Raw genomic sequence first — 57671 nt, forward strand, 5'->3', positions numbered from 1 at the left:
TCGATGTCGATACGGCTCACGGAGAACTGCGGGTTCTCCGCCGTGGCGATGACCGTCATCAGATAGCGGTCCTCGGCCGGCGAGACGTGCTTGTGGCTCTTCTGCCACGGCTCACCGGTCGGTACGAAGACGACCTCGTCCAGCTGGAACCGCGCGGCCACCTCGCTGGCGGCCACCAGGTGCCCGTGGTGGATCGGGTCGAAGGTGCCGCCCATGACGCCGAGGCGGCGCTTGCCGCTGCCGTGTTCGCCGCGGCGGGCGGGGCCGGTAGGCCTGTCCTGCTCTCCCATGCGAGCAGACCCTACCGGCCCGCGCGAGCGGCCCGTTCCGGTGCGGGGCCGGTCAGCGGTCGCGGTTGAAGCGCGTGGTGATCCAGAGCAGCAGCATCAGCGCGAGGAACGCGCCACCACCGATGACGTAGGCGTTGAGGCTCTCGTGGTTGCCGCCGTGCTCGCCGCCCTCGGACGCGAGGGTGACCAGCTGGGCTGCGGAGGCGGTAAGGCTCATTCTCGACAGGACCTATCCGGGTGGGAACGGGCTGAGACTTCGCGCACATCGTACGGGGGCGCCTCGGCGGCGCTCACGCCGACTCGGGCGTACGGGTGCGGCACCCGTCAGTCGTCGCCCCCGCGCCCGTATCCGCGCAGCAGGAACCAGGCGAGCAGGACCGCGCCTACCAGCGACACAGCGAGGACGATCCGCACGGTGTTGCCGGGCCCCTGGTCGGCGGCCGCGGCCTGCGCGGCGGCGAGGAGGGAGGTCGCGGCTGCTGTGGGCTCCATGCGCGCAATGCTCCTTACGTGGCGGTACGCCGCCCAAGCTATCCCCCGGCCGCGGCGGCCCCGCGCCCGGGTCGGGCGGCGTCCGTGCGCGGGCGCGGAGGAGCGGCCGGGGGCGCGACCGGAGGCGCTTGCCAGGTGCGCGACCGGGTGCGCGAGGGAACCCTGCCCGTAGTCTGGGCGTTCGTAAGGGGGGCGAGAGAACTCGCAACGTGCGCACCGCGCGCGGAACTTATGGGGGCCGCGAATGCCTGAGAGCACCGACAACGGACATCACGAGAACCACGAGAACCTGCCGGGGCGCAACCGCCGGCGCTTCCCCGGGATCTCGTCCCGGACGTACGAGCACCCGGCGGACCGCTCGGCCCTGGTGGCCCTGCGCAAGCTGAGCGGCTTCGACACCGTCTTCAAGGCGCTGAGCGCCCTGCTTCCCGAGCGCAGCCTCAGGCTGCTGTTCCTGTCGGACTCGGTGCGCGTGAGCGACGCGCAGTTCGCGCATCTCAATGTCATGCTGCGCGACGCCTGTTACATCCTGGACCTGGAGAAGGTCCCGCCGATGTACGTCACGCAGAACCCGGTGCCGAATGCGATGTGCATCGGTCTCGACGAGCCGATCATCGTGGTCACCACGGGCCTGGTGGAGCTCCTCGACGAGGAGGAGATGCGCGCGGTCGTCGGCCACGAGGTGGGTCACGCCCTGTCGGGCCACGCGGTGTACCGCACGATCCTGCTGTTCCTGACGAACCTCGCCCTGAAGGTCGCCTGGATCCCGCTCGGCAATGTCGCGATCATGGCGATCGTGACCGCGCTGCGCGAGTGGTTCCGCAAGTCGGAGCTGTCCGCGGACCGCGCGGGCCTGCTCGTCGGCCAGGACCTCAGGGCGTCGATGCGCGGCCTGATGAAGATCGCGGGCGGCAACCATCTGCACGAGATGAACGTGGACGCGTTCCTCGAGCAGGCCGAGGAGTACGAGGCGGGCGGCGACCTGCGCGACTCGGTCCTGAAGATCATGAACGTGCTGCCGCGTACGCACCCCTTCACCACGGTGCGCGCCGCCGAGCTGAAGAAGTGGGCCGAGTCCCGCGACTACCAGCGGATCATGGACGGCCACTACCCGCGGCGCGACGAGGACAAGGACACCTCGGTCTCGGACTCCTTCCGCCAGTCGGCTTCGTCGTACGCGAGCGATGTGCGCAACTCCAAGGACCCGCTGATGAAGCTGGTCTCGGACATCGCGGGGGGCGCGGGCGACCTGGGCGGCCGGGTGCGCAGGGGCTTCGGCGGGTTCGGCGGCTCACGGCCCGCCGACGACGCGGACCGCAGGGACGACGACGGAGGCTCCGAGGGCGGCAAGTAGCGCTCAGCCGCGCGGCGGAGTGGGCTGTGCGGAGGCGGCGAGCGCTCCGCACAGCGCCGTCGGCCCGGTGGTCGCATACGGGTCGGTGCCCGCGGGCCCGCCCGACTTCGCGGTCTGCCCGGCGAGCAGCGGGCGCAGCCGGTCGGTGGTGTCGGCGCCGCAGGACAGCGGTCCCGCCTGGGTGTGGGAGAGGGTCAACTCGGCCTGGCCGACCCGCAGATCGTCCCGGTCGAAGCGGAAGTGCAGCTCGCGCCGGACGGTGAACAGGGAGGCGCGCGCGTCCTGGCCCGCGACCGGACGCAGCGCGTAGACGAAGGTGTGCTGCGAGGTCACCTCGAGGGTGTCGGCGCCGGTCTCGGAGGCCTTGAGCGTCCCCCGTACCCGCACCTCGTCGCCCGCGAGCGTGACCTTGGCCGGATCGAAGCGCACCATCCAGCCGCTGGGGGCGTGCCGCCCGTCGGCGGCGGGCCGGTCCATGCCCGCGTCGAACTGCGCGGCCTGCTCCGGGTCGAGCAGCCGGCGCACCGGCCGTATCTCGTCACCGGTCAGGACCGCCGGGTCGAGCGAGGAGGCCACCAGATAGTTCCGCGCGACGTCGAGCGCCGCCCTGACCTGGTCGGCGGTGAAGTGGGCGGTGCGGTACACAGGCGGGAAGGGCATCCCGGCGGCGCCCGACTCGAACTCGGCGGCCGGGCTGTGCTCGAAGAGCGTCTCGGCGTCCTGCGCGCCGGGCACCGGCCCCTGGGGGGCCAGCGGGATCACCGTCATGCGGAGCGGTTCGGCAGGCCGGGCGTCCTGGGTGTCGGCGGGCTGCCGTACGCCCATGTAGATCGCGACGGCGAAGGCGAGGGCGATGAGCACCAGCATCAGGAGCGCCTGCAGGGACAGGCGCCGGTGCGCAGCGGAATGCTGCGCCACCCGCCTGCGCACCGCGGGTGCGTGGTCCGTGATCCGCTCCTGCGCGGAGAACTCCTCCAGGCGCGCGGCACGGACGAACGACTCGTCGAAGACTACGGAACGGAACTCTTCCTCGCTCCCACCGGGAAGGCCTTCTGGTGCGCCGTCAGGTGGGTCTGCAGACCCGGCCATACCTTCAGAGTAGGTTTCCGGAGCCTCAGGTAAACGCCCTGGTACGGGTCAACTTTTCGAAGGCGTAAGGGGGTTGACTCCGAAAGGACGCTCAGGGGGTGCGCGGTTCGGCGGAGACGGCCGGCGGTGAGTAGTCGGCGGAGGCGGAGGGTCCCTGGCCCAGCTCGCCGGTCTGGTCCACGCCCGTGGTCGCGGGCGGCGGTGTGCGGTCCTGCCGGCCGGGCGAGGAGGCGCCCCGGTAGACGGCACTGAAGGCGAGGGCCACCATGCCGATGCCCATCAGGAGCGCGAGCAGCCAGGCCACGGGCCGGTGCCAGCGCGCTTGGCTCCGGCGGGCGAGGCGGTCCTCGCACACGTCCGGCTCGTGGCCGTCGTCGTGGGATTCGTCGTGGTGGTACGCGGCCTCGTCGCCGTAGTGCCCGAGGCGGCCGCGGCCCTCGTACCCGTCGTAGAACTCGTCCCCGTCGTCCTCGGCGGCGGCCGGCCTGCCCCGCGCGCGGTGCGCCTCGGCCTCGGCGCGCGCCTGGGCCGCGGCCAGCAGCCGCTCCACCGCGGTCGGTTCGTGGACCGGCGCGCCGCGCACGAAGTCCTCGTCGAAGACCACGGAGGCGAACTCCTCGTCCGCACCCCCGTGGTCGCGGTCGTCGTCGGGCTCCCAGCCGTCCGGAAACGGCATGCCCCCCACGTCCTCCGGCACGGATCCAGAGTAGACCTGGGGGGTCAATTTGGGCAGACGGTAAGGAAATTCAGCCGCCGCCGCATACGGAGGCCTCAGCCCCGCGTGTGCCCGTCGCCCGTCACGATGTACTTGGTGGACGTGAGCTCCGGCAGCCCCATGGGACCGCGGGCGTGCAACTTCTGCGTGGAGATGCCGATTTCGGCGCCGAAGCCGAACTGGCCGCCGTCGGTGAACCGCGTCGAGGCGTTCACCGCGACTGTGGTGGAGTCCACCAGCTGCGTGAAGCGGCGGGCGGCCTGCTGCGAGGTGGTGACGATGGCCTCGGTGTGCCCGGAGGTCCACAGCCGGATGTGCTCCACGGCCTTGTCGAGGGAGTCGACCACGGCGGCGGCGATGTCGTACGAGAGGTACTCGGTCTCCCAGTCCTCGGCCGTCGCGGGCACCACGGTGGCCTTGGACCCCTCGGCGTAGGCGGCGATCCGCTCGTCGGCGTGCACGGTGACACCGGCCTCGGCGAGGGCGTCGAGGGCGCGCGGCACGAAGGCGTCGGCGATGTCCTGGTGTACGAGAAGGGTCTCGGCGGCGTTGCACACGCTGACGCGCTGCGCCTTGGAGTTGACGAGGATCTCGACGGCCATGTCGAGGTCGGCCTCGGCGTCCACGTACACATGGCAGTTGCCGGTGCCGGTCTCGATGACGGGGACGGTGGACTGCTCGACCACGGTCTTGATCAGCGAGGCGCCGCCGCGCGGGATGAGCACGTCCACGAGGCCACGCGCCCGCATCAACTCACTCACGGAGTCCCGGGATTCACCCGGCACGAGCTGCACGGCGTCGGCCGGCAGGCCCGCTCCCCCGACGGCGTCGCGCAGCACCCGCACGAGCGCGGTGTTGGAGGCGTACGCGGAGGACGAGCCGCGCAGCAGGACCGCGTTGCCGGACTTGAGGCACAGGGCGGCCGCGTCCACGGTCACGTTGGGGCGGGCCTCGTAGATGATGCCGACGACGCCGAGCGGGACGCGGACCTGGCGCAGGTCGATCCCGTTGGGCAGCGTGGAGCCGCGCACGACCTCGCCGACCGGGTCGGGCAGGGACACGACGTCGCGCACGTCGGAGGCGATGGCCCGCACGCGCTCGGGGGTCAGCGTGAGCCGGTCGATGATCGCCTCGCTGGTGCCGGCCGCGCGGGCCTTGGCGATGTCCTCGGCGTTGGCCTCGACGATCTCCTTCGTACGGACTTCGAGGGCGTCCGCGATGGCGAGCAGCGCGTCGTCCTTCACGGCACGCGGCAGCGGCGCGATCTCGGCGGCCGCGGCGCGGGCGCGGTAGGCGGCCTGGACGACCGGCGAGAGGTTGTCGAACGGGGCGGAGAGCGGCGAGGTCATGTTCGCAGGGTAATGCGCAGGGCTGCGTCATCCTGCGTGTATTCCGTACTGCGAGACGTGACCGGTTTTGCACCGCCCACGGACCGCAACCATCAATTGCGCAACCACCGCGGCGCGCAACCAGGTCCGCGAGAGCGGCGCCGGTTTAGGCGCACTAGAAGGGATGCACGCCGACGGGGGTGGCCGGCGGCGGACCGTATCCCTCCGCGATCCGCTGGTGGTACGTGTCGCGGTCGATGACCTCCAGGCCGACGATCTCCCAGGGCGGGAGCTGGGCGGTCTGGCGGTGCTCGCCCCACAGGCGCAGCGCGACGGCGGCGGCGTCGTGCAGGTCGCGGGCTTCTTCCCAGTAGCGGATCTCCGCGTGGTCCGCCGCATAGCGGCTGGTCAGGAGAAAGGGGTGGTCGTGGGCCAGCTGCTCCAGTGCGCGCCGGATGTCGGCGAGGGGGGCCTCGGGTCCCGAGACGCTCAGCGTGACGTGCCAGAGGCGTGGCTGGTCCTCGGCCTCCTCATAGGCATCTCCCGCCACGACACTGGTCAGTGCCACTCGTCTCACCGGACGGCCTCCTGTCAGTGTCCGTGGTGCGAACCGCCGGCGGTCCGTGGTGCGAACCGCTAGCAACAAAGTTGACCAGGCAAAGTGGTGCCGCGTGACGGTTTTCGGGAAGGTCCCTCGCGCAGGGCATCCGAATTCGGCCGGTTCGAGTCGCCATTCGAAGGGGCGGCGCGGGGGCGGCGGCCGCCGCTTCAGGCGTGCAGCAGCACCAGATCGTCGCGGTGCACGACCTCGCGCTCGTACGCAGGGCCGAGCTCCTTGGCCAGCTCGCGGGTCGAGCGGCCGAGCAGCTGCGGGATCTCCTTGGCGTCGAAGTTCACCAGGCCGCGGGCGACCGCGCGCCCCTCGGTGTCCTTGAGCTCCACCGGGTCCCCGGCCGAGAACTCGCCCTCCACGTCCTTGATCCCGGCGGGCAGCAGGGACTTGCGGCCCTCGACCACCGCGCGCACCGCGCCGTCGTCCAGGACCAGCGAGCCCTGCGGGGTGGAGGCGTGCTGGAGCCAGAGCAGCCGGTCGGCGCTGCGCCGCCCGGTGCGGTGGAAGAGGGTGCCGGTGTCGCGTCCGGCCAGCGCGTCCGCGGCGTGCACCGCCGAGGTGAGGACCACGGGGATGCCGGCCGCCGCGGCGATCCGGGCGGCCTCGACCTTGGTGACCATGCCGCCGGTGCCGACCCCGGCCTTGCCGGCGCTGCCGATCTGTACGTGAGCGATGTCCTCGGGTCCGCGCACCTCGGCGATCCGCGAGGTGCCGGGCTTGCTCGGGTCGCCGTCGTACAGGCCGTCCACGTCCGACAGGAGCACGAGCAGGTCGGCGCGTACGAGATGGGCGACCAGGGACGCGAGCCGGTCGTTGTCACCGAAGCGGATCTCGTCGGTGGCCACGGTGTCGTTCTCGTTCACGATCGGCAGCGCGCCCATCGTGAGCAGCTGGTCGAGGGTGCGCGAGGCGTTGCGGTGGTGGGCGCGGCGGGCCATGTCGTCGCTGGTGAGCAGCACCTGCCCGGCGCGTACGCCGTACCGCGCGAAGGACGCCGTGTAGCGGGCCATGAGCAGGCCCTGGCCGACGCTGGCCGCGGCCTGCTGGCGGGCGAGGTCGCGCGGGCGGCGGCGCAGCCCCAGCGGGGCGAGGCCCGCGGCGATGGCGCCGGAGGAGACCAGGACGATCTCCTTCTCGCCTCCGCTGCGCACCTTGGCGAGCACGTCCACGAGGGCGTCGACACGGTCGGCGTCCAGTCCGCCGGAGGCCGTGGTCAGCGACGAGGAGCCGACTTTGACCACGATCCGGTGCGCCTGTGCCACCAGCTTCCTTGTGCCTGCTGCTCCCACTGCCGCCGACCCCATCGCCCTAGATCCACTCGCCTTGCTCTGTTCGCAATCTACGCGAGGGGCGCGCACGGGAGCCGGGGATTTCGCTGGGTGGACACCGGGGTGGATACCGGGGCGGCAGCCGGATGGTCACCGGTGCGGGCGGATGTCCGACCACCGGTGCGGGCGGATGTCCGGCCACCGGTGCGGACGGCGCCGTGGCCCCGGTCACAGCGGGTGACCGAAGCGGAAGTGGCCCGTGTCACGGGTGAGAACCCTTGAGGTGACTCAGGCCACTCACCAGGGGCGTCACACCCCGCCTTCTCACATAACGTTCACGAATGTGTCATGAACAACAGAAGGCCATTCCATAGCGTGAAGTCGAAAGTCCTTTGGTAACAAGGACCTCTGGCCCCACGTTAACCAGCTGGCCCGATCCGTACCGGTACCCCCACTTCCACCGGAACGGCCCTTCGAGCCGCTCTGGAGTTTTCCTTGCGTTCACTTGCCCCCCTCACCAGGCCAGTTGTGAAGCTGGCCGCGCTCGCCGTCATCGCGGTGTCCCTCGCCGCACAGGTGATAGGAGCGCTCCTCCCCGACGTCCCCCTGCTCATCTGCTCGACCGCCGCCGGCCTCGCCGCCGAGGGCGTGCTCCACAAGTGGCAGAAGGGTGTGCTCAATGCAGTCGCAAAGACGCGCGCGGATGTCACCGTCAGGCAGCTCCTCCGGGACTTCGTGTTGGTCATCGCGCTGCTGAGCCTCGCGAACCAGCGGCAGGAGAGCGCGTATGTGTCGCTCGTCTACGGGCTGCTCATCTTCTACGGGCTGCACTTCGCCGGTCACGCGGCCGCGATCTTCGTCCGGCGCACCCGCACGCTGCCCGTCCTCACGCGCAACATCGACGCCTCCGCCCTGCGGCTCAGCAGCGCCCCGCCCGCTCTCCTGACCCGTCACCCCGGCACGCGACTGCTGCTGTTCCAGCTGCCCGCCACGGCCGGTCTGCTCCTGACCGCGGCCACGGAGTCTCCGCGGTTCGCCGCCTGGGGCATCGGGGTGTCGGTGGGCCTTGCCGCGCTCGCCCTCGCCGGGCTGCTCGTCCGGCTCCCGAAGAGCCGCAGGCCGGCCTCCGACCAGGAGGTCCTCGACTGGTTCGAGGCCTGGCTGGCCGAGTACCGGCCCACCTTCGGCATGTACTTCTCGGGCGGCACGACCTCCGCGTACCAGGCGAACATGTGGCTCGAGCCGCTGGCCGCCATCGAGGGCCGGCCGCTGATCGTGCTGCGCGAGCGGTTCATGCTGCAGAAGATCGGGGCCACCGACATCCCCATCGTGTGCATCCCGAAGGTCGCCGACCTGATGCGCCTGGAGCACTCCACGCTCAAGGTCCTGCTCCACCCGGCGAACTCCGGCAAGACCTCCCAGGTCCTGCGCATCCCCACGATCAAGCACGCCTTCATCAACCACGGCGAGAGCGACAAGCTCTCCTCGTGCAACCCGTACGCCAAGGCGTACGACGAGGTGTGGGTCGCGGGACCGGCCGCCCGTGAGCGCTATGCGCTGGCGGACGTGGGCGTCGAGGACCGCGACATCGTCGAGGTCGGACGCCCGCAGCTGGACGCCATCCGCCCCTACGCGGGTCCGCCCGCCGGCCTCACCACGGTGCTGTACGCACCCACGTGGGAGGGCTGGGACGGCAATCCCGGCAACACCTCGGTCATCCTGGCCGGCGAGAACATCGTCCGCGAGCTCCTGGCCGACCCCGGGGTCCGCCTGCTGTACAAGCCGCACCCCATGACGGGTTCGGTGGATCCGCGGGCGGGCGCGGCCAACGAGCGCATCCAGCAGATGATCCGCGCGGCCAACCGTGCCGTCGAGCGGCCGCAGACGGCCGGCTCGGCCGAACTCGCGCCGCTGACACAGAAGTTGACGGAGCTCACCTCGGAGACCTTCAGCTCCGGCGCCGACCCCGTGGAGCGCATGCTCCGCCAGGGCGAGCCCGAGCCGGGGCGCGCCGCGGCCGTCGCGGCGGCGGAGCAGGAGTGGCACGCCGCGTACTGGCGGTCCCTGCCCGCCGCTGAGCACCAGATCATCACGGGCACCCGGCCGTCGCTGTACTCCTGCTTCGACGAGGCGGACGTCCTGATCAGCGATGTGTCGAGTGTGGTCTCCGACTTCCTCGCCAGCGGGAAGCCCTACGCCGTGGCCAACACCTCGGACATGTCGGAGGAGGCGTTCCGCGCCTCGCTGCCCACGGTCCGCGCGGCCACGATCCTCTCCCCGGACGCGGCGGGCGTACCGGCGCTCCTGGCCGCCGTGCGCAACCCGGAGCTGGACGAACTCGCCGAAGCGCGGGCCGACTTGAAGGCCCATCTGCTCGGCCCGTCCACACCGCCGTCCTCGGTCCGCTTCAACGAGGCGGCCCAGGCCCTGTGCGCCACCGCGGACAAGCAGCGGGCCCGCAGGGAGGCGCGGCTGCTCAGCGAGATCCCGGGGCAGCGCACTCCGGCCGCGCCGGCGGGCACCGCGGACGCCGGGGACGTGCTGACCGCTCCCGAGCCCGCGGTCTCCGGAGCGGACCGAGCCTGACCTTCTCACCATGACGGCGCGGCACCCCACGGGTGCCGCGCCGTCGCGCGTCGCGGCCCGGAATCCGCGCGGGCGCCTCGAAATTCTCATCCGCCTCTTACACCCCCACCATCCCGCTCATACAATCTGCCCACACTCCACCCAAGATCCAAGAACCTTGGGTCCGGGGTGGAACGATCTGATATGGGGGGGCATTGCCCACAAAAGAAAAAGTTCAGGAGAGATCTCTGCGGCGAAATCGCAGGATCATCGGCTGCACGGCCCTCGCCGTGGCGGCCGGAATGGTGCTGAGCACCGCGGCGCAGGCCGACGAGCGCCGACCGGGTACCGCGGCCGAGCTGCCCGCACCCGCCTACGAGGCGCCTGCGGTGAAGGCGCCCCAGAAGAAGAGCCCGAACCGGCTCCGGGCCGCGGCCGCGCCCGTCACGCCTCGTGCGGATCTGGACGGCGACGGTTTCAGCGAGATCGTCCACCGCGCCTGGGACGACAGGACCTACACGCTCAATCCCACGACGGGCGAACTGCTGCCCTACACCGTGGGCGGCTCCGGCCTGGCCAAGGACATCCTCGCGCCGGGCGACCTCGACGGTACGGCCGACGTCGAGTTCTTGACGCTGTCGCAGACCGGAACGCTCTCCCTGTTCCGGCACAACGACGCGTCAGGCACCACCACGTCGCCCGCGTGGTCGGGCAAGGGCTGGCAGATCTACAACAAGGTCTTCGCCCCCGCTGACGTCACCGGGGACGGCAAACCCGACCTGCTCGCGCGGACACCGGCCGGCGACCTCTATGTGTACGCGGGCACGGGCAACGCCTCGAGCCCGTTCGCGTCCCGGGTGCGCGTGGGCGGCGGCTGGCAGGCCTACGACCAGCTGGTCGGCGTGGGCGACATGGACGGCGACGGCCTCGGCGACATCGTCGCCCGCGACTGGGGCGGAAGCCTCTACTTCTACGGCGGCGCCGGTTCGACCTCGGCCCCGCTCGATGCGCCCGTGCGCATCGGTGGCGGCTGGAACACGTACAACCAGCTCGCCGCCGTGGACGACGGGGACGGTGACGGCCTCGCCGACATCATCGCCCGCACCCACGCGGGCCAGATGTACTTCTACTCCAGCAACGGCGCGGGCGGTTTCCACGCCCGCACCGAACCCAACGACGGCTGGCACCCGATCACGCTGTTCGTGGGCGGCGGCGCCCTTCCGCACGTGGGCAAGAGCGAGCTGTTCGGCCTCGACACCAAGGGGACCCTGTACGGGTATGCCGTAGAGAACAACGGGAAGCTCGGCACTCGCGGGCAGGTCAGCGACACCGGCGGCTGGGCGGGTGTCAGCCCCGCGAACATCGCCCTGGCCTCATCACTCGACGCCGACGGGCACGGTGACTGGCTGGAGGTGTACGCCGGCAAGCTCTACCGCCACGGCGCGGTGCTTTCGTCGTCGTTCAGCGGCCACGACCTGTTCCTCGGCCCCGGCGACCTGAGCGGCGACGGCAAGGGGGACCTGCTGGCCCGAAGCAAGACCGGCTACCTGTACCTGTACCGGGGCAACGGACTGGGCACCTCGCTCGCCTCGCGCATCACCATCGGCGGCGGCTGGAACGCCTACGACAGGATCGTCGGCGGGGACTTCTCCGGTGACGGGATCGCCGACATCGTTGCGCGCACCCCTGCGGGAGCGCTCTACCTCTACAAGGGCACGGGGAACAGCGCGAAGGCCTTCGGGTCCCGGATCCAGGTGGGCAAGGGCTGGCAGCAGTTCACCAAGCTGGCCTCGCCCGGCGACATCGACGGCGACGGCCGCTCCGACCTGATCGCCACCAATTCCGCGGGCGAGGCATTCCGCTACTCGTCCTACGACTACGGCAAGTTCAAGCCCATGGTGAAGCTGGGCAACGGCTGGAACACATACCGCGGTCTGTACTGAGACCGCCGAGGACCGGGGAGCGACCGTGTGGGCGGGCGCTCCCCGGCTCCGCTGCCCCGCCCTCCTGTCGACAGGAACGACGGATTCGTCACATGACCGTCACAGATTCCAGGCACCGCTCCACACCAGCCGCACGGTCGCACGGCGCTTCGCGCCCCGGTGGCCCAACGGGCCGCAGAAAGGGTGAACAGCCTGGGAAACACGCCCGTCGCGGCCGACGACCTGCCCGACCCCACCACGCTCCGCCCGGGAACCCACCGACCTTTACATGGGGCATACGCGACATAACTCAACTTTATCCACATTTACCTAAAAGGGGATTTACCCTGCCTTTTCCTTGTCGTTGGGTGACGATCCAGCAAACTCCACCCCTCAAACGCATGTCCATAGTCCTTTAAGCTGTTCTGACGCCAGGACGCCTTACTGCTTCGTCAGCCGAATAGCGCGCCTGGGCCACGAACCCGGCCGGTTGATGGATTGGTGAAGGATGCCGCGTCTGACCCTTGTCGTCCCTGCGTACAACGTGCAGAGCTACCTCCGGGAGTGCCTGGACTCCGTCCTGGATCAGGACTTCACCGACTTCGAAGTGATCGCGGTCGACGACTGCTCCCCCGACGACTCGGGGTCGATCATGGACGAGTACGCGGCCCGCGACTCCCGCGTCCAGGCCCTGCACCTGCGGGAGAACGTCGGCCTCGGACGCGCTCGCAATGCCGGACTCGCCCAGGCCACGGGCGATTACGTACTGTTTCTCGACAGCGACGACACCCTCACGCCCGGCGCCCTCAGCGCGATCGCGTCCCGCCTCGCCGAGAGCGGCGACCCGGACATTCTCATCTACGACTACGCGCGCACGTATTGGAACGGCCGCGTCCTGCGCAATACCCGCAGCGAGCTCCTGAAGCAGACGGGGGCCGCCGCATTCCCGCTCACCGACCGCCCGGAATTGCTCGACCTGCTGCAGATCGTCTGGAACAAGGCATATCGCCGTGATTTCCTCACCGAGCATGGCTTTCAATTCCCGCCCGGCTATTACGAGGACGCCCCTTGGACGTTCTCTTCGCTCATCACCGCCGAGCGCATATCCGTCCTCGACCGCATATGCGTCCATTACCGGCAGCGCCGTGAGGGCGGCAACATCCTGCGCACGGTCAGCAGGAAGCATTTCGACATCTTCGACCAGTACGAGCGCGTCTTCGGTTATCTCGACGCACACCCCGAGCTCGACCACTGGCGGCCGCGGCTCTACCGCAAGATGCTCGACCACTACCTGACCATCCTCGAGAAGCCCGGGCGGCTGCCTCGCGACGCCGGCGCGGAATTCGCCCAGCGCGCCGCCGAGGACCTGCGCAACCGCCGTCCCGCCGGCTTCACGCGCCCCTCGGGCACACGGGGTTACAAGTACGCGCTGCTCGCCCGCGGTTCCTACCCCGCGCTCGCCGGCATCAAGAAGATCGCCCGGGCGCGGAACACGGCGGTGGTGCAGGGCCGCAAGCGCGTCACCCAGGCCAAGCGCACCGCGATGGGCGTGTTCTACCAGTCGCAGCTGCGGCTCCCGCTGGACGAGAACCTGGCGCTGTTCTCCGCGTACTGGAGCCGCGGATACGCCTGCAACCCCGCCGCGATCGACGCTGAACTGGCCGTGCGCGCCCCGCACATCCGCCGGGTGTGGGCGGTCAAGGCCGACGAGGTCTCCCGCGTCCCCAAGGGCGTCGAGGTGGTCCGGGTCGGCTCACGGGAGTACTGGACGGCGCTGGCCCGGGCCAAGTACCTGGTCAACAACGTCAACTTCGCCGACACCCTGGTCAAGCGCGAAGGCCAGATCCATCTGCAGACGCACCACGGCACGCCCCTCAAGAGCATGGGCCTCGACCAGCGCAAGTACCCGGCTTCCACCAACATGGACTTCGAGGCCCTGCTCGAGCGCTGCGACCGGTGGGACTTCAGCCTGTCCTCGAACCGGTTCTCGACGACCATCTGGGAGCGGGTCTACCCCTGCTCGTACGAGTCGCTCGAGACCGGCTACCCGCGCAACGACGTCCTGATCAACTCTGATGCAGCCGCGGTCGTGTCGGCCCGGCAGCAGCTCGGGCTCGACGACGGCACCACGGCCTTCCTCTACATGCCCACGCACAGGGAGTACGAGGTCGACTTCGCACCGCGCCTCGACCTCGCCGCGCTCGCGGACGAGCTGGGCCCCGGCACCACGCTCCTGGTGCGCGGGCACTACTTCTACAAGCCGTCCTCGCGTCTGTCCGAGCTGCAGGCCGCCGGCCGCGTCGTCGACGTGTCCGCGCACCCCGAGGTGGAGCAGCTGTACCTCGCCGCGGACTGCCTCATCACGGACTACTCGTCGGCCATGTTCGATTACGCGAACCTCGACCGGCCCATCGTGATCTACGCCGACGACTGGGAGACGTACTCCGCGGTGCGCGGCACGTACTTCGACCTGCTGGAGGAGCCGCCCGGTGCGGTGGCCACCTCGCAGCAGGAACTGACCACGCTGCTGAACTCCGACGAGTGGCGCAGCCCTCGCTCGGACAAGCTGCGCGCCGAGTTCCGCCGGCGCTTCTGCGAGTTCGATGACGGCCGGGCCGCCGAGCGCGTGGTCCGCCGGGTGTTCCTCGGCGAGCTCGCCCCTGTTCCGGTGGTGCCTCTCGAGGACCGCACGCCCGCCCCTTCCCCCACCCAGGTGCGACGCCTGGCCACTCAGGTCTGAAGTGAAAGGAATGCCCGGTCCCATGGCCACTCGGCTGAGCGTCATCGTCCCGATCTACAACGTGGAGCGGTATCTGCCCGCGTGCCTCGACTCGCTGGAGGCGCAGACCTTCCGTGACCTCGAGGTCCTGATGGTGGACGACGGTTCGCCCGACGGCTCCGCCGCCATCGCGGCGGACTACGCCGCGCGCGATCCCCGCTTCAAGCTCATCTCCAAGGAGAACGCGGGGCTCGGCGCGGCCCGCAACACCGGCATCTCGCACATCTCCGAAACCTCGGAGTTTCTGACGTTCGTCGACAGCGACGACGTCATCCCGCCGGACGCGTACCGGCTCATGGTCGGCAGCCTGGACGAGAGCGGTTCGGACTTCGCCACCGGCAACGTCTTCCACCTCAAGGGTGAGAAGTCGTGGCAGGTGCCCCTGATGCGGATGCTGGCCGGCGAGGCCCGCACCGCCACCCACATATCCCGCTACGGCAAGCTGGTCGCCGACCGGATCGCCTGCAACAAGGTGTTCCGCCGCGGGTTCTGGGAGAAGCACGGTTTCGCGTTCCCCGAGGGCCGCCTCTACGAGGACACCCCCGTCACCATGCGGGCGCACTACCTCGCCGACGCCGTCGACGTGATCTCCGAGCCCTGCTACTTCTGGCGGCTGCGCGAGGGCGAGTCCGCTCCCTCGATCACCCAACGCCGTACGAGCCCGGAGGGCGTGCGAGACCGCGTCACCTCGGTGATGGAGATCAGCGCGTTCCTCGCGAAGCAGCCGGGCGAGACCTTCGCCCGGTTGAAGCGTGAGTACGACACCCGCGTGCTCATCGACGACCTGCGGCTCTTCCTCAACGTGGTGCCCGACGGCGACGAGGAGTACCGGGCCGCGTTCCTGCAGGCGGCCAACCGCTTCCTCGACAGCATCGACCCGGCACTCGTGATGGCCCTGCCCGCCGAGATCCGGGTGCAGTGGCTCCTGGTCCGCAAGCACCAGCTCGAAGAGCTGATCGCGATGCTGGCCGGTCAGCGGCGCAAGGAGCCCGTCGCGGTCAGCGGTCTGCTGCGCAAGTACGCTTCGTTCCCCTCCTTGGCCGACGCCGACCTGCACTTCCCCAAGAAGGCCCTGCGCATCGACCGGGACCTGCAGCTGCACGCTCCGCTGGAGTCGATCACCTGGCAGCAGGGCAAACTGATGCTCTCCGGCAACGCGTGGATCGACAAGATCGACCAGCCGTCGAAGTCGTCCTCCGTGAAGGTCCTGCAGATCCGCAAGGACAAGTCCCGTCGGCGTCAGCTGCTGCCCGCGCGTAACGTGCTGCGCCCCTCCTGCACCACCGACTCCGGCCAGGACCGCTACAACTACGACTGGGCCGGCTGGGAGGCCGCCTTCGACCCGGCGAAGCTCCGCAAGGGGGGTCAGTGGCAGGAAGGTGTCTGGCACGTCGGACTCGGCATGTACGCCGCCGGCCTGGTGCGCCGCGGAGCCGTCCAGTCCAGCGGCGGCGCCGCCTGCAACTTCCCGCCCTACACGTGGGTCGGCCCCGAGCACCGCATGCTCCCCAGTGTCGAGCGCGGCGCCCTGAAGTTGCGCGTCGAGAAGGTGCGTGCCCTGATCACGGGCCGTGCGCTCGAGGGTGAGCACGTCCGGGTCAGCGGTGAGATCCGCGTACCGCTCGCCGCCGACGAGCGGGTCATCCTGCGCGTCACCAACCAGAAGGGCGCCGAGGTCCACGAGTACCCCGTGGCGCTGTCCCCCGGCACGGAGCACACCCCCTTCACCGTGGACGTGCCGGTGGCGGACGTGGCGCTGACCTTCCACGAAGGTGTGGACGAGAAGGCCCAGCCGGAGCGGCGCAACTGGTCCACCGAGCTGGTGGCCACCGACGCTCGGGGCACGGAGCGCCGGTTCAGCACCGTCATGAAGGAGGGCCTCCCCGACGCCCGCTTCGACCTGCCTGCGTCGTTCGGTGAGCGGGCCCATCTGTGCGAGCTGGCCGTGACCGCCGGCCACACCGGCTATCTGAAGTTCTCCGGCCGCCTGCGGCGCGCGGTGATCGACCGGATCGGTCTCCGCGACGGGAAGATCACCATCGAAGGGCACGCCGATCCGCGGCTCACCGGCTCCGCCTTCTTTCTGAAGCCGCGCGCCCGGTTCGAGGAGCGCTCGGTGGAGGTGCGCTGGCTGGTCGACGGCCGTTTCATGGCCGAGTTCGACCCGTCCACGCTCGGCGGCGACGGCAACGTGCCGTTGCGGGCCGGCCGCTGGAACCTGTGGCTGCGCCCGCAGGACGCCAACGACCCCGACGTGCCGTTCGTCACCGACCGTCTTGCCATGGACCAGTTCCCGCTGAAGGCCGAGCTGAACGGCCGTCTGTACTGGTTCGAGAACCGTTGGGGCGACTTCCCGCAGCTCAACTGCCGCTCCGAGCTGAGCGATGTGGAGCGCGGCCCGTTCCGGCAGCAGCAGATGCGCCGGGAGGTCTACCAGCCGCTGCTCACGGAGCCGCTGAAGGACCAGGTCTTCTACCTGAGCTACAACGGCAAGCAGTACTCGGACAGCCCGCGCGCCATGCACGAGGAACTGGTCCGCCGCGGATCCGGCCTCAAGCACCTGTGGGCCGTGCGGGACGGCCAGGTGGTCCTGCCCGAGAACACCGAGCGGGTCCGCATGTGGGGCCGCGAATGGTACGAGGCACTGGCCACCAGCCGCTACATCGTCACCAACGCGCATCTGCCCGACTGGATCGAGCGCCGTCCCGGCCAGGTCATCGTGCAGACCTGGCACGGCACCATGCTCAAGAAGATCGGGCACGACATCGACACCCTGCACTTCGACCGCCGCTACCAGGAGAAGCTCGCCCTGGAAGCCAAGCAGTGGAGCCTGGTCGTCTCGTCGAACCGGTTCAGCACCCCGATCCTCGCGCGGGCCTTCTCGTACGACGGGGAGATCCTCGAGGCGGGCTACCCGCGCAACGACTACCTGTACTCGGCGGACCGTGACGCGATCGCCGACCGGGTCAAGGAGCGCCTCGGCCTCCCCAAGGACAAGAAGGTCGTCCTGTACGCGCCGACCTGGCGCGACGATCAGGCGCACAGTGCGGGCCAGTACCTGTTCGATCTGCGGATCGACCTCGAGGACGCGCAGCGCCGCCTCGGCGACGACCACGTCCTGCTGGTGCGCCGCCACTCCAACGTGGTGGACGCCGTGCCGGGCGCGGGCAACGGGTTCGTATGGGATGTCTCGGAGTACCCGGACATCGCGGAGCTGTACCTCGCCGCGGACATCATGATCACGGACTACTCCTCGGTGATGTTCGACTACGCGCACCTGAAGCGCCCGATGCTGTTCTTCACGTACGACCTGGAGCACTACCGGGACACGCTGCGCGGGTTCTACTTCGACTTCGAGAAGGACTCCCCCGGTCCGCTGATCGGCACGTCGAAGGAGCTGGTGGACGCGATCCGCGACATCGACCGGGTGTCGGCCGAGTACCAGGAGCGCTTCGACCGCTTCCACCACCTGTTCTGCGACCTGGACGACGGCAGCGCGTCCGCGCGGGTCGTGGACCGGATGCTGGAGCAGGCCCGCGAGCTCTGATCCGTACGCCGTGAAAGGGCCGGGGCCCGGAGGATGTCCTCCGGGCCCCGGCCCTTTCGCACGCTGCGGGCCCGCGCACGAGGGCGGACCCGCGGAAACGTCACTTCTTACGGACGGTCTTCACCGCGAACTGGCTCAACACCGTGTAGTACGGCCGCAGTTCGGTCCTGACCACACCCGGGCGCGGCGCGCTGCCGGTCACCGTGCGCGCGGCCTTGCGCGCCGCCCTGGCCACGAAGGCCCGGCTCGGCGCCGTCCCGGTGGACAGCACCGGCCGGGGGAAGGTGAACACATCGGTCGGCTGCAACACGTCGGTGGCCAGCTTGCCCAGACTCACCCGCGGTGCGTCCGCGGCCGGGCGCAGCCAGAAGTCCCAGATGACCTCGGCCTCCTCACCGTGTTCGGCGACGAGCCGCGAGCAGTCGATGTCGGCGGCGAACAGGTCGCCCCCGGCCCCGCGTACGGGGAAAGCGAGCACACGCTTCTTGTCGGCCCGGCAGACCCCCTCGAGGACCGCGCCCGGCCCGAGCTGCGCACCCCACAGCCGGGCCTGGAGCGCGATGGTGCGCTCGTCCACCCGCACCGGCCCGACTTCCACGTGGACCTCGCGCAGCACGCTGCGCAGGCGCAGTCCGCCGTCGTCGTGCCGGTGGGGCAGCAGCAGGGCCATGGACGGGCCCTGCCGGCGGGGCAGTTCGACGGAGAGCAGGTCACGGGTGTCGCATCCGTAGCCGTCGGTGTACAGGGGCACTTCGCGGCCCGCGTCCGTGACCAACGAGGACTCCCAGGTGCCCTGCGGCAGTCCGGCGTCCCAGGCGACCACCGCGTCGCCGGCGGATGACATGGGGAAGCGGCGCTCCTCGCCGTCCTTGCCGGTCCGGCGCAGCAGCAGCTCGGCGCTCCGCACGGAGCCGGGGAGCCGGCCGACGGACACGTGCACCGAGCCCTCTTCGTCGACGCGGGCGGTCGCCCGGCTCGGCAGGGCCTTGCGGGCGAAGGCCTCGTCGAGGATCGCCTCGAACCGTTCGCGGCTGGCCTGCTCGTGGAAGCGCTCGGCGTTGCGCACCGCAGCGGCGGCCATCTTCTGCCGGCGCTCGTCGTCCTGGATCAGCTCCAGGATCGCCCCGGCCATCGCGCCGGCGTCCCCGCCGGGCACGATCAGGCCGTCCTCGCCGTGCGTGAGGATGTTGCGAGGCCCGTGGTCGGCGTCCGTGCTGATGACGGGCAGGCCGGCGGCCATGGCCTCCACGATGACGTTGCCGAACGCCTCGCGCTTGGAGGGCAGCACGAAGAGCGTGCCCTTGGCGAACTCCGGCGAGACCGGCGCGTACTCGCCCATCAGGAGGATCCGGCCGGACAGTCCCAGATCCTCGATCCGGGCACGCAGCTTGGCCTTCTCCGTGCCGCTGCCGTAGATGCGCAGGGTCCAGTCCGGTTCGCTCTCGAGCACCTTGGCGAAGGCCTCGACGAGCGTCGCGTGATCCTTGTTGACGGTCAGATGTCCGGCCGCGACGACGACCTTGTTCGTGCCCTTGGAGCGCACCGGGGCGGCCGGCACGCAGTTCGGCATGACGGCCAGGCGGTTGCGGACGGCCGGCACCAGGTTCCCGATCGAGACGACCTCTTCGGGGGTGAGCGCGGTCAGCGCGTCCAGGAACCGGTAGGAGGGGAAGAGTTTCTTCTTGATGTCCGCCGCATAGATCGAGGGCATCGAGTGCTCCTGGGTGACCTTGAGGAAGTCGCCCTTGGCCTGCGCCAACATGATCGTGTTGCGCGGGCTGGAGCTGACGACGACATCCGCGTCCGTCGTCTCGAACCACTCGAGCAGCCGGAGCTCGGCGAGCCGGCTCACCACCGGGGTCTTGGCCCCCGTGTTGAGCGGGTAGACCAGCGGGAACTTGTCCACCAGCGGGTTGTCCACGTCGGATGCGGCCGCGTGGGGGCGCAGATCGCTCAGGACGCGTACGCGGACGCGGGGATCGAGCGGGAAGTACGACTCGTCACGCACCTTGCGCAACGCGACGATCTCCACCTCGTGGCGGTCGGCCAGTGCCCCCGCCAGGTTCTGGGTGGCGCTGACCACCCCACCCATGTGGCACAGGTCCCGGACCAGAAACGCGATCTTCACCTAGTGGCTTCACTTTCTGCGCGGCGCAGTGAGATCCACTTGCCGCCTATACGGCACAGGCGGCAACCCCTCACCTCTTCAACGAAACCTACACACGACCTCCCCCGAATCGGGACGGTCGTTCGATCACAGTTACGACTCACGTTCCGGGGAAAAGGTTGTGCCCGGCATCGAAGAGGGCCGCGGGCCCCCGAAGGTTCCCACGGCCCTGGGGTTTCGGCCCGGCCGGACGCGTACCGCCGGTCACCCGGCCGGATACCTACCGTCGGTCAGAACGCCTCGAAGTCGTCGAACTCCTGCTGCGCCTCGTCCCGCGCCGCCTGCCGGTCGGAGCGGCGCTGGGCGGCGGGGCGCGGCGCGTCGAAGCGGTGGTCCTCGCCGCGGCGGCCCAGCATCTCCGCGCCCGTCATCACGGACGGGTCGAAGTCGAAGACCACCGCATTGTCCTCGGGGCCGATCGCCACCGCGTCGCCCGCGCGGGCACCGGCCTTCATCAACTGGTCCTCGACACCGAGGCGGTTGAGCCGGTCGGCCAGGTAGCCGACGGCCTCGTCGTTGTTGAAGTCGGTCTGGCGCACCCAGCGCTCCGGCTTGTCGCCGCGTACGCGGAACACCGGCTCGCCCTCGAGCTCCTCGCGCTGCACGGTGAAACCGGACTCGTCGACGGCCTTCGGGCGGATCACGATCCGCGTGGCCTCCTCGACGGGCTTGGCGGCACGCGCCTCGGCGACCAGGCCGGCCAGGGCGAACGACAGCTCCTTGAGGCCCGTACGCGCGACGGCGGACACCTCGAACACGCGGTAGCCGCGGGCCTCCAGGTCCGGGCGGACCATGTCGGCGAGGTCCTTGCCGTCGGGGATGTCGATCTTGTTGAGGACGACGATGCGGGGCCGGTCGTCGAGGCCGCCGTACTGCTTGAGCTCCTCCTCGATGATGTCGAGGTCGGAGATCGGGTCGCGCTCGGACTCCAGCGTCGCGGTGTCCAGGACGTGGACGAGGACGGAGCAGCGCTCGACGTGCCGCAGGAACTCCAGGCCGAGGCCCTTGCCCTGGCTGGCGCCGGGGATGAGGCCGGGCACGTCGGCGATGGTGTAGACGGTCGAACCGGCCGTCACCACACCGAGGTTGGGCACCAGGGTGGTGAACGGGTAGTCGGCGATCTTCGGCTTGGCGGCGCTCAGGACGGAGATCAGCGAGGACTTGCCGGCGCTCGGGTAGCCGACGAGCGCGACGTCCGCGACCGTCTTGAGCTCCAGGACGATGTCGCCGAAGTCGCCGGGCTCGCCGAGCAGCGCGAAGCCGGGCGCCTTGCGGCGCGCGGAGGCCAGCGCGGCGTTGCCGAGCCCGCCGCGGCCGCCCTGCGCGGCCACGTACGAGGTGCCGTGCCCGACCAAGTCCGCGAGCACGTTGCCCTGCTTGTCGAGGACGACGGTGCCGTCCGGCACGGGCAGGACCAGGTCCTGGCCCTCCTTGCCGGTGCGGTGGTCGCCGGCGCCGGGCTGGCCGTTGGTGGCCTTGCGGTGCGGGGAGTGGTGGTACTCGAGCAGCGTGGTCACGGACTGGTCGACGGTGAGGATCACATCGCCGCCGCGTCCGCCGTTGCCGCCGTCGGGCCCGCCGAGCGGCTTGAACTTCTCACGGTGGACGGAGGCACAGCCGTGGCCTCCGTTACCCGCGGCGATGTGCAGCTCGACGCGGTCCACGAAGGTGGTCATGGTGGGGTGCCTCCAGGTGATCCTCCCGGCACGCCGCCGAGAGATATACGGATTTGTCTTACGTCTAACACGGCAAAGGCGGACCTGCTTCCCGCCAGGGGAAGGAGGCCCGCCTTCGACAGTTCGCTCTACGAGTCCTGATCTCTCAGGTGCTCAACGGTGCGCTGATTGCTCAGGCAGCCGGAACGATGTTCACGACCTTGCGGCCACGGTGGGTGCCGAACTGCACCGCACCGGCCTGCAGGGCGAACAGGGTGTCGTCGCCACCGCGGCCGACGCCCGTGCCCGGGTGGAAGTGGGTGCCGCGCTGGCGGACCAGGATCTCACCGGCGTTGACGACCTGACCGCCGAAGCGCTTCACGCCGAGCCGCTGAGCGTTGGAATCGCGACCGTTCCGAGTGGACGATGCGCCCTTCTTGTGTGCCATCTCTCCTCAGTCCCTTACTTCGCAGCCGTGGGGATGTCGGTGACCTTGATCGCCGTGTACTGCTGGCGGTGGCCCTGACGACGGCGGTAGCCGGTCTTGTTCTTGTAGCGAAGGATGTCGATCTTCGCGCCCTTGTGGTGGTCCACGACCTCGGCCTGGACCTTGATGCCGGCCAGCACCCACGGGTCGCTGGTCACGGACTCGCCGTCGACCAGCAGCAGGGTCGAGAGCTCGACCGTGTCGCCGACCTTGGCGGTGGAAATCTTGTCAACCTCAACGATGTCGCCCACAGCAACCTTGTGCTGGCGACCACCGCTGCGCACGATGGCGTACACGCGGATCTCACTCTCTCTGACTCGAAGCTGGTCCTCGCAGTCCAGCCGCCCACCTCGGGCAGGCGGCCTCTCCTGGTAACCGAGACCGGGAGGCTTCCGGGCCGAACTTCGCAGAAGGATCCGGAAGGAAAAGGTTTACGAGGCGATGGCGCGCAAGGAACACGCCGACGGTCAAGGTTACGGGGCGTCGCTGCGAGGGTCAAACCGGGCCCCCGGCCGCCTCGCAGGACGCCGCTGGGGCACGTCGTAAGGACCGCGCGGCCCCACCATGATGGCAGCTCAGGCCGCCCCGTAAGCCCGGCTCAGGCCGCCCCCGCGATCACAGCTCAAGCCGCCCCGTAACGACCGCGCGGCCCGCCCCGGGACACCCGGGACGGGCCGCGACACGGCAGCGGAACGGTCAGTCGTCGGCCGAGGCCGAGACGGACGGCAGCGTCTGCTGCTCGGCCGCCGCGGTCTTCTTGGCCGCCGCCTTCTTCGTGGTCGCCTTCTTGGCGGCGGTCTTCTTGGCCGCCGTCTTCTTCGTGGCCGCGGTCTTCTTCGTCGCGGCCTTCTTGGCGGTGGCCTTCTTGGCCGACTTGCGCGCGGCCTTCTTGGCCGGCGCCGCCTCCTCGCCCTCCGCCGCGGCCTCGGCCCCGGCGGTCGGCTGCGGCTCGGACCCGGCGGCCTCGCCACCGGACGCGCCCTCGCCACCGGCCGCGGGCACGACCAGCACGGCCGCGTCCGCAGAGGTGGTCGGCGCGGACGCCCTGCGCACGGCACGGCGCCGCGGACGGGCGGGAGCCGCGCTCTCGGCCGCCGGTGCCTCGGCCTGCTCCTGTACGGACTCGGCCGCGGGCTGCTCCGCGGGCGTCTCCTGCACGGGCTCCGCCACGGACGCCGGTGCGGGCTCCGTCACGATGACCTCGGCCGGCTCCGCGGCCGCCTTGGGCGCACCCGCCGGGGCGGTGGCCTTCCGGGTGGCCCGGCGGCGCGTACGGCCCTTCGGCGCGGCGTCCTCGGAGACCTCGGCGGTCTGCGCGGCCTCGACGGCCGGCTCGGTCGCCTCGGCCTTGACCGGCTCCGCAGCCTTCGGCTGCTCCGCCTCGGACCGCTCGGCCTTGGGCTCGGCAGCCTTCGCCTCCGACGCCTTCGCCTCGGACACCTTCGGCGCACCCGCCGGCGCGGACACCTTGCGGGTGGCCCGGCGCCGCGAGCGGCCGCGGGACGCGGCGGCCTCGGCCTCGGCCGGGCTGGAGTACAGCTCCTCGTCCGGCCGGAACTCGGGCTCGTCCAGCTTCACCGGGGCAGCGGCCTCGGCAGCCACCTCGGCCTCCGTCTCGACGTGCTCGGCAGGCTCGGCGGTCTTCTCGGCCGCCTCCTCCACCGCGTGCGTGTGCTCGTGGTGCTCGGAGCCGCCCTTGCCGCGCTTCTTGCTGCGCTTGCCGCCGCCTCCGCCGGAGGTGGTGGCCTGCTCCATGTGCACGATGACACCGCGGCCGTTGCAGTGGACGCAGGTCTCGGAGAAGGACTCCAGGAGGCCCTGGCCCACGCGCTTACGGGTCATCTGCACCAGACCCAGCGAGGTGACCTCCGCGACCTGGTGCTTCGTACGGTCGCGGCCCAGGCATTCGAGGAGCCGGCGCAGGACCAGGTCCCGGTTGGATTCCAGGACCATGTCGATGAAGTCGATGACCACGATGCCGCCGAGGTCGCGCAGTCGCAGCTGGCGCACGATCTCCTCGGCCGCCTCGAGGTTGTTCCTCGTGACGGTCTCCTCGAGGTTGCCGCCCTGGCCGGTGAACTTGCCGGTGTTGACGTCGACCACGACCATCGCCTCGGTCTTGTCGATCACCAGCGAGCCGCCGGACGGCAGCCAGACCTTGCGGTCGAGCGCCTTGGCGAGCTGCTCGTCGATCCGGTACGTGGCGAAGACGTCGACCTCGGAGGTCCACTTCTGCAGCCGGTCCGCCAGGTCGGGGGCGACGTGCGAGACGTAACCGTGGATGGTGTCCCACGCCTCGTCACCGCTGACGATGACCTTCGAGAAGTCCTCGTTGAAGATGTCGCGCACGACGCGGACGGTCATGTCCGGCTCGCCGTACAGCAGGCTCGGCGACGAGGTCGAGATCTGCTTGGACTTCTTCTGGATGTCGGCCCACTGCGCCTGGAGGCGCTCGACGTCACGGCGCAGCTCGTCCTCGCTCGCGCCCTCGGCGGCGGTGCGCACGATGACGCCCGCGTCCTCGGGGACGATCTTCTTGAGGATGGTCTTCAGACGCGCGCGCTCCGTGTCCGGGAGCTTGCGGCTGATGCCGGTCATGGAGCCCTCGGGCACGTACACGAGGTAGCGGCCCGGCAGCGAGACCTGGCTGGTCAGACGGGCGCCCTTGTGACCGATCGGGTCCTTGGTGACCTGGACGAGCACCGACTGGCCGGACTTCAGGGCGGATTCGATACGGCGCGGCCCGTTGGCCATGCCGAGCGCCTCGAAGTTGACCTCACCGGCGTACAGGACGGCGTTGCGCCCCTTGCCGATGTCGATGAACGCGGCCTCCATCGACGGCAGCACGTTCTGGACCTTGCCCAGGTAGACGTTGCCGACGTACGAGGTGGCCTGCTCCTTGTTGACGTAGTGCTCCACGAGCACGTTGTCCTCGAGGACGCCGATCTGGGTGCGCTCGCCCTGCTGACGCACCACCATGACGCGCTCGACGGCCTCGCGGCGCGCCAGGAACTCGGCCTCGGTGATGATCGGCACGCGGCGGCGGCCCTGCTCGCGGCCCTCGCGGCGGCGCTGCTTCTTGGCCTCCAGACGCGTGGAGCCCTTGATGGACTGCACCTCGTCGCTGGCCTGCTCGGCCTCGGACTTCTTGGCGCGCGGCTCGCGCACCTTGACGACCGTGCGCTCCGGGTCGCCGTCGCCCGGCTCGGTGTCCACAGAGGTGTCACCGGCGCGGCGGCGACGGCGGCGACGCCTGCGGCTGCTGCTGCTCGAACCGCCCTCGCGCTCGCCGTGCGCGTCGCGTCCCTCGTCCTCGTCGGCGTCGTCCGGCTCGTCGGCGCTCTCGTCCTCGGCCGAGTCGTCGGCGGAGTCCGCGGACTCCTCGCCGTCGCCGTCCTGGTCGGAGGCCTCACCGCGACGGCGGCGGCGGCCGCCCCGGCGGCGGCGACGGCCCGAACGGCCGCCCTGCTCGTCCGTGTCCTCGCTGTCTGCGTCGGAGGCCTCGGCGCCGTCCTGATCGTCGGCGTCCGCGTCCTCCGCGGACTCGGCGGGCTCGACGGTCTGCGCGGTCTCGGCGGCGGGCTCGGTCTGCTCACCACGGCGGCGGCGACGGCGACGCGACCCGGTGGGCGCCTCGACGGCCTCATCGGCCTGCTCGGCGCTCTCGTCCTCGTCCTGCGCCTCGGCGGCCTCGGCAGCGGCGGCGGCCGCGGCGCGCTCGGGCGTCTGGAACATGGGCTCGGTGAAGACCGGCGCCTGGAAGACGGCGACGGCGGGCCGGCGCGCGGCGCGCGGCGCCTCCTCGGCGGTCTCCTCCTTGGCCTCGGCGGCGGCCGGCTCGGAGAAGAGCGCGGCGGACTTGCGGGTGGCGCGGCGACGGCCCCGGCGGGGCGCCTCCTCGGCCTCGTCCTTCGCCGACTCGGCGTTCTTCTCGGCAGCCTTGCGGGCGCCCTTGTCCGTGCTCTTCACGGCGCTCCCGTCCGCGCTCTTCGCGGCGCTGCCGTCCGTGTCCGCCACGGGCTGAGCGGCCTCGGCCTGCACGGCCTCCGGCTCCTCGCCGCCCACCGGCGCACCCGCGGGAGCGGTGGCCTTGCGGGTGGCACGACGACGCGTACGGCCGCCCTTGGCGGGCGCTTCCTCGGCGGTCGGCGCGGCCTCGGCGACCGGGGCCTGTTCGGCCTCGGCGGCCGCAGCAGGCTCGGCCGCGGCGGGCTCCTCGACAGCCGGCTCGACGGCCGGCTCGGCGGCCGCGGCCTCGGGAGCCGACACCTTGCGGGTGGCGCGACGGCGCGTACGGGCGCGGGGCGCGGGCTCCTCGGCGGCAGGCTCGGGGGTCTCCTCGACCACCGGCTCGGCGACGGCGGCGGTCTCCTCGACGGCCTCCGCCTCGTCCTCGTCATCGGCGACCGGGGCGGCGGCGACCGGCTCGGTCACGGGTGCGCTCTCGGCGCTCTTGGGCGCACCGGCGGGCGCGGAGGCCCGACGGGTGGCGCGGCGGCGGGTCCGCGCGGGTGCGGCGGACTCCTCGGCCGGCTTCTCGGCGGACTGCGCTCCGGCCTCGGCCTCGGCCACGTCCGGGACCACGGGGTCCTCGGCGGCGACCGGCTCGGCGACGGCCTCGGTGGCCGGTATGGCCGGCGCGTCCGATGCGGCGGCCTCGGTGGTCGCTGCGGCCGGCGGTCCCGCCGGGCGGGACGCGGCGCGGCGTCGGCGGCGCGGCGGCAGCTTGTCGCCGGGTGCGTTGTTGTTCTCGGCGTCCCCGGACGTACCGGGTTCGTCGGCGTTCTTCGGCTCGAGCATGCGGGCGGTTCTCCCGTCACGCTCCCGGGCGCCGCGCCGGTGCCGATGACGTCCACGGCCCGGGCGTGAGAACCGAGGCCGCTCGTCCGGCAGGCGCGGGCGCCGCACGGGAGCTGTATGTGTCTGTCTCGCCGGTTCCGGTACGCGGTGTGCGCACGGCCTGGCGAAAGTCTGGTGGTCGGTGCGCGGCCCGACCCAGGTGGCTCCCGAGTACGAGGGCTGCGCGTACGGCGACCGTCCCTGCGCGGGACCTTCCCGGAATCTGTCGGGGATTACCCCGTCAGATCACTGGCCCAGCGCTGCCGCGGCGGTCGGCGCGGCGTCCTCTTGGGTGGAGGGCGCGGCCGCCTCGCGGTCGGGCGCGAGCGGGTCGGTCACCGTGCCGGACTCCTCATCGAAGGGCCCCTGGGCCAGCCTGGTCACCGCTGCGGGGACCGGCGGCACCAAGTCGGCTACGGCTCGGAGACCGGACAGGACGTCGTCGGGTCGTACGGCGGGCGTTGCATGCCTTACAACCAGCCGCAGTATCGCACAGGGCCCGGCGCCCGGCCTATCAGCCCGGGGTTCGAGTGCCTGCAGATCGGCGACGGCTGCGCGGGCGTCGAAGGTGCGCATCCCGTTCTTCGTGAGCCGCCCGACCTCGACGGTCTCGGCGGCGAGGAAGGTCTGCACGGCGGCTTCGGCCTGCGCGAGCTCGACTCCGTCGAGCCTGAGCTCCCAGACCGAGGCCTGGAGCCGGTCCGCGAGACCCGAGGTGCGGGCCTCGACCGCCTCGGTGATGTCGAGCCCGTCGGGCAGCGACTCGTCGAGGAGGACACGGAGCTGCGCGGGGTCGCGCTTCTCCGTCAGGGCGATCTCCAGGTACTCGGCCTCACTGCCCGTGCCGGTGGGTGCGGCATTGGCGTAGGACACCTTGGGGTGCGGCGTGAAGCCCGCCGAGTACGCCATGGGGACCTCTGCGCGACGCAGAGCGCGCTCGAAGGCGCGCTGGAAGTCGCGGTGGCTGGTGAACCGGAGGCGGCCGCGCTTGGTGTAGCGCAGTCGGATGCGCTGCACCGCGGGTGCGGGCGGCGGGCCTTCGGGCTGTCGCTTGCCCAGTGTCGTCAGTCCTTCGTGAACTTCACCGCCGCCGCATTCGGCAGCGGCTGATGGTGTGCAGGTGCGGTCGTACTGCTACCTAGAGTACGTGCCTGGGCCGCGGCTGGTTCCCGCCGGGCCTTTTGTACGGGGATGGGCTCGGGCTCCGGGCGCGGCGCCCCGAACACCATGCGCCGGAAGTCCGCACGCGCCTGACGTGCGCTTTCCCGCGCCGCCGTGAGGGCTTTGCGCGCACTGCGGCCGGCTTCGCGCACCGCCTGCCCCACGGGCCTGAGCACCGCGTCCCGTACGAAATGGCCGACCGGCGTCAGGACGGTCCGGTACGCCCAGCGCACGGGCTCCACGAAGATCCAGCGCAGCAGGGTGCCGAGGGCGCGTCCGACGGTCCGCGAGATCCGTCCGGCGATCCGCCAGGCGTGCCCGAGCGCGTCCCCGATCTCGCGCCCGACGACCGCGAGCGCCTTGCCGACGGGCACGAGCACCCACCGCCACAGGGCGACGAGCGGCACGACGAAGATCCACCTCAGGAGCGTGACGAGCCCGCGCCCGACGGGCGTGAGCACGTACGCGTACAACCACACGGCCGGCACGACGAACAACACCCGCCCAAGCCAGGCGAGCCCGGCGACCGAGACGGCCCCGAGCCAAAGGAGCCCTCGGCCGACGGGCGCGAGCACGTACTGCCACAACGCCACCCACGGCCACACGAACAACGCCTTGCCGACCCACCCGAGCCCGACCCCGGCCATCCGCCCCAACCAGGCCAGGCCATGCCCGAGGGGCGTAAGGACATACGCGTACAACCAAACGGCAGGCACCACGAACAGCACCCGCCCCAGCCAGCCGATCCCGACGCCCACCGGCGCGAGCACGTACCGCCACAACGCCACCCACGGCCACACGAACAACGCCTTGCCGACCCACCCGAGCCCGACCCCGGCCATCCGCCCGAGCCACAACAGCCCATGCCCGACGGGGACAAGCACCTGCTCCCACAGGAACACGGCAGGCACCACGAACAGCACCCGCCCCAGCCAGGCCAGCCCTCTGCCCAGGGGCAGCAGCAGAGTCCGCTGCACGAACTTCCCGCCCACGACCAGCGCGTCCCACACCATGCGCACCGGCACGACGAGCACGAGCACGACGATCCGTACGGGAATGCGCACCGCGGCCGCTATACACCCCTCGGGCTCACGCGCCGGGGGCGGCGCCGGGGACGCCTGGGGTGCCTTCTCGAGGTCCATGCCTGTCAGGACGCTTCAGGAGGCGTCTCGGATGCGCGGTTGTGTTGCGACCCAGTAACGCAGCTTGCCGTCGCGCTCGTCCTCGAGGACCCCGCCGTTCGCCTCGATCACTTTCCGGGAGCCGGTGTTGTCGTGGTCGCAGGTCACGAGGACGCGGTCCAGCCCGAGACGGTGGGCGTGCGGCAGCACGGCGCGCAGCATCGCCGTGGCGTGCCCCTGCCTGCGTGCGGAGGGGCGGACGCGGTAGCCGATGTGGCCGCCGTAGGCGAGGAGTTGGGAGGTGAGGCGGTGACGCAGTTGGATGCGGCCGAGGTAGGTGTCACCGGCCACGAACCAGTACCAGGTGGCCGGCACGAATCCGGCAGGACGGCGGCCTTCCTCCAGGGCCTCCTCGCGCACGTCGTTCACGTAGCGTGCGAAGCCTTCGGGCGTGTGCCAGTCGGCGCCGTACACGGGCAGTTCGCGGTCGAGCGCCCCGGTCAGGTCGCCCGCCGCGATGTCCTCCTCCTGCGCGGCGACGAAGGACGCGCGCACGCGTACATCAGGCAGGATCAACCCCGGCCTCACCGCACCACCCTCCCCCGCACCACCACCCGCCGCGGACACCTCAGCACCCCCGGAAAGGGCCATGGCCCGCAGCATGCCGGTCCGTGCGAGCCCGCACAAGATCCTCGAGTGGGCCGGCCCCGGCCGCACTGCCCGCCGGGCCCCGCGTCGTCACTCCACTTCGATGCCGTAATCCTGGAGGAGCTGTTCCAGCCCTCCGGTGTAGCCCTTTCCTCCGAGGACGAAATCCCAGTCCCCGCTTGCACGGTGCCGGAATGAGCCGAGCACCAGTGCCGTCTCCCCCGCACGGCCGTCGGAGACTTCGAGCCGCCCGAGTTCCGCCATTGACGGGGCGAGGAGCCGGATGCACGCATCGGTGAACGCGGCGAGATCCGCCTCCGGATTCACCTCCGGGTCCACGGCTGCCACCAGGACGAGTCGGTCGGCATGCGTCGGCAACTCGTCGAAGGCAACGCGAATGGCTGCCTTGTCGGGCGGCGAAGCCTGCACGGCCCGCACCGAGCCGTCAGGTGTCTGCGCGTTGTTGAAGAAGACGAAGTGCTCCTCGCTGAGGACCTGGTTGCCGCGGCAGACGAGCGCGCAGACATCCAGCGCGACGTTGCCGGACCAGGTCATACCCAGCACGTTGTAATCGTCCGTCGCGGAGTCCGGCTGCGCCGGTGGGGCCGGGTCCGGCACCGCACCCTCGCCGAGGCGCCCGCGCAGTCCGTGCCGGTGGAGCAGATCGACGAGCTCGCCACCCGCGATGAGCTCCAGCGGCTTGCCGCGGGCGAAGGTGTGGGAGCCCGGACCGAACCCCGAAGTCGTGACCAGCACACCCTTGTTGGCGCCGGCATCCTGCACGGTTCCGTACAGGTCACGCACCGCAGTCGGCGGCACGGTGTTGCGATAGCGCTTCACCTGGACGACGATCTTGCCGCCCCGGATGGGCGTCGGGTCCAGCGCGTCGACGTCCACCCCGCCGTCGTTCGAGCGTTGCGTGGTCACCGCCTGCATGCCCATCGCACGGAACAGATCGGCGACGAGGGACTCGAAGGCGATCGGGTCCATCTCGTGAAGATCCGGTTCGTCCCCGTCACCGCCGTGCGTGACGATCCGGTTCCCGACCTCCTGGGGTTGCCGGCTCGGCCGTACCGGCGTCAACTGGTCCGGCTTCGTCGCGAGCTGCCCCCGTAACGCGCCCGTGAGGCAACTCGTGGGATCGACCTGCTCCAGGTGAAGGTCGGCGAACGCCGCCCGCTGAGCCATGACAGTGGCCAGGAAGATATGGGTCTGCCTGCCTGTGGCAGGGTCGGGCGCGTCCACGAAGCCGTTGAGCGCCACCGAGTCGAGGGTGCCGTACTCGTCCGCCGTGAAGAGCTGGCGCAGAACCAGCAGCACGCTCTGCGCGAGTACTTCCCGGTACAGCGCCCGCCGTTGCGTCACGGGGCGCGCTGTCTCCTTGTCCTGGTTCTGGGACGGCACGAAGCGCACCGACTTCGCTTCCGGGACCACGTCGTACCCGGGCAGCTCCCAGTCCAGCACCAACTGACGTGCGGCCGGGTCGAAGGCTGCCGTGACCTGGCGGGGAAAGCCTTCGGGCCAGGCAGCCGAGGAGTAGAGCGCCGCCGAGAAGTACTCGACCACCGCCTCGGGGTCCCCACGCCTGACCGCCGCGGTCGCCTCGTCGATACCGGCGTTGTGCCGTCGCACCTCGGCGCGCTGGGCCTCGGCCCTTTGCTCGTGATCCCGTTGGGCGGCGGCTAATCGCTGCAGGCGCTGCGCCTCAGCAGTCTGCGCTGCCTGCCAGTCGTGCTCGAAGCGGGCCCGCGCTTCCGCCTGGGCCTGGGCACGCCGGCTGGCGGTCCAACCCCCTTGTGCCTGGTACTGGTTCGGATCCGGCATGCGCACCGGCCAGGCGAGCGGCCCCGGATCGAAGGGCGCAGCCTCTTCCGCACGCCTCAATGACGCGGCACGGAACGCGGGCGCCTGGCATCCGGCGGTGAGCAGCCCCTGCAGGGTGGCCACCTGCTCGTCCAGCTCCGCCGTCCGCTGCCTGGCTTCCGCCTGCCGGTACTCCCGGTACTCCTGATCCGCGCGCCGCTGAAGATTGCGCGCCTGCCGCGCTTCCTCCCGCCGCTGCCGTTGTTCGGCCTCGATCTGGCGCTGGTACTGACGCTGCGCCTCGGCCCACGAATTGACGAAACCAGCAGAGCGACGGCTCATGCGCTCAGCCCTCCCCAGGATGTCGGCAGCGCCGACCCGCATCTGGTTGTCCCCACAACCAGTCGTGACAAGCCGACTTTATCCAGGAATTGGCAGCCGGGATATCCACATGGCAAGGGCGGTCCCGATAGTGCAGAACCCCCTCCGAATCGGAGGGGGTTCTGTGGAAGAGCAGACGAGAAGGTGCCGGCGGCCTCAGTGGCTGTGCCCGCTCACCGCCGGTGTCGGGCCGGCGTTCTTGACCGTCAGCGGGAGCAGCTTCTTGCCCGTGGGGCCGATCTGGATGTGGGTGTCCATCTGCGGGCAGACGCCGCAGTCGAAGCACGGGGTCCAGCGGCAGTCCTCGACCTCGGTCTCGTCGAGGGCGTCCTGCCAGTCCTCCCAGAGCCAGTCCTTGTCGAGGCCCGAGTCCAGGTGGTCCCAGGGCAGGACCTCCTCGTAGGTGCGCTCGCGGGTCGTGTACCAGTCGACGTCCACGCCGTACGGCTCAAGTGCCTTGTCCGCGCAGGCCATCCAGCGGTCGTACGAGAAGTGCTCGCGCCAGCCGTCGAAGCGGCCGCCGTCCTCGTAGACCGCGCGGATCACGTCGCCGATACGGCGGTCGCCGCGGGACAGGAGGCCTTCCACGATGCCCGGCTTGCCGTCGTGGTAGCGGAAGCCGATGGAGCGGCCGTACTTCTTGTCGCCGCGGATCTTGTCGCGGAGCTTCTCCAGGCGGGCGTCCGTCTCCTCGGCGGAGAGCTGCGGGGCCCACTGGAACGGCGTGTGCGGCTTGGGGACGAAGCCGCCGATCGAGACCGTGGCCCGGATGTCGTTCTTGCCCGAGACCTCACGGCCCTTGGCAATCACGGCGGTGGCCATGTCGGCGATCTGCAGGACGTCCTCGTCCGTCTCCGTCGGCAGGCCGCACATGAAGTAGAGCTTCACCTGGCGCCAGCCGTTGCCGTAGGCCGTCGCGACCGTACGGATCAGGTCCTCTTCCGAGACCATCTTGTTGATGACCTTGCGCATGCGCTCGGAGCCGCCCTCGGGGGCGAAGGTCAGACCCGAGCGGCGGCCGTTGCGGGTCAGCTCATTGGCCAGGTCCACGTTGAAGGCGTCCACGCGGGTCGAGGGCAGGGACAAGCCGATCTTGTCCTCCTCGTAGCGGTCCGCGAGGCCCTTGGCGATGTCGCCGATCTCCGAGTGGTCCGCCGACGACAAGGACAGCAGGCCGACCTCTTCGAAGCCCGTCGCCTTCAGGCCCTTGTCCACCATCTCGCCGATGCCGGTGATGCTTCGCTCCCGTACGGGACGCGTGATCATGCCGGCCTGGCAGAAACGGCAGCCGCGGGTGCAGCCGCGGAAGATTTCGACGGACATGCGCTCGTGCACTGTCTCGGCGAGCGGGACGAGCGGCTGCTTGGGGTAGGGCCACTCGTCGAGGTCCATGACCGTGTGCTTCGAGACGCGCCACGGCACGCCCGAGCGGTTCGGCACGACGCGGCCGATGCGGCCGTCGGGCAGGTACTCCACGTCGTAGAAGGCGGGGATGTAGACGCTGCCCGTCTTGGCGAGGCGGAGCAGCACCTCCTCGCGGCCGCCGGGACGGCCCTCGGCCTTCCACTGCTTGATGATCGCGGTCATGTCGAGGACGGCCTGCTCGCCGTCGCCGATGATCGCCGCGTCGATGAAGTCCGCGATCGGCTCGGGGTTGAAGGCCGCGTGGCCGCCCGCGAGGACGATCGGGTCCTCCAGGGTGCGGTCCTTCGACTCCAGCGGGATGCCCGCGAGGTCGAGGGCCGTGAGCATGTTGGTGTAGCCCAGCTCCGTGGAGAAGGACAGGCCGAACACGTCGAAGGCCTTCACGGGGCGGTGCGAGTCCACCGTGAACTGCGGGACCTGGTGCTCGCGCATCAGCGCTTCCAGGTCCGGCCACACGCTGTAGGTGCGCTCGGCGAGCACACCCTCGCGCTCGTTGAGGACCTCGTAGAGGATCATGACGCCCTGGTTGGGCAGGCCGACCTCGTACGCGTCCGGGTACATGAGCGCCCAGCGGACGTCGCACTCGTCCCACGGCTTGACGGTGGAGTTCAGCTCGCCACCCACGTACTGGATCGGCTTCTGCACGTGCGGGAGCAGGGCCTCAAGCTGTGGGAAGACCGACTCGACAGACATCTCGGGACTTTCGGTGAGCTGGCAGGGGTGACCCTCTAGCTTAACGGCCCGATGACCAAGCTCCCGAACCGCGCAGGTCAGCCGCCCAAAGCCGCCCCCTCCGCCTCCGCCCGCGCCGCGGCCGCCTGCCGGTGGGCGGCCCGCTCCAGCGCCGCCGCACGCAGCAGCCGCTCCGCCCGTTCCGTCAGGTCCGGCATCGCGGGATCCCAGGCCTCCGGCAGCGCCGCCTCCGCGATGGCCGCCCGCTGCTCCTCGCGCCCGTACAGGAGCCCGTACGTGAAGGAGCTCTCGCCCGCCGCCTGCGCCTGGCCGGCGATCTCGCGCAGCGCGATGCGGGTCATCACGCTGTCCTGGTGGTCGCCGAGCAGCCCTTGCAGCATCTTCATGTGCCGCATCTCCTCGGCGGCCGCCGCGCCGAGCGCGGGCCGGGCCGCCTCGGCCGCGTACCGGGTGCGCTTGGCCTTCTTGCGGGCCTCGTGCAGCGCCAGGTCGCGGTCCTCGCCCGGCGCCGCCTCCAGGGCCTGCCCGATCAGCCGCCCGAGCTTTGCGCGGTCGCGCGCCACCACCTTCTCGAGCACCTGCGCGGGCTCCTTGGCGGCGGCCGCCTTCAGCGGCGGGTCGGCGAGCAGCGCGTCGAGGGTGTCGAGCAGCGCGAGGTAGCGCCTGCCGTCCAGGACGGCGATCACATGCCGGCGCGAGCCGCTGCGCCGGGCCGCCGACCAGGTGCGCAGCCGGGTGCGCACGGGCCCGACGACGAGCTGCCGCGGCAGCTCCGCGACGGCACTCTGGATCCGCTCGGTGAGCACCTCGCGATCTCTGTCGAGCCCCAACTCCCCGGCCAGCCACTTGAGTTCCGCACCGATCGGGTCGGTGACGGCACGGTCGAGCACCTTCGCGTACGAACGGAAGGCGCTGCGCATGCGCCGGGTCGCCACCCGCATCTGGTGCACGGAGTCGGGCAGGTCCTGGCGTACGGCCGGGTCGAGCTCGACGAGGGCGTCGCGCTGGGCGCGGAGGTAGGAGAGGACGTGGTCGCCGGCGGTGACGGGCTTCGGGGTCCGTCCCTTCTTCGGCGTTACGGATCCGGTCTCGGCGAGCGCGCGGGCCAGCTTGGACGCGGACTTCGACGGCTGGACACCGGCTTTGCGCAGCCGCTTCTCGACCTTGTCGAGGAAGGCCGGGTCGACGCCGTCGGCGAGCTCGACCTCGATCTCGGTCCAGCTGCTGGTGCCGCCGCCTTCGGTCAGCCGCTCCGCGTCCACGGTGTCGATGCTGACCTCGGCGAGCAGCGCGCCGTCCGCGTCCACGAGGTGGCGGACGTCGCGCGCGGAGCGCAGCCGTACGACCGGTATCAGCGGCAGGGCACGGATCCGGGAGCGGACCAGACCCGAGAGCGCGCGCGGGACGGTGGCGGAGAGCGGGGCCCGCACCTCGTCGCGGACCCCGGCGGCGACCGGCAGCTTCAGATGCCAGCCCGCGTCGTCCCCGCCGGTGCGGCGGCGCAGGGTGCGCGAGGCGGCCGCGAGCCGCAGGTCCGCGGTGTCGTAGTACGTGGCGTCGAGTTCGGTGACGCCCTTGTCGATGACGGACGAGACGCCCGCGACCTTGGACAGCGAGGGCAGCTTGCCGCCCGGTGCAGAAGCCTCGTATTTCCGCTCGATCTCGCGCTTCGTCTCCGCCATGGCCTGAATCTAGACGCGAATCGTTGCGCGAACCAGATGGTGGTGGCCGCCTCATGAACGGCGGATGGCCCGGGCGTGGAGGTTCTCCCCCGACGCCCGGGCCGTCCGATGTCCGTGGTGCCGCTACGCCGACATCGGCCGCTGCACCCGGATGGACTGGAGCAGTCCGATCGCGATCCACACCGCGAACATCGAGGTGCCGCCGTACGAGACGAACGGCAGCGGCAGACCGGCCACCGGCATGATGCCCAGGCACATCCCGATGTTCTCGAAGGCCTGGAAGGCGAACCAGGCGATGATCCCGGCGGCCACGATCGTGCCGTACAGCTCGGTGGTCTCGCGGGCGATCCGGCAGGCGCGCCACAGCACCACACCGAGCAGCACGATGATCAACCCGGCGCCGAGGAAGCCGAGTTCCTCACCGGCGACGGTGAAGATGAAGTCGGTCTGCTGCTCCGGCACGAACTGGCCGGTGGTCTGCGAGCCGTTGCCGAGCCCGGCGCCGGTCAGACCGCCCGAACCGATGGCGATACGGGCCTGGTTGGTGTTGTAGCCGACGCCGGAGGGGTCGAGCGCGGGGTTGGCGAAGGCCGCGAAGCGGGCGATCTGGTAGTCGTCGAGGACACCGAGCTGCCAGACGGCGAGCGCACCGGCCGCACCCGTGCCGAGCAGGCCGAGGATCCAGCGGTTGGAGGCCCCGGAGGCGAGCAGCACCCCGAGCACGATCATCGCCATCACCATGACCGAGCCGAGGTCCGGCATCAGCATCGTGATCATTATCGGGACGGCCGCCAGGCCGAGGGCCTGCACCACCGTGCGGTGGTCGGGGTACTCGCGGTCGCCGGCGTCCACGCGCGCGGCGAGCAGCATCGCCATCCCGAGGATGATCGTGATCTTCACGAACTCCGAGGGCTGGAGCGAGAGTCCGCCGAGGTCCAGCCACGCGTGCGCACCGTTGATGGTGGTGCCCAGCGGGGTGAGCACGAGCAGGACCAGGAAGACCGAGACGCCGTAGAGGATCGGCACGGCCGTGCGCAGGGTGCGGTGGCCGAGCCAGACCGTGCCGATCATCAGGGCGATGCCGATGCCGACGTTCATCACGTGCTTGAGCACATACGCGTACGGGTCGTCGCCGACGAGTTCGGTGCGGTTGCGGGTGGCCGAGTAGACCAGCGCCGAGCCGATCACCGAGAGCGCGAGCGTGCACAGCAGTATCGGCCAGTCCAGACGGCGTGCGAGGGAGTCGCGCGCGAAGAGCTTGGACATGGTGCCGCGTTCGGGCCCGTATCCGGAGACGGAGAAGCCGCCCATCAGGCCGTCCTCCCCACATCGGTGCGGTGACGCATCAGTCACGCCTCCCCGGGGTCAGCCCGGCCGCCAGCTCGTTCTGGGCCGGCGGTTCCTCCTGGATCGGCACGTACGGCTTCACCTTGGGCGCGTCGATCGAGCCGTCGGACTCGATCTTCGGCAGGTCCTTCTGCGGCTTGGGAAGCAGCGCCTTCTTCAGGTCCTGCTTGCCGCTCTTGTCCAGGCCGTACATGGCGTCGTAGATGTTGCGCACGGCCGGACCCGAGGCGCCGGAACCCGTACCACCCTGGGAGATGGTCATCACGATCGTGTAGTCGTCGGTGTAGGTGGCGAGCCACGAGGTGGTCTGCTTGCCGTAGACCTGGGCCGTACCGGTCTTGGCGCGGATCGGGATCTTGTCGTGCGGCCAGCCGCCGAACCGCCAGGCCGCGGTACCGCTCTGCGTGACGGAGCGCAGCGCCTTGTCGAGCTGTCCGACGGTCTTGCCGTTTATCGGCAGCTTGCCGTGCGCCTTGGGCTTGATCTCCTCGACGCGCTGCCCGTCGGGGCTGATGACGGCCTTGCCGACGCTGGGGTCGTAGAGCGTGCCGCCGTTGCTGATCGCCGAGTAGACGGTGGCCATCTGGATGGGGGTGACGAGGATGTCGCCCTGTCCGATGGCGTAGTTGACGCTGTCACCGGCCTTGAGGCGGTTGCCCTCCAGGCAGTTCTCGTACGCGATCCGCTCGGCGTAGTCCCCGTCCTTCTTGCCCTGCTGGCACCAGATGTCCTTGTTGGCCTTCCAGTACTCCTGCTTCCACTTGCGGTCCGGGATGCGGCCGCTGACCTCGTTGGGCAGGTCGATCCCGGTCTCGGCGCCGAGGCCGAAGTCGCGGGCGGTCTTGTAGAACCAGTCGCCGGGGTTCTTCTTCGGCTTGTTGCCGCCGTCGCGCTTCCACTCCTGGTGGCCGAGCGCGTAGAAGACGGTGTTGCAGGAGACCTCCAGGGCCTGGCCGAGGCTGATCGGGCCGTACCCCTTGGACTCGAAGTTCTTGAAGCTGCGGTTGCCGAGGCTGTACGAGCTGGAGCAGTTGTAGCGCCCGTCGAAGTCGTACCCGGCCCGCACGGCCGCGCTCGCGGAGACCACCTTGAAGATCGAGCCGGGGGCGGCCTGGCCCTGGATCGCGCGGTTGAGCAGCGGGTAGTTGGACTTCTTGCTGGTCATCTTGGCGTAGTCCTTGCCGGAGATGCCGCCGACCCAGGCGTTGGGGTCGTAGTCCGGGTTGGAGGCCATGGCCACGACGCGGCCGGTGCGGGACTCCATCACGACGACGGCGCCCGAGTCGGCCTTGTACTTCTCGCCGGTGATCTTGTCCGTCTCCATGCGGATCTTCTTCATCGCGTCGTACAGCTCGTACTCGGCGACGGCCTGCACTCGCGCGTCGATGCTGGTGACCACGTTCGCCCCGGGCACGGCCGGTTCGGCCTGCGTCTGCCGCATGACCCGGCCGAGCTTGTCGACCTCGTACGCGGTGACGCCGGCCTTGCCGCGCAGCTGCTTGTCGTAGGTGCGCTCCAGGCCCGAGCGGCCGACCTGGTCGCTGCGCAGATACGGGGAGTCCGTGTCCTTGGCGGCCTGGATCTCCTCGTCCGTGACGGGCGAGAGGTAGCCGAGCACCTGGGAGGTGCGGGCGTCGGCGGGCGCGGTGTAGCGCCGTACCGCGGTGGGTTCGGCGGTGATGCCGGGGAAGTCCTCGGCGCGCTCGCGGATCTGCAGGGCCTGCTTGGGCGTGGCCTCGTCGGTGATGGGGATGGGCTGGTACGGCGAACCGTTCCAACAGGGCTGCGGGGTCTCGGCGTTGCAGAGCCGCACCTTGTCGGCCACTTCCTTGGGCTGCATGCCGAGGACCCCGGCGAGCCGGGTGAGGACCGCGTCGCCGTCGTCCTTCATCTTCATCAGCTCGGTGCGCGAGGCGGAGACCACGAGCCGCGTCTCGTTGTCGGCGAGCGGTACGCCGCGTGCGTCGAGGATCGAGCCGCGCACGGCGGGCTCTACCACGCGCTGGACGTGGTTGCCGTTGGCCTCGTCGGCGTACTCGTCGCCGTTGCGCACCTGGAGGTACCAGAGGCGGCCGCCGAGCGTGAGGAGCAGCGACAGGACGAGGATCTGGAGGATGATCAGGCGGATCTGGACCCGGGGGGTCCGCCCCGTCTCCGGAATGTTCGTCACAGCCGCTTGACCCCCTTGATCCGTCCGGCCCTGGCGACCCGGGCCTTGCTCGCCTTCATACGGAATCCGCCGCGCTGGCTGCCGATACGCAGCCCGGTGCCGGAGGAGAGCCAGCCGGAGGCGACGTCGCTCGCCTTGCTGCCGCCGCTGCTCTCGGCCAGCGGATCGTTCTCCGCCCGTCTGGCCAGCCACATCACGGCCGGCACGACGAACGGCGCGAGCAGCAGGTCGTAGAGCGTGGCCGTGAACAGCAGCCCGCCGAGGCCGACATGGCGGGCGGCGGTGTCCCCGACGAGGGCGCCGACGCCCGCGTACAGGAGCGTGGAGCCGATGGCGGCGCCGACCACCACGGCCATCGGTCCGGTGGCGGTGCGGACCTGGCCGCTCTCGGGCCGGACGAGACCGGCGAGGTAGCCGATCACGCACAGGACGAGGGCGTAGCGCCCGGCGGCGTGGTCGGCGGGCGGTGCGAGGTCGGCGAGCAGGCCGGCGCCGAAGCCGATGAGGCAGCCGCCGACGTGCCCGTAGACGAGCGCGAGGCCGAGCACGGTCAGGAGCAGCAGGTCCGGCACGGCGCCGGGCAGGTGCAGCCGGGCCAGGACGCTGACCTGGACGACGAGCGCGACGATCACCAGCGTGGTCGACAGGAGGATCCGGTTGAAGCGCATGGCAGTTACTCCTGGTCGTCCTGGTCGCCGGCGTTCGGGTCCCGGCTCGCGCCGGTCGCCGGTGCCTGGGTCTCGCCGGCGGAGGGCTCACGCCCTGCGGCCGCACCCTCCTCGCCCTGCGCGGAGAACTCACCGTTCTCGCCCGCGGCCCCGGACGGCGTCACGGTCACCGTGACGGTCGGCGTCGGCTTGGGCTTGACCGGCTCGGGCAGGACCTTGTCGCGCGGGTCGGTGCGCGGGGCCTCGACGACGACGCCGACGATGTCGAGCTGCGTGAAGCCCACGTACGGCTCCAGGTGCACGGTCCGGGTCAGGCCGCCGTCGGACGGGTCGACCTTGACGACCTCGCCGATCGGGACGCCGGGCACGAAGGGCTTGTCGGCCTGGGAGCCGAAGGTGACCATGCGGTCGCCCTTCTTGACCTTGGCCTTGCCGTTGAGCATCTGCACCGACAGCGGGCGGTCGCCCTGGCCGGTGGCGAAGCCCAGTTCGTCGCTGGACTCCATGCGCGTGCCGACGGTGAAGTCCGGGTCGGTGGCGAGCAGCACGGTGGAGGTCGAGGGGCCCACGGTGGTGACGCGGCCGACGAGCCCGTCGCCGTTGAGCACGGTCATGTCGCGCTTGATGCCGTCGCCGGCGCCGGCGTCGATGGTCACGGTCCAGGAGAAGCCCTGGGCCGCTCCTATGCCGATGACCTGCGCGCCCTTGATGCCGTACTGTCCCGCGCCCGCCGTCTTGAGCAGCTTGTCGAGCTGGCGGACCTTGCTGCGGTTGCGGTCGTCGCTGCCGAGCTTGGCCTTCAACGCGGCGTTCTCGCGCTCGAGTTCGCTGATGCGGTCGTGGCGCTCGCCGGACTCGCGTACGGCCTTTATGGCGTTGCCGATCGGGTCGACCGCGGCCGATACCCCGTTCTCCACCGGACCGAAGACGGTCGCGGCGGCCTGCCGGGCACCGTCGACCGGCGACTCCTCTCCCCCGCGGATGTCCACCGTGATCAGTGCGAACGCGATGGCGATCAGCAGCACCAGGAGCAGCCGGCTCTCTCGTGTGTCCCTCACGTGCGGCGGCCGTGCCTTCCTCATTGGATGTACGTGGCGTCTTCGACGGCCGCGACGGCCTCACCCGTCCCTGCCGTCACCGGGACGGCCTGCGGGCCCCGTCCCGGTTCCTGCCCTTATGCGGTTGTTGGCCCCTTGTAGGGGCGTCTTGCCTCTATATCAACGATCCGCCGTACGAAGTGGCAGCTTCATACGGCGGATCGGCGGGAATTACGTCATCTGCGCGGCGTCGCGTCGAGGACCTGCTGGAGCGCCTCGAACTCCTCGACGCACTTGCCGGAGCCCAGCGCCACCGAGTCCAGCGGGTCCTCGGCGATGTGGATCGGCATGCCGGTCTCGCGGCGCAGGCGCTCGTCCAGACCGCGCAGCAGCGCGCCGCCGCCGGTGAGGACGATGCCGCGGTCCATGACGTCGCCGGAGAGCTCCGGCGGGCACTTGTCGAGGGTGGTCTTGACCGCGTCCACGATCGCGTTGACCGGCTCCTCGATGGCCTTGCGCACCTCGGCCGCGGAGATCACCACGGTCTTGGGCAGACCCGAGACCAGGTCGCGGCCGCGGATCTCGGTGTGCTCGTCGGTGTCGAGGTCGTACGCCGAACCGATCGTGATCTTGATCTGCTCGGCGGTGCGCTCACCGAGGAGGAGGCTGTACTCCTTCTTGATGTGCTGGATGATCGCGTTGTCCAGCTCGTCGCCGGCGACCCGGATCGACTGTGCCGTGACGATTCCTCCCAGCGAGATCACGGCGACCTCGGTGGTGCCGCCGCCGATGTCCACCACCATGTTGCCCGTGGCCTCGTGGACCGGCAGGCCCGAACCGATGGCCGCGGCCATGGGCTCCTCGATGATGTGCACCTGGCGGGCGCCGGCCTGCGTGGAGGCCTCGATGACCGCACGGCGCTCCACACCGGTGATACCGCTCGGCACGCAGACGACCACACGCGGGCGGGCCAGGTAGCGACGCTTGTGGATCTTCAGGATGAAGTAGCGGAGCATCCGCTCGGTGATCTCGAAGTCGGCGATGACGCCGTCCTTGAGCGGGCGGACCGCGACGATGTTGCCAGGGGTGCGGCCGATCATCTTCTTCGCTTCGGCTCCGACCGCGAGGATCCCGCCGGTGTTCGTGTTGATCGCGACCACGGACGGCTCGTTGAGTACGATCCCTCGGCCCCTGACGTAGACCAGCGTGTTGGCGGTCCCGAGGTCGATCGCCATGTCACGGCCGATGAACGACATATTGGTTCCCATCAGGAGCGTCTGGCCTTCCCAAAATGGAGCATTGATGGCTTGTCAGGTCGGCGCGGTGGGCACGGTGGCGTGGAGGCTTCCATCGTAGTCTCGCCTGCACGTGCACTGTGCGGGGGTCTTCGCCATTGTCAGCAGACGAAGCGCCGCCCCGCTAATGGGGACGAGCCGACGGAAGGATGCGTTCCCCCAATCGGCTTGCATATGCCAAGGGGCGGCCGGGGAAAAACCGGCCGCCCCAGGTCACAGGCGTAGTCCTCCTGACGGAGCATCAGAAAGAGGGGGCGCCCCGCGGGCACCCGGATGCCTCCCGGTGCTTACGCGAGACCCGGGAAGAAGATCTTCAGCTCGCGCTCGGCCGACTCCTCGGAGTCCGAGGCGTGGATCAGGTTCTCGCGCACGATGGTGCCGAAGTCGCCGCGGATCGAGCCCGGGGTGGCGGCGATCGGGTCGGTCGGACCGGCGAGGGTGCGCACCCCCTCGATGACCCGCTCGCCCTCGACGACAAGCGCGACGACCGGGCCGGAGGACATGAACTCCACGAGCGGCTCGTAGAACGGCTTGCCCTTGTGCTCGCCGTAGTGCTGCTCCAGGACGTCCTGGGTCAGGGAGCGCAGCTCCAGCGCGGTGATCTGCCAGCCGGCCTTGCGCTCGATACGGCTGATGATCTCGCCCACCAGCGAACGGCGGACGGCGTCCGGCTTCAGGAGGACGAGGGTGCGCTGAGACCCAGTGGACATCGTGTGCGGCTCCTTGGATGAGGCGTGCGGTGCTCAGAGACTACAAGGAGTCACCAACAGGCCTGTACTCGGACCGGTACGCGGTACCCGTACGCCCGGTCCGGGCCCCGTCGACCGCCCGCTCCACGCCTGGTCCGGGCCCGTCGACCGCCCGGTCAGGCCGGGTCCGCGCCCATCGACTCCTGCTGCGCCGCGAACCGCGCCTTCGCCTCGTCGATCTTGCGGCCGAAGTGCACCGAGACGCCCCACAGCGCCGCGAAGCAGGCGCCGAGGAAGAACATCGTCGGGACGATGAAGCCCGAGGCGATCAGGGCGACCTGAAGAGCCCAGCCCAGCTGCACCCCGCCGGGGCGGGTGATCATTCCGCAGAGCAGCACCGAGACGGCCATCGCGATGCCGCAGACCGTCCAGACCGTGCCCATCGACAGGTCCGGGTCCTTCATGGCGACCAGACCGGCGAAGCCGATGATGAAGAACTCGCCGATCAGCGTGGAAGCACAGAGCGTACGCATCGGTGTCAGCCCCTCCCCAGGAGCAGTCGGGCCTCGCCGACGGTGATGACGGAACCGGTCACGAGCACACCGCCGCCGGCGTACTCGCCCTCCTCCTCGGCGAGGGTGATCGCGGCCTCGATGGCGTCGGGCATCCGCGGCTCGACCTGCACGCGGTCCTCGCCGAACACCTCGACGGCGACGGCCGCGAGCTCGTCGGCGTCCATGGCGCGGTGCGAGGAGTTCTGCGTGACGACGATCTCCGCGAAGACCGGCTCGAACGCCTCCAGGAAACCCCGTACGTCCTTGTCGCCGCTCGCGCCGACCACGCCGATGAGTCGGCTGAAGTCGAAGACCTCGCCGATGGCCGCGGCGGTGACGCGGGCGCCCGCCGGGTTGTGCGCGGCGTCGAGCAGCACGGTGGGCGAGGTGCGCACGATCTCCAGGCGGCCGGGCGAGGAGACCTGCGAGAACGCCTTGCGGACGGTGTCGATGTCGAGCGGCTCGCTGCGGGCCGCGCCCACGCCGAAGAAGGCCTCGACGGCGGCGAGCGCCACCGCCGCGTTGTGCGCCTGGTGCGCGCCGTGCAGCGGCAGGAAGATCTCCTCGTACTCGCCGCCGAGTCCGCGCAGCGTCACCATCTGGCCGCCGACCGCGAGCTGCCGCGAGGCGACGCCGAATTCGAGGCCCTCGCGGGCGACCGTCGCATTGACCTCGACGGACTTCTTCAACAGCACCTGGGCGGCGTCCACCGGCTGCTGCGCGAGGATCACCGTGGCGTCCTGCTTGATGATCCCGGACTTCTCGCCCGCGATCTCGCCGGGCGTCTTGCCGAGCCGGTCGGTGTGGTCGAGGTCGATGGGGGTGACGACGGCGACGTCCGCGTCGATCACGTTCGTCGCGTCCCAGCTGCCGCCCATGCCGACCTCGACGACGGCCACGTCGACCGGGGCGTCCGCGAAGGCCGCGTACGCCATGCCGGTCAGGACCTCGAAGAAGCTCAGCCGGTACTCCTGCTGTGCGTCCACCATCTCCACGTACGGCTTGATGTCCTCGTACGTCTCGATGAAGCGCTCGGCGGAGATGGGGGCCTGGTCGAGCGAGATGCGCTCGGTGACGGACTGGACGTGGGGCGAGGTGTAGCGCCCGGTGCGCAGCTCGAAGGCGGAGAGCAGGGCCTCGATCATGCGGGCCGTGGACGTCTTGCCGTTGGTGCCCGTCAGGTGGATCGAGGGGTACGCGCGCTGCGGCTCGCCGAGCACGTCCATCAGCGCCTTGATGCGGCTGACCGAGGGCTCCAGCTTGGTCTCGCCCCAGCGCGAGGCGAGCTCCGTCTCGACCGCGCGCAGCGCCTTGTCGACCTCGGGGTCCTCCGGGCGGGCCGGGATGTCCGCGGCGGGCGGTCCGGCCTGGGTGCGCAGGGTGCGGCTGCCCGCCTCGATCACCGCCAGGTCGGGGTCGCGCGTCGTCTCGGAGGCGACGATCTCGTCGAACTCGTCCGGCAGGCCCTCGGAGAGACCGTCGGGAAGGGCGTCGGCGTCGTCGAAGGGGTCGTTGTCACGCGGGGGCAGCTCACTCACGTACGCCAGTCTACGGAGGTGCACCGACAGCCCGCCGCGCGCCACCGGCGCGACCGCCCGGCGCCTCTCCCCCGCGCGGCCCGCACCCCGCCTCACGCCGCCGACATCACCCGCGCCAGCGCGTCGAAGTCCTCCACGCACCGCCCGCAGCCCATCGCCACCGAGTCCAGCGGCTGTTCGGCGACCGTCACCGGGATGCCGGTGGACGCGGAGAGCCGCAGGTCCAGGCCCGGCAGCAGCGCGCCGCCGCCCGTCAGGACGATGCCGTGCTCCATCACGTCGCCGGACAGCTCGGGCGGGCACTCCTCCAGGGTGGCCTTCACGGCCTCGACGATGGCCTCGACCGGCTCGTCGAGGGCCGCACGGACCTCCGCGACCGTCAGGTCGACCGTCTTCGGCAGCCCGCCGACCTTCTCGCGCCCGCGCACCGCGAACGTCCGCATCTCGAAGGCGTCCTCGCCCGGCACGGGCCACGCCGAGCCGATGGCCACCTTGATGTCCTCGGCGGTGCGCTCGCCGATCAGGAGCGCGTGCTCCCTGCGGACATGGTCGGTGATCGCCGTGTCGAAACGGTCGCCGCCGACCCGCAGCGACTGCGATGTCACGATCCCGCCGAGCGAGATCACCGCGACCTCGGCCGTGCCCCCGCCGATGTCCACGACCATCGAGCCGCGCGGCTCCTCGACCGGCAGGCCCGCGCCGATCGCGGCCGCCATCGGCTCCTCGATGAGATGCACCTGCCGCGCGCCGGCCCGCTGCGCGGCGTGCACGATGGCCCGCCGCTCGACGGGCGTCACGCCGCTCGGCACGCACACGACCATGCGCGTACGGGGCCGGCGGCCCGGCACCGCCCGGCGCACGAAGGCCCGGATCATCTCCTCGGCGGCCTCGTAGTCGCTGATCACGCCGTCCTTCAGCGGGCGGATCGCGGTGATGGAGCCGGGGGTGCGGCCGATCGTCTGCTTCGCCTCGGTGCCGACCGCGAGGGCCGCGCGCGAGCCCTCCTTGACGGCGACGACGGACGGTTCGTTGAGCACGATGCCCTGGCCGCGGGCGTAGAGCAGGGTGTTGGCGGTGCCGAGATCGATGCCTATGTCCATGATCAGCAAGTCTGCCCGTACTGTCTGTGGACCGGACCGCCGAAGGTCCCGAGCCGGGCGGGACCAAGGTCCCGGGGCGGCCGCGCCCGAAGGTCCGGGAGCGCGACGCGCGCCCCCGCGGCCGGATTCAGAACCCGCGCCCCGCCGGCAGCTCCGCGACCACCTCGTACGAGCCGTCCCGTACCGCCGTCTCGAAGGTGCCGCCCACGCTGCGGACCCGTTCCGCCATGCCCGCCATGCCCCTGCCCGTGCTCACCGGGGCGCGCGACGGGGCCGCGGCGGGCAGCGGGTTGGTGATCTCGACCCGGGCGCGGCCGTCGGCGACCGCGATACGAACCCGGACCTTCTCGCCCGGGGCGTGCTTGGCCGCGTTGGTGAGGCACTCCTGCGTGACGCGGTAGACGGCGGCCTGGCGCAGCGGCGAGAGCCGGCCGGCCACCTCGTCCACCTCCAGGAGCACCGGCGTACCGGCCCGTTCGCTCTGCTCGACCAGGGCGGGCAGCACGTCGAGGCCGGGCGTGGGCGTGCTGCCGGCCGCGCGCTGGACGATGATCTCGTTGAGCAGCGTGTGGGCCCGGCGCGCGGTGTCGCCGAGCTCCTCGAACCGGTCCGCGTACGCCCCTTCGCCGTCCTCGCGCGCCCGGCGGGCGAGCACGTCCGAGCGCACGCAGAGCAGGGTCAGCTCGCGGCCCACGAAGTCGTGCACGTCCCCCGCGACCTCGCCGCGCTCGGTATGCACCGCCTGCAGGACCGCGGTCTCGTCCCGCTGCTCGCGCAGGGCGCGCACCAGGTCCTGCCGGTTGGCGGCGATCCCGACCCCGGCGGCGAGGACGCCGATCGGCACGACCAGGCTGAGGAAGTCGGCGAGCGTGTCCCCGCGGTGGGCCGGCCAGCCCGGCAGCTGGAACAGCGCCCAGGAGGCGGCCACGTACACCGTGACGGCGAGCACTCCGGCGCGGCGGCCCCGGTAGCGGCCGAGCGAGTAGAGCGCGAACTGCACAAGGGTCAGTTCGTGCAGCCAGGCGAGCAGGACCAGCGCCACCGCGTACGGCAGCCAGGGCACCGAACGGCGCAGCAGCAACGTGGCCGAACCGGCGGCGAGCACCGCGGTCGCCGCCCAGCCGTTGAGCGAGTTGTCGGCCGCCGCCAGGCCCGGGATGTCCAGGGACATCAGCGCGAAGCAGCCGAGGGCGGTGAGCACGTCGATCACGCGGGGGTGGGCAGCCCACTGCTCCGCGCGGGGGCGGCCCGCGGCCGCCACCCGGCGGTACGCGTGCGCTGCCCGGTCGTGCATCTCTCCATCATCCGGGGTCTTTCGGCCCGATTTGACGGACCTAGGGCCCTTTTTGAGTGAGGTACGGCACTCTGCGCGCTGCGGCCGGGAGGGTATGCGGGCCGGACCGGCCGAAAGAACGAGCCGGGCCGGGGACGCTCCGGGACGAAAGGACGAGACGGCCCGGGACCCCGTCGGGACCACCGGATCTACAGGCGGCCCGGGTGGTCCGGGGACGCTTGATCCATGAGCAGCACACCCCCGGCCTCCAGGGGCAGCGCCCCCGCTTCCCGCCCCGGCGTCCACGGCCCCGTGCCCGCGGGCCACGCCCTGAGCGTGCTGCTCGTCGTCTCCGGCGCGCTCGGCACGCTCGCGTCCGCGATGCTCACGTACGACCGCATCGAGACCCTCGCGAACCCTGCCTTCGTCCCGGCCTGCTCCCTGAACTCGGTGGTGAGCTGCACGGACGTGATGGACACCTGGCAGGGCAACCTCCTCGGCTTCCCGAACATGCTGCTCGGCATCCCCGCCTTCGCCGTGCTCCTCGGCCTCGGTCTCGCGCTCCTGACGGGTGCCGCACTCCCCCGCCGCCTCTGGCTCGGCCTCCAGGCCGGGGTCACCGCGGGCTTCGTCTTCGTCCTCTGGCTGATCAGCCAGTGCCTGTACGTGATCGGTGCGCTCTGCCCCTGGTGCCTGCTCGTCTGGGCGGTGGTCCTGCCGCTCTTCTGGTACGTGACCCTGCACTGTGTGCGGACCGGCGTGCTGCCCGCCCCGGCCGGTTTGGCGCGGACCCTGACGGCGAACTCGTGGGCCGGGCCCGTCGTCCTGTACGGCACCGTCCTGGTGCTGGTGCTGACCCGTTTCGGCGACCGGCTGATCTAGAACCGGCGCGGTTGTGACGATCGCACCGGCTCGGGAGGTGCAATCGACGCATGTGGTACGCCCAGAACCCCGGCCGCCGTACGCGGCAGTTGATCGGCGACGGCGCCGTCCTCCTGTGGACCCTGCTGTGGGCCGCCGTCGCACTCATCGCCTACCGGCTCGTCCAGCTCCTGTCCGGGCCCGCCGAGGATGTCGAGACCGCGGGCCGTCGTTTCAGCTCGGGTCTGACCACCGCGGGCAGCACCGCCTCGAAGGTCCCGTTCGTGGGCGGCAAGCTCGACGCGGCGCTGCGGAACGTGGCGGGCGCGGGCGACAAGCTCGCGGACGCCGGCGACAACGGCGGCACCGCGGTCGACGCCCTCGCGGCAGCCGGCTCGGTCGCGCTGTTCCTGCTGCCCGTGGGCCTGGTCCTCGCCCTCTGGCTCCCCCGCCGGCTGCGCTGGTCGCGCCAGGCGATGGCGGCCCGGGAGCTGGCCGCCTCCGACGACGGCCGCGAACTCCTCGCCCTGCGCGCCCTGCTCCGCCCCCTGGACGAGGTCTCCCACCTGGCCCGCACGGCCGACCACCCCGACACGACCCCGGGCAGCCTGGCGGAGGGCTGGCGCGGCGGAGACCCGGAAACCCTGGACATCCTCGCGGAGGCGGAGCTGGAACGGCTGGGGCTTCGGACCGCCTGAGCCGGCTCCCGAGTCCCCGTGGCCGCGCGCGAACCCGGCCCCGCACATGGGCGAAGGCCCCGGAACCCTCCCAGGTTCCGGGGCCTTCGCGCGTACAGCGGCCGGTTACGCCTCGGGCAGGCGCTCCAGCTGGCCCTTGATGCGCTCGATGTCCGCCTCCGCCTTGGCCAGGCGGCCGCGGATCTTCTCGACGACCTGGTCGGGGGCCTTCGCGAGGAAGGCCTCGTTGCCCAGCTTGCCGTTGGCCGCCGCGACCTCCTTCTCGGCCGCCGCGAGGTCCTTCGCGAGGCGCTTGCGCTCGGCCGCGACGTCGATCGTGCCCGAGAGGTCCAGGGCCACCGTGGCGCCCGCGACCGGCAGGGTGGCGGTGGCCGAGAAGGCCTCACCCTCCGGCTGCAGGCGCAGCAGCTGGCGGATGGCCGGCTCGTGGGCCTCCAGACCCGTGCCGGTCAGGTCCAGGCGGGCCGGGACCTTCTGGCCGGGCTGCAGACCCTGGTCCGTACGGAAGCGGCGGACCTCGGTGATCAGGGACTGGACGGTCTCGATCTCCTTCTCCGCGGCCGGGTCCCGGAAGCCCGAGTCCTTCGGCCAGTCGGCGATGACCAGGGACTCGCCGCCGGTCAGGGTGGTCCACAGCGTCTCCGTGACGAACGGGACGACCGGGTGCAGCAACTTCAGCGTGACGTCGAGGACTTCACCGAGGACGCGCTTGGTGTCCTCGGCCTCCTGGCCGCCCGCCATGAACGTGGTCTTGGTCAGCTCGACGTACCAGTCGAAGACCTCGTCCCAGGCGAAGTGGTACAGCGCCTCGCTGAGCTTGGAGAACTGGTAGTCGTCGTAGAGGCCGTCGACCTCGGCGACCACCTCGTTGAGGCGCGAGAGGATCCAGCGGTTGGTCGCCGACAGGCGCTCGGCGGGCGGGAGTTCGCCCTCGACCGTGGCGCCGTTCATGAGCGCGAACCGCGTCGCGTTCCAGATCTTGTTCGCGAAGTTGCGGGAGGCCTGGACCCAGTCCTCGCCGATCGGGACGTCGACACCGGGGTTGGCGCCGCGCGCCAGCGTGAAGCGCAGGGCGTCGGAGCCGTACTTGTCCATCCAGTCCAGCGGATTGACGACGTTGCCGAACGACTTCGACATCTTCTTGCCGTTCTCGTCGCGGACCATGCCGTGGAAGGCGATGGTGCGGAACGGAACCTCGCCGTCCATGGCGTACAGGCCGAACATCATCATCCGGGCGACCCAGAAGAACATCAGGTCGTAGCCGGTGACCATGACCGAGTTCGGATAGAACTTGGCCAGGTCCTCGGTCTGCTCGGGCCAGCCCATCGTCGAGAACGGCCACAGGCCGGAGGAGAACCAGGTGTCGAGGACGTCGGTGTCCTGCGACCAGCCCTCGCCCGTCGGCGGCTGCTCGTCCGGGCCGACGCAGACCGTCTCACCGTTCGGACCGTGCCAGACCGGGATGCGGTGGCCCCACCACAACTGGCGCGAGATGCACCAGTCGTTGAGGTTGTCGACCCAGTCGAAGTAGCGCTGCGTCAGATCCGCCGGGTGGATGTTCACCCGCCCGTCGCGGACCGCGTCACCGGCCGCCTTCGCCAGCGGCTCGACCTTGACCCACCACTGCAGCGAAAGACGCGGCTCAAGCGTCGTCTTGCAACGCGAGCAGTGCCCGACCGAGTGGACGTACGGACGCTTCTCGGCGACGATCCGGCCCTCGGCGCGCAGCGCGGCAACGATCGCCGAACGCGCCTCGAAGCGGTCGAGGCCCTCGAAGGGGCCGTGCGCGGTGATGATGCCGCGCTCGTCCAGGACCTCGATGGACTCCAGGTTGTGGCGCTGGCCGATGGCGAAGTCGTTCGGGTCGTGCGCCGGCGTCACCTTGACGGCACCCGTGCCGAACTCCGGGTCGACGTGGGTGTCCGCGACGACCGGGATGGAACGGTCGGTCAGCGGCAGCTTGATCGTCTTGCCGATGAGGTGCGCGTACCGCTCGTCGTCCGGGTGGACCGCGACGGCGGTGTCACCGAGCATCGTCTCGGCGCGGGTCGTGGCGACGACGATGGTCTCGTCGCCCTCGCCGTACTTCATGGAGACGAGCTCGCCGTCGTCGTCCTGGTAGTCGACCTCGATGTCCGAGATGGCCGTCAGACAGCGCGGGCACCAGTTGATGATGCGCTCGGCGCGGTAGATCAGGCCGTCGTCGTACATCTTCTTGAAGACGGTCTGGACGGCGCGCGAGAGCCCCTCGTCCATGGTGAAGCGGTCGCGGCTCCAGGCGACGCCGTTGCCGAGGCGGCGCATCTGCCCGGCGATCTGGCCGCCGGACTCTTCCTTCCACTTCCAGACGCGCTCGACGAAGGCCTCACGCCCGAGGTCGTGGCGGGACTTGCCCTCCTTGGCGAGCTCGCGCTCCACGACGTTCTGCGTGGCGATGCCCGCGTGGTCCATGCCCGGCTGCCACAGCGTCTCGTAGCCCTGCATGCGCTTGCGGCGGGTGAGGGCGTCGATCAGCGTGTGCTCGAAGGCGTGGCCCAGGTGCAGCGAGCCCGTGACGTTCGGCGGCGGGATGACGATGGTGTACGCGGGCTTCTCGCTCTTGGCGTCCGCGTCGAAGTAACCGCGCTCTACCCAGCGCTCGTACAGCGGCCCCTCTACCTCGGCCGGCGCATACGTCTTCGGCAGTTCGGGCTCGGGGATGCTGGAGTGCTGCTGAGTGTTCTCGGTCACGACGGACAGTTTAGAGGTGTCACAGCCCCGTCCCGAAACCGGAATTCTCGGTAACGGTGTGACCCCCGCCGCCCCGCGCCCCCGCTCCTTCCGTCAGGATGTTCGGACGAGATAAGCATCTGGAGGGGGACCACACCCATGAGCTACAACCAGCCGGGCCCGTACGGTGGCCAGCCGCAGCAGCCGGGCCCGTACGGTCAGCAGGGCGGCTATCCGCAGCAGCAGCCGCAGCCGCAGCCCGGTTACGGATACCCGCAGCAGCCGCCCCAGCAGCCCGGGTACGGCTTCCCCCAGCAGGGCGCTCCGCAGGACCCGTACGGCCAGCAGCAGGGCGGCTACAGCCAGCCGCAGCAGCCCGGCCCCTACGGCCAGCAGGCCCCGTACGGCCAGGTCCCGCCGCCCCCGCCGGCCGGCGGCAACGGCAAGCGGATCGGCATCATCGCCGGCGCGGTCGTGGCGCTCGCGGCGATCGGCGGCGGCATCTGGTACTTCGTCGGCGGCGGGTCCGGTGCGGATGTGGCTGATGACGGTCCGCACAAGCTGACCGTGCCGGAGACGGTGCTCGACGGCAAGTACAAGAAGGACAGCTCGGGTGACTCGGGCCCGTCGGACGATGACGCACTCGGCAACGCCGAAGAGTGGGGAGTGAAGGGCGCCAAGGAGGTCGAGGGCTCCTACACCTCCGGCGACAAGGACAACCCCATGTCCATGGAGAACCTCGGCTTCGGTGGTGTCTACGGCGAGATCGAGGACCCCGAGAAGGTCCTGGACGCGTTGTTCGAGCACATGAAGAAGGAAGCGGCGAAGGAGCCCGAGGAAGGCAAGCTGCTCGGGAGCCCGAAGTCGTACAACCGCGACGGCGCGCTGATCAAGTGCCAGGAGGCTCAGTTCACGAACCCCGACGCCGACGGCACGCCCACCGGAGGCCCCAAGGAGTTCAAGATGCCGCTGTGCGCCTGGGCCGACCACAGCACCGTCGCCATGGTGACCCACATCAACGTGATGAACGCGCTTCAGGGCAAGGGGACTTCGCCCGAAGATGCCGCAGAGATCGCGAGCAATCTGCGCAAGGACGTCCGCGTCAAGCTCTGACATCCACGTCGCGACGCACCACCAACGGGGCCTCTGTCAGCGAGGTTTGCCTGGTCCCCGGTTCGGTCAGGGTGCTGGATCCACAAACCGCTCTGCATGGAGGACGAACACACAATGAGTTACAACCAGCCCGGCCCCTACGGCCAGCAGCCCCAGCAGCCCGGACCGTACGGTCAGCAGCCGCAGCAGCCCGGTCCCTACGGCCAGCCGCAGCAGCAGCCCGGGTACGGCTACCCGCAGACCGCGCCCGGCCAGCCGCAGGCCGGTTACCCGCAGACCGCGCCGGGCCAGCCCGCGTACGGTCAGCAGCCCTACGGCCAGGACCAGTACGGCCAGCAGCCGTACGGCGCTCCGCAGCCCCCGCAGGGCGGCGGCGGTGGCGGCAAGAAGGTCGGCATGATCATCGGTGCCGCGGTCCTGGTGGCCGCGGTCGCCGTCGGCGGCTTCTTCGCCTTCAAGGGTGGCGACGACGACAACGGCGGCGGCGGCTCCGGCGGCGGCAGCTCCAACGTCGGCGGCGAGGGCAAGCTCAAGGACGACGGCCCGCACGTGATCGACGCGAAGGACAATGTCCTGGGCGACTACCAGCAGATGGAGCTCGTGCCGGGCGCCCCGAAGCCCGAGCCGGCCGCGCCCGCCGTCGGTATGCCGAAGACGATCGCCGACGCGTCGAAGATGACCGACCCGCTGGCGGTCACGGTGATCTACTCCAACCGCTCGGCGGAGGAGCTCCAGGACCCGTCGAAGGTGGTCGGCTCCAAGGCCATGACGTTCGTGGGCATGCACGGCAAGGTGGCCGACCCGAAGCAGGCGCTGGACGACATCTTCACGGCCCTGAAGAACGACAAGTCCTCGGGCCTGACGATGATCGGCTCCCCCGAGTCGGTCGCGCCCGGCAAGGCCGAGGGCTCGCTGATGAAGTGCCAGCAGGCCCAGGCCAAGAACCCGGCGACGAACAAGATCGACACCCAGTACATCTGTGTGTGGACCGACTACAGCACCATCGGCGTGGGCATCCCGGCCAAGGACGGCAAGGGCACCCCGCTGGACTACTCGGCGAACCTGACCGCCGACCTGCGCAGCGAGGTCCGCGTCAAGGGCTAGTCCCCGACGCGGTACGCAGAAGGGCGCCCGGCCAACTCACTGGCCGGGCGCCCTTCTTGATGTCCAGGTCCCGATGTCCGTACGGGACTGCCGTAGCCGGTCCGTACGGGACGGTCGTACCCGTACCCGTACGACCGTCAGGCGCTCTTCTCGTGCCGCCCGTCCTGCTTGCCCACGATGCGCGGGACCAGCGTCGGGTTGACGTTGGAGTGGACCACGTCCGCGGTGATGACCACGCGGGCCACGTCCTTGCGGGACGGCACCTCGTACATCACCGACTGCAGGACCTCTTCCATGATGGCGCGCAGACCGCGGGCGCCGGTCTGGCGCAGGATGGCCTGGTCGGCGATGGCCTCGAGGGCCTCGCGCTCGAAGTCCAGCTCCACACCGTCGAGTTCGAAGAGGCGCTGGTACTGCTTCACCAGCGCATTGCGCGGCTCGACGAGGATCTGGAGCAGCGCCTCGCGGTCGAGGTTGTGCACGCTCGTGATGACAGGAAGGCGGCCGATGAACTCGGGGATCATGCCGAACTTCACCAGGTCCTCGGGCATGACGTCCTCGAACTGGTCCTTCGCCTCCAGCTCCCGCTTGGAGAGGATGGTGGCGCCGAAGCCGATGCCCTTGGCGCCCGCGCGGCCCTCGATGATCTTCTCCAGACCGGCGAAGGCGCCGCCCACGATGAACAGCACGTTCGTCGTGTCGATCTGGATGAACTCCTGGTGCGGGTGCTTGCGGCCGCCCTGCGGGGGGACACTCGCGGTCGTGCCTTCGAGGATCTTGAGCAGCGCCTGCTGCACGCCCTCGCCGGAGACGTCGCGCGTGATCGACGGGTTCTCGCTCTTGCGGGCGACCTTGTCGATCTCGTCGATGTAGATGATGCCCGTCTCGGCCTTCTTGACGTCGTAGTCGGCGGCCTGGATGAGCTTGAGCAGGATGTTCTCGACGTCCTCGCCGACGTAGCCCGCCTCGGTCAGCGCCGTGGCGTCCGCGATGGCGAACGGCACATTGAGCATCCGGGCGAGCGTCTGCGCGAGCAGGGTCTTGCCGGAGCCGGTCGGGCCGAGCAGGAGGATGTTCGACTTCGCCAACTCGATGGCGTCGTCGCGTCCTTGGGCGCCGGACTCGCCGGCCTGGACGCGCTTGTAGTGGTTGTAGACCGCTACCGAGAGGGCCTTCTTCGCCGACTCCTGGCCGACGACGTAGCCCTCGAGGAACTCGTAGATCTCGCGGGGCTTGGGAAGCTCTTCCCAGCGCACCTCGCTCGTCTCGGCGAGCTCCTCCTCGATGATCTCGTTGCAGAGGTCGATGCACTCGTCGCAGATGTACACACCGGGTCCTGCGATGAGCTTCTTGACCTGCTTCTGACTCTTTCCGCAGAAAGAACACTTGAGCAGATCGCCGCCGTCACCGATGCGTGCCACGAGGTGCTTCCCCTTCGCCTGGGAGACGCCCGTGCGGGCGGCTCCTGGTGCCTCATATCCGACGGTACCTTGCCGGGCCCCCCGTTCGGGCCCCCCTTGGCGCGGTTCGCTGATGGCGAGCACGCCGCGAGCCGGACCCTGTCGGCCACGACTCGCGGCGTGCTCCCCCGCCGAGGGGGCAGGTAACGCTGTCGTCCTCGGTCCGGCGCTGGGGCCGGACCGGCTCAGGAGAGCGTCGAGTTGTTCATCTTGCGGGTGGAGACGATCTGGTCGACGAGGCCGTACGCGAGCGCGTCCTCGGCGGTCAGGATCTTGTCGCGCTCGATGTCCTCGCGGATCTTCTCGATCGGCGTCGAGGAGTGCTTGGCCAGCATCTCCTCGAGCTGCGAGCGCATCCGCAGGATCTCGTTGGCGGCGATCTCCAGGTCGGAGACCTGGCCGCGGCCCGTCTCCGAGTAGGGCTGGTGGATCAGCACACGGGCGTTCGGCAGCGCCATGCGCTTGCCCGGCGTACCGGCGGCGAGCAGCACCGCGGCGGCCGAGGCGGCCTGGCCCATGCAGACCGTCTGGATGTCCGGCTTCACGAACTGCATCGTGTCGTAGATGGCCGTGAGCGCCGTGAAGGAGCCGCCGGGGCTGTTGATGTAGATCGAGATGTCGCGGTCCGGGTCCATCGACTCCAGGCACAGGAGCTGCGCCATGACGTCGTTGGCGGAGGCGTCGTCGATCTGCACGCCGAGGAAGATCACGCGCTCCTCGAAGAGCTTCGCGTACGGGTCGTACTCGCGCACGCCCTGCGAGGTGCGCTCGACGAAGCGCGGGATGACGTAGCGGGACTCGGCGCGGGGGCCGGTGTACTCGGCCTCAGTGCGGGCGTAGAGACCGCTGCCGGGGAAGTCGTTCACTGGGTTCTCCTGAAGGGGGCTGAGGGTCGGCTTCGGGGCTGTGAGGACCTGATGGCCTCAGGCTCCGGTGCCGCCGCCGCCCGGCATGCCGGCGGCCGTGGTGATGACCTCGTCGATGAGGCCGTACTCCTTGGCCTCCTGCGGGTCGAACCAGCGGTCGCGGTCCGAGTCGCGGGTGACCTGCTCGACGGTCTGGCCGGTGTGGAACGCCGTCAGCTCGGCCATCTTCTTCTTGGTGAGCAGCAGCCGCTCGGCGTGGATCTTGATGTCCGACGCGGAGCCCGCGAGGCCCGCGGAGGGCTGGTGGATCAGGATCTCGGCGTTCGGCAGCGCGAAGCGCTTGCCGGGGGTGCCGGCGCTCAGCAGGAACTGGCCCATCGAGGCGGCCATGCCCATGGCGATCGTCACCACGTCGTTCTTGATGTACTGCATGGTGTCGTAGATCGCCATGCCCGCGGTGATCGAGCCGCCGGGGCTGTTGATGTAGAGGTAGATGTCCTTGTCCGGGTCGGCGGCAAGGAGCAGCAGCTGCGCAGTGATCTTGTTGGCGATGTCATCGTCGACGGGCTGGCCGAGGAAGATGATCCGCTCGTTGAGCAGCCGGTTGTAGACATGGTCGCCGAGGCCACCGCCGATGGAGGGGTCGCCGGCGGCGGAGGGCATCAGATTCGTCACGTATCCACCTGCTCGTCTTACGACGGCGCCGGGCCGTCTCACGTCTTCTGCTGGGGCCTGGGCCCCCCAGTCGCCCGCCGGTCTCGGCGGCGTCGGGGACTCCCCTGCCCTCGTATTCATGGACCCTAACGCGCGGGCCGTCGCGGGGAATCCCGGTAGGGGAACTGTTCGCTGTGAGCGCAGGTCGCTCCCGGCCGCTGGTGCTCGCCCCCACCTCACCCAGCTGTGGGCAGTCGTGCCCGTACCTCCGCCCGGCTGTGCCCCCTGCACCCCCTCGGGGCTCCGCCCCGGACCCCGCATCCGAGCTTCGCTCGGATCGCCTCAAGCGCCGGCGGGGCTGGGTTCGCATCCAGGGCTGACATGCACGAGGGCCCCCGAACGCGAACGCGTCCAGGGGCCCTCGTACGAGATGGGGGTCAGGCGGAGGCTCAGGCCTCGGCCTTCTCCTCGTCGCCGGACTCGGCGGCGGCCTCGACCGTCTCGCCGGCCT

Annotated in this window: 43 protein-coding genes (2 of these 43 cut by a window edge); 9 read left to right on the forward strand and 34 right to left on the reverse strand. The window is 70.5% G+C overall.

What is annotated here, in order from left to right; all coding sequences use genetic code 11:
- The 3 genes from nadD to BLT97_RS37965 form a co-directional block, all read right to left on the reverse strand.
- A protein-coding gene (gene nadD / locus BLT97_RS22820) for a nicotinate-nucleotide adenylyltransferase (RefSeq protein ID WP_093613085.1) crosses the window boundary here: on the reverse strand, positions 1 to 290 show its 5' end (the start). 352 nt of this gene lie to the left of the window's left edge; the window shows 290 of its 642 coding nt (coding positions 1-290); it begins with the start codon at positions 288 to 290; its stop codon lies beyond the left edge, outside the window.
- A gap of 52 nt (positions 291 to 342) precedes the next feature.
- Positions 343 to 507: a hypothetical protein gene (locus tag BLT97_RS37960; protein WP_093613087.1), complete on the reverse strand. Its 165-nt coding sequence runs from the start codon at positions 505 to 507 to the stop codon at positions 343 to 345.
- Between the two features lie 107 nt (positions 508 to 614).
- On the reverse strand, positions 615 to 782 hold the full coding sequence (locus BLT97_RS37965; protein WP_176953862.1) for a hypothetical protein: 168 nt from the start codon (positions 780 to 782) through the stop codon (positions 615 to 617).
- A gap of 244 nt (positions 783 to 1026) precedes the next feature.
- On the opposite strand from BLT97_RS37965, the gene BLT97_RS22830 reads away from it, so the two are divergent.
- A complete protein-coding gene (locus BLT97_RS22830; RefSeq protein WP_093613089.1) occupies positions 1027 to 2136 on the forward strand; it encodes a M48 family metallopeptidase in 1110 nt (369 codons plus the stop codon).
- A gap of 3 nt (positions 2137 to 2139) precedes the next feature.
- Here the strand turns inward: BLT97_RS22830 and BLT97_RS22835 are convergent, their stop codons facing one another.
- The 5 genes from BLT97_RS22835 to proB all read right to left on the reverse strand — a co-directional run bounded on the left by BLT97_RS22835 (position 2140) and on the right by proB (position 7143).
- Positions 2140 to 3225: an SCO2583 family membrane protein gene (locus tag BLT97_RS22835; protein WP_093613091.1), complete on the reverse strand. Its 1086-nt coding sequence runs from the start codon at positions 3223 to 3225 to the stop codon at positions 2140 to 2142.
- A 91-nt stretch (positions 3226 to 3316) separates the two neighbouring features.
- Positions 3317 to 3922 (reverse strand): SCO2584 family spore wall biosynthesis protein, encoded by a 606-nt coding sequence (locus tag BLT97_RS22840; protein ID WP_483883501.1) that lies wholly within the window; start codon positions 3920 to 3922, stop codon positions 3317 to 3319.
- 74 nt (positions 3923 to 3996) lie between these two features.
- The gene (locus BLT97_RS22845; protein ID WP_093613095.1) at positions 3997 to 5289 is read right to left on the reverse strand and encodes a glutamate-5-semialdehyde dehydrogenase; all 1293 of its coding nucleotides are present in this window, start codon (positions 5287 to 5289) and stop codon (positions 3997 to 3999) included.
- Between the two features lie 154 nt (positions 5290 to 5443).
- Positions 5444 to 5845, reverse strand: coding sequence for a hypothetical protein (locus tag BLT97_RS22850; protein ID WP_425442750.1), 402 nt, complete (start codon positions 5843 to 5845; stop codon positions 5444 to 5446).
- Between the two features lie 191 nt (positions 5846 to 6036).
- Complete coding sequence (proB, locus tag BLT97_RS22855; protein ID WP_093613097.1) at positions 6037 to 7143, reverse strand: glutamate 5-kinase; 1107 nt, start codon at positions 7141 to 7143, stop codon at positions 6037 to 6039.
- Between the two features lie 501 nt (positions 7144 to 7644).
- Here proB and BLT97_RS22860 point away from each other — a divergent pair.
- The 4 genes from BLT97_RS22860 (at position 7645) to BLT97_RS22875 (ending at position 17962) form a co-directional block, all read left to right on the forward strand.
- Positions 7645 to 9735 carry a hypothetical protein gene (locus BLT97_RS22860; RefSeq protein ID WP_176953863.1) on the forward strand — a complete coding sequence of 697 codons (2091 nt, stop codon included), beginning with the start codon at positions 7645 to 7647 and terminating at the stop codon, positions 9733 to 9735.
- Between the two features lie 281 nt (positions 9736 to 10016).
- Positions 10017 to 11657: an FG-GAP repeat domain-containing protein gene (locus BLT97_RS22865; protein ID WP_093613099.1), complete on the forward strand. Its 1641-nt coding sequence runs from the start codon at positions 10017 to 10019 to the stop codon at positions 11655 to 11657.
- A 487-nt stretch (positions 11658 to 12144) separates the two neighbouring features.
- A complete protein-coding gene (locus tag BLT97_RS22870; protein ID WP_093613101.1) occupies positions 12145 to 14376 on the forward strand; it encodes a bifunctional glycosyltransferase/CDP-glycerol:glycerophosphate glycerophosphotransferase in 2232 nt (743 codons plus the stop codon).
- 22 nt (positions 14377 to 14398) lie between these two features.
- On the forward strand, positions 14399 to 17962 hold the full coding sequence (locus tag BLT97_RS22875) for a bifunctional glycosyltransferase/CDP-glycerol:glycerophosphate glycerophosphotransferase (protein ID WP_093613103.1): 3564 nt from the start codon (positions 14399 to 14401) through the stop codon (positions 17960 to 17962).
- Positions 17963 to 18062: 100 nt separating this feature from the next.
- On the opposite strand, the gene BLT97_RS22880 is transcribed toward BLT97_RS22875, so the two are convergent.
- The 21 genes from BLT97_RS22880 to BLT97_RS22980 form a co-directional block, all read right to left on the reverse strand.
- Positions 18063 to 20090, reverse strand: coding sequence for a glycosyltransferase (locus BLT97_RS22880; protein ID WP_245769486.1), 2028 nt, complete (start codon positions 20088 to 20090; stop codon positions 18063 to 18065).
- A 269-nt stretch (positions 20091 to 20359) separates the two neighbouring features.
- Positions 20360 to 21805, reverse strand: coding sequence for a GTPase ObgE (gene obgE, locus BLT97_RS22885; protein ID WP_093613105.1), 1446 nt, complete (start codon positions 21803 to 21805; stop codon positions 20360 to 20362).
- A gap of 172 nt (positions 21806 to 21977) precedes the next feature.
- The gene (gene rpmA, locus BLT97_RS22890; protein WP_093613107.1) at positions 21978 to 22232 is read right to left on the reverse strand and encodes a 50S ribosomal protein L27; all 255 of its coding nucleotides are present in this window, start codon (positions 22230 to 22232) and stop codon (positions 21978 to 21980) included.
- A 14-nt stretch (positions 22233 to 22246) separates the two neighbouring features.
- On the reverse strand, positions 22247 to 22567 hold the full coding sequence (gene rplU, locus BLT97_RS22895) for a 50S ribosomal protein L21 (RefSeq protein WP_093613109.1): 321 nt from the start codon (positions 22565 to 22567) through the stop codon (positions 22247 to 22249).
- Between the two features lie 400 nt (positions 22568 to 22967).
- Positions 22968 to 27071, reverse strand: a complete 4104-nt coding sequence (locus tag BLT97_RS22900; protein WP_093613111.1) for an Rne/Rng family ribonuclease — start codon at positions 27069 to 27071, stop codon at positions 22968 to 22970.
- A gap of 285 nt (positions 27072 to 27356) precedes the next feature.
- The gene (locus tag BLT97_RS22905; RefSeq protein WP_093613113.1) at positions 27357 to 28127 is read right to left on the reverse strand and encodes a TIGR03936 family radical SAM-associated protein; all 771 of its coding nucleotides are present in this window, start codon (positions 28125 to 28127) and stop codon (positions 27357 to 27359) included.
- Positions 28128 to 28174: 47 nt separating this feature from the next.
- A complete protein-coding gene (locus tag BLT97_RS22910) occupies positions 28175 to 29413 on the reverse strand; it encodes a hypothetical protein (protein WP_093613115.1) in 1239 nt (412 codons plus the stop codon).
- 15 nt (positions 29414 to 29428) lie between these two features.
- Positions 29429 to 29947 carry a GNAT family N-acetyltransferase gene (locus BLT97_RS22915; protein ID WP_245769487.1) on the reverse strand — a complete coding sequence of 173 codons (519 nt, stop codon included), beginning with the start codon at positions 29945 to 29947 and terminating at the stop codon, positions 29429 to 29431.
- A 183-nt stretch (positions 29948 to 30130) separates the two neighbouring features.
- The gene (locus BLT97_RS22920) at positions 30131 to 32185 is read right to left on the reverse strand and encodes a restriction endonuclease (RefSeq protein ID WP_093613297.1); all 2055 of its coding nucleotides are present in this window, start codon (positions 32183 to 32185) and stop codon (positions 30131 to 30133) included.
- 195 nt (positions 32186 to 32380) lie between these two features.
- Positions 32381 to 34342 (reverse strand): TIGR03960 family B12-binding radical SAM protein, encoded by a 1962-nt coding sequence (locus tag BLT97_RS22925; RefSeq protein WP_093613117.1) that lies wholly within the window; start codon positions 34340 to 34342, stop codon positions 32381 to 32383.
- A 77-nt stretch (positions 34343 to 34419) separates the two neighbouring features.
- Positions 34420 to 36024, reverse strand: a complete 1605-nt coding sequence (locus tag BLT97_RS22930; RefSeq protein WP_093613119.1) for a CYTH and CHAD domain-containing protein — start codon at positions 36022 to 36024, stop codon at positions 34420 to 34422.
- A gap of 123 nt (positions 36025 to 36147) precedes the next feature.
- Positions 36148 to 37335, reverse strand: coding sequence for a rod shape-determining protein RodA (gene rodA, locus BLT97_RS22935; protein ID WP_093613121.1), 1188 nt, complete (start codon positions 37333 to 37335; stop codon positions 36148 to 36150).
- 34 nt (positions 37336 to 37369) lie between these two features.
- On the reverse strand, positions 37370 to 39541 hold the full coding sequence (mrdA, locus tag BLT97_RS22940) for a penicillin-binding protein 2 (protein ID WP_093613123.1): 2172 nt from the start codon (positions 39539 to 39541) through the stop codon (positions 37370 to 37372).
- Positions 39538 to 40209 carry a rod shape-determining protein MreD gene (mreD, locus tag BLT97_RS22945; RefSeq protein ID WP_093613125.1) on the reverse strand — a complete coding sequence of 224 codons (672 nt, stop codon included), beginning with the start codon at positions 40207 to 40209 and terminating at the stop codon, positions 39538 to 39540. Before mreD ends, mrdA begins: the two co-directional genes overlap by 4 nt.
- 5 nt (positions 40210 to 40214) lie before the next feature.
- Positions 40215 to 41267, reverse strand: coding sequence for a rod shape-determining protein MreC (mreC, locus tag BLT97_RS22950; RefSeq protein WP_093613127.1), 1053 nt, complete (start codon positions 41265 to 41267; stop codon positions 40215 to 40217).
- A gap of 215 nt (positions 41268 to 41482) precedes the next feature.
- Entirely contained in the window at positions 41483 to 42502 is a 1020-nt protein-coding gene (locus BLT97_RS22955) for a rod shape-determining protein (protein WP_093613129.1), read from the reverse strand.
- A gap of 326 nt (positions 42503 to 42828) precedes the next feature.
- Positions 42829 to 43251, reverse strand: coding sequence for a nucleoside-diphosphate kinase (gene ndk / locus BLT97_RS22960; RefSeq protein WP_093613131.1), 423 nt, complete (start codon positions 43249 to 43251; stop codon positions 42829 to 42831).
- 155 nt (positions 43252 to 43406) lie between these two features.
- Positions 43407 to 43763: a DUF4233 domain-containing protein gene (locus BLT97_RS22965; protein WP_093613133.1), complete on the reverse strand. Its 357-nt coding sequence runs from the start codon at positions 43761 to 43763 to the stop codon at positions 43407 to 43409.
- 5 nt (positions 43764 to 43768) lie between these two features.
- A complete protein-coding gene (folC, locus tag BLT97_RS22970) occupies positions 43769 to 45322 on the reverse strand; it encodes a bifunctional tetrahydrofolate synthase/dihydrofolate synthase (RefSeq protein WP_176953864.1) in 1554 nt (517 codons plus the stop codon).
- 92 nt (positions 45323 to 45414) lie between these two features.
- Complete coding sequence (locus tag BLT97_RS22975) at positions 45415 to 46422, reverse strand: rod shape-determining protein (protein ID WP_093613135.1); 1008 nt, start codon at positions 46420 to 46422, stop codon at positions 45415 to 45417.
- 127 nt (positions 46423 to 46549) lie between these two features.
- Entirely contained in the window at positions 46550 to 47716 is a 1167-nt protein-coding gene (locus tag BLT97_RS22980) for a sensor histidine kinase (RefSeq protein WP_093613137.1), read from the reverse strand.
- 225 nt (positions 47717 to 47941) lie between these two features.
- Between BLT97_RS22980 and BLT97_RS22985 the strand changes: the two genes are divergently transcribed.
- Both BLT97_RS22985 and BLT97_RS22990 read left to right on the forward strand, forming a co-directional pair.
- On the forward strand, positions 47942 to 48577 hold the full coding sequence (locus tag BLT97_RS22985; protein WP_245769488.1) for a vitamin K epoxide reductase family protein: 636 nt from the start codon (positions 47942 to 47944) through the stop codon (positions 48575 to 48577).
- A gap of 50 nt (positions 48578 to 48627) precedes the next feature.
- The gene (locus BLT97_RS22990; protein WP_093613141.1) at positions 48628 to 49254 is read left to right on the forward strand and encodes a hypothetical protein; all 627 of its coding nucleotides are present in this window, start codon (positions 48628 to 48630) and stop codon (positions 49252 to 49254) included.
- A gap of 105 nt (positions 49255 to 49359) precedes the next feature.
- On the opposite strand, the gene BLT97_RS22995 is transcribed toward BLT97_RS22990, so the two are convergent.
- Positions 49360 to 51984 (reverse strand): valine--tRNA ligase, encoded by a 2625-nt coding sequence (locus BLT97_RS22995; RefSeq protein WP_093613143.1) that lies wholly within the window; start codon positions 51982 to 51984, stop codon positions 49360 to 49362.
- Between the two features lie 138 nt (positions 51985 to 52122).
- On the opposite strand from BLT97_RS22995, the gene BLT97_RS23000 reads away from it, so the two are divergent.
- Positions 52123 to 53076, forward strand: a complete 954-nt coding sequence (locus tag BLT97_RS23000; protein ID WP_093613145.1) for a flagellar basal body-associated FliL family protein — start codon at positions 52123 to 52125, stop codon at positions 53074 to 53076.
- 114 nt (positions 53077 to 53190) lie between these two features.
- Entirely contained in the window at positions 53191 to 54180 is a 990-nt protein-coding gene (locus BLT97_RS23005; protein ID WP_093613147.1) for a hypothetical protein, read from the forward strand.
- Between the two features lie 137 nt (positions 54181 to 54317).
- Here BLT97_RS23005 and clpX read toward each other — a convergent pair whose 3' ends face one another.
- The 4 genes from clpX to tig all read right to left on the reverse strand — a co-directional run.
- Positions 54318 to 55601, reverse strand: a complete 1284-nt coding sequence (clpX, locus tag BLT97_RS23010) for an ATP-dependent Clp protease ATP-binding subunit ClpX (protein ID WP_093613149.1) — start codon at positions 55599 to 55601, stop codon at positions 54318 to 54320.
- A gap of 224 nt (positions 55602 to 55825) precedes the next feature.
- Complete coding sequence (locus tag BLT97_RS23015) at positions 55826 to 56506, reverse strand: ATP-dependent Clp protease proteolytic subunit (RefSeq protein ID WP_093613151.1); 681 nt, start codon at positions 56504 to 56506, stop codon at positions 55826 to 55828.
- Positions 56507 to 56563: 57 nt separating this feature from the next.
- Positions 56564 to 57169, reverse strand: a complete 606-nt coding sequence (locus BLT97_RS23020) for an ATP-dependent Clp protease proteolytic subunit (protein ID WP_176953870.1) — start codon at positions 57167 to 57169, stop codon at positions 56564 to 56566.
- Between the two features lie 440 nt (positions 57170 to 57609).
- Positions 57610 to 57671 carry the 3' end of a trigger factor gene (gene tig, locus BLT97_RS23025; protein ID WP_093613155.1) on the reverse strand. 1327 nt of this gene lie beyond the right edge of the window, so 62 of the gene's 1389 nt are visible here — the last part of the coding sequence; the start codon falls outside the window, past its right edge; it ends in the stop codon at positions 57610 to 57612.

Origin of the sequence: Streptomyces indicus, from assembly GCF_900100315.1 — a bacterium.
GTDB lineage: Bacteria > Actinomycetota > Actinomycetes > Streptomycetales > Streptomycetaceae > Streptomyces > Streptomyces indicus.

Coding starts and splice junctions, on each gene's coding strand:
- BLT97_RS22985 (WP_245769488.1), top strand. CDS start 47,942: ATGAGCAGCACACCCCCGGCCTCCAGGGGCAGCGCCCCCGCTTCCCGC.
- BLT97_RS23020 (WP_176953870.1), bottom strand. CDS start 57,169: ATGCCCTCCGCCGCCGGCGACCCCTCCATCGGCGGTGGCCTCGGCGAC.
- BLT97_RS22930 (WP_093613119.1), bottom strand. CDS start 36,024: ATGGCGGAGACGAAGCGCGAGATCGAGCGGAAATACGAGGCTTCTGCA.
- BLT97_RS37960 (WP_093613087.1), bottom strand. CDS start 507: ATGAGCCTTACCGCCTCCGCAGCCCAGCTGGTCACCCTCGCGTCCGAG.
- BLT97_RS23000 (WP_093613145.1), top strand. CDS start 52,123: ATGAGCTACAACCAGCCGGGCCCGTACGGTGGCCAGCCGCAGCAGCCG.
- rpmA (WP_093613107.1), bottom strand. CDS start 22,232: ATGGCACACAAGAAGGGCGCATCGTCCACTCGGAACGGTCGCGATTCC.
- mreD (WP_093613125.1), bottom strand. CDS start 40,209: ATGCGCTTCAACCGGATCCTCCTGTCGACCACGCTGGTGATCGTCGCG.
- BLT97_RS22975 (WP_093613135.1), bottom strand. CDS start 46,422: ATGGACATAGGCATCGATCTCGGCACCGCCAACACCCTGCTCTACGCC.
- BLT97_RS22865 (WP_093613099.1), top strand. CDS start 10,017: ATGGTGCTGAGCACCGCGGCGCAGGCCGACGAGCGCCGACCGGGTACC.
- BLT97_RS22845 (WP_093613095.1), bottom strand. CDS start 5,289: ATGACCTCGCCGCTCTCCGCCCCGTTCGACAACCTCTCGCCGGTCGTC.
- BLT97_RS37965 (WP_176953862.1), bottom strand. CDS start 782: ATGGAGCCCACAGCAGCCGCGACCTCCCTCCTCGCCGCCGCGCAGGCC.
- BLT97_RS22900 (WP_093613111.1), bottom strand. CDS start 27,071: ATGCTCGAGCCGAAGAACGCCGACGAACCCGGTACGTCCGGGGACGCC.
- BLT97_RS22910 (WP_093613115.1), bottom strand. CDS start 29,413: ATGGACCTCGAGAAGGCACCCCAGGCGTCCCCGGCGCCGCCCCCGGCG.
- BLT97_RS22990 (WP_093613141.1), top strand. CDS start 48,628: ATGTGGTACGCCCAGAACCCCGGCCGCCGTACGCGGCAGTTGATCGGC.
- BLT97_RS23005 (WP_093613147.1), top strand. CDS start 53,191: ATGAGTTACAACCAGCCCGGCCCCTACGGCCAGCAGCCCCAGCAGCCC.
- BLT97_RS22955 (WP_093613129.1), bottom strand. CDS start 42,502: ATGTCGTTCATCGGCCGTGACATGGCGATCGACCTCGGGACCGCCAAC.
- BLT97_RS22830 (WP_093613089.1), top strand. CDS start 1,027: ATGCCTGAGAGCACCGACAACGGACATCACGAGAACCACGAGAACCTG.
- BLT97_RS22835 (WP_093613091.1), bottom strand. CDS start 3,225: ATGGCCGGGTCTGCAGACCCACCTGACGGCGCACCAGAAGGCCTTCCC.
- BLT97_RS22965 (WP_093613133.1), bottom strand. CDS start 43,763: ATGCGTACGCTCTGTGCTTCCACGCTGATCGGCGAGTTCTTCATCATC.
- BLT97_RS22980 (WP_093613137.1), bottom strand. CDS start 47,716: ATGCACGACCGGGCAGCGCACGCGTACCGCCGGGTGGCGGCCGCGGGC.
- BLT97_RS22920 (WP_093613297.1), bottom strand. CDS start 32,185: ATGAGCCGTCGCTCTGCTGGTTTCGTCAATTCGTGGGCCGAGGCGCAG.
- ndk (WP_093613131.1), bottom strand. CDS start 43,251: ATGTCCACTGGGTCTCAGCGCACCCTCGTCCTCCTGAAGCCGGACGCC.
- rodA (WP_093613121.1), bottom strand. CDS start 37,335: ATGGGCGGCTTCTCCGTCTCCGGATACGGGCCCGAACGCGGCACCATG.
- obgE (WP_093613105.1), bottom strand. CDS start 21,805: ATGACCACCTTCGTGGACCGCGTCGAGCTGCACATCGCCGCGGGTAAC.
- BLT97_RS22870 (WP_093613101.1), top strand. CDS start 12,145: ATGCCGCGTCTGACCCTTGTCGTCCCTGCGTACAACGTGCAGAGCTAC.
- BLT97_RS22925 (WP_093613117.1), bottom strand. CDS start 34,342: ATGTCTGTCGAGTCGGTCTTCCCACAGCTTGAGGCCCTGCTCCCGCAC.
- BLT97_RS22875 (WP_093613103.1), top strand. CDS start 14,399: ATGGCCACTCGGCTGAGCGTCATCGTCCCGATCTACAACGTGGAGCGG.